Below are 57,671 nucleotides of genomic sequence, written 5' to 3'. Positions count from 1 at the left end.
AGGAAGGAGCTGCCTGGGCGGGTTATGAATTCTTTAGAACTTTCAACGCCTGGGCTTGTTTGTTGGCCATCTTCGGTAACGGATATCGTTACCTTCGTTTCAATAATCGATTTTTATCTTACGCTAATGAGGCGGTTTATCCATTTTATATCCTTCACCAAACGATTACGGTTTCCGCAGGATACTATCTGGCTCCTTTGCCTATGGCCTGGCCTTTGAAATTTCTACTACTGGTCGGAATTACTTTCGGAGGATGCTGGCTATTGTATGAATTAATCATCCGGCGTTTTCAACTGACTCGTTTACTGTTTGGGATGAAAACTCACATTCGGCAGCAAATGGATAAGAAACCAATCATTCAGACATAAAAAAAGAGAAGCTCTATTGAGCTCCTCTTCCGGTTAATCGGGGAAAGGAAATATCTAACTAGCAGATTCTTCCGGCACCAGATTATTATCTTTCTGGAACTGAGCAGTTCGTTGCTCAAATTCCGTATGAATGGCCGTTACTGAGTCCAGGCAGTCTGACAACTTGGTGAACAAATCCGATACACCGTTTTCCAGTTGTTTATCGTTCAACTCAATGTTCTCCACTTCGATCTGACCAATTTTTTTGAGGACAGCAGTTTGGCTATTTTGCAGATCGCCTAATTCACGAACTATTTTTTCCATTAACTCAAACTTTGCTAACTTATCCATAATATCTAGTTCTATTTAGTTATGCTTATAGTAGGTAAAATCAGCGTGCCATTTTATAAGTATATGAATTAAAATATTGATAAACAGTTACTTATATAGAGATGCCGAGATTCTGGCAAGTTGGGAATAATGTAGAGAATTGACCTCTAGTGAGGTAATACTACCTAGATATAGACAAAAGAAAAAGCTGGATTAGTTACCTAGTGACGATCGGAAAGAATTTCACTCACGATTACTCGCATGCAGTCGCTCGGCTCTGCCAAGTGACCACATAACTATAGGTCTATGGCCGTCTTAGGGAGAAGATCACGAAGGAAAGAACGCTTACTCAATTCAATACCTTACATGGAACCGTTGGCCTAGTCATCTATTAAGTTACTTGACAGAGCCGAATGACTATAAAAAGAAAAAGCCGGGTAATTGACCCGGCTTTCGTGGTTATTCATCCGCATTAGTAGTACGGAGACTGTCTTTCGTTCGTTTGGCTTGTTGAGCCTCTACGGAAGAAGTCATCGGTACGCCCGTCTTGTAATTTCGGGGCGATTGGCTGCGATCCGTCGTGGCATATCCGGTAACAGGTGGTGCTGGAGTATTCAGCTTTCCTAACGTTGAATAAGGCCGTTGAGCTTTGTAATTACCAGTAGACTGTAAGCCAAGGGTTTCTCTAACGGAGCCATCTCTTTGCAAAGTGGCAGAAGTCTGTTCCTGTTGGCGAGCTACTGCTGCTTTATTCGCGTGTTTATAGTTACCTGTGGAATATCCGTGATCTAATTTAGGTTTGTCCTGTGCTCCGGCAACTCCAACCAACGCGGCCAGAATCGCGGTAATCATATAGCGTTTCATGACTTTATATATCTAGTAATGTATACTGAACTAAAAAAAGACTATTCCCTGACTGATTGAAAGTCTTTATACAAATATATATAAATAATTTGGAATAATTAGATTAATTCTGATAAAACATTGTATTATATGTAGAACAATAAGGTTTTAAAGTGAAGAAACTTCTATAAAATTTTGTTTTAATGCTATAGTACACGTTTAATTTTGGACCTTTTTTGTCTGAAATGTTATTTTTTTAATAAAAACAAGTTTAAAAATGGTCATTTTTATTTTTTGAAAAATTTTAACCTCGTTTTTAAGTTTCAGGTTTGCAATGTCTTCCACAAGGCTGTTTCTAAATATGCTCAGAGGGAATTTTATGAGCTTACTTTAGGTTAATTTCCAGGAAGCCCGGACTATTTTCAGTCCTGTCGGCTGAAATAATTAACTTCGCATTCTTAACTAACTAAGTATACACGCAATGGTAAAAGCTGAAATGCTAACCGACAAGGGCACAATGGTGATTGAGCTCTTCGAAAAAGAGACGCCTATTACGGTTAAAAACTTTATTGATTTATCAGAAAAGGGATTTTATAATGGAGTGAAGTTCCACCGGGTGATTCCTAATTTCATGATTCAGGGTGGCGATCCAACCGGAACGGGTGCAGGTGGCCCTGGCTACTCAATTCCCTGCGAAACGAAAGCCGAGCGTCAGCGTCACGATCGTGGTGTCCTGTCTATGGCTCACCGCGGACCTAACACGGGTGGTAGCCAGTTCTTTATCTGCCACAACCGTTCGAACACCGCTCACCTGGATGGCGTGCACACGGCATTTGGTCAGGTTATTGAAGGGCTGGATATTGTGGATGATATCCGTCAGGGTGACGTTATCCAGTCAATTAAAATTATTCGCGAAGAAGCATAAGTAACTTGGCGATCTGAAAGAAAAGGCCGAACTGCTACGAGCAATTCGGCCTTTTCTGTTTAGTTATCCGCTGGCATTGCGGGCAGTAATCGTTGGTTGATACCCTTTTCAATCATGGGTAATCCTTCTTCCATCCATTGGGGAGCTGGGGCATCCTTGAGGTAATGGTCAATGTATTGCCACATACGAATCGTCCAGTCCTTTTGGTTTTTACGAACGCGAAGACCGTGTTTCTCCGTATTGTAGTTCACCATCCAAGCGGGTTTGCCTAAACGCTTGAGACCCAGGTATAACTCAATGCCCTGATACCAGGGGACAGCATCATCTTCGTCGTTGTGCATGATCAGAGCGGGCGTTTTCACATTCGGTAAATAGAACAGCGGAGAGTTCTCAATATACTGAATGGGTTTTTCCCAAATAGTAGCTCCAATGCGGCTTTGCGTATGCTCGTACTGAGCCTGACGACTCAGACCTGTGCCCCAGCGAATACCACCGTAAGCACTGGTCATGTTAGCTACGGGAGCACCCGGAACAGCCGTTTTGAAAAGATCCGTCTGCGTAATGAGGTAAGCCGTCTGGTAACCACCCCAACTGTGACCCACAATGCCTAAACGGCTACGATCAATCCAGGTGTTTTCCAGCAATTTCAGCACGCCGGGAATAATACAGCGATAGGCACTCTTCCCGGGATAACCGTCCTGATAGATAATATCTGGAACAAAAACGATATAACCGTTGGATACCGAGTAGGCGTAGTTATTACGGGCACTGGCCGTTGGAGCAGGGGTAACGAAGTTGTGAATGTTATCCGATTCTTTTTCGTAGAAATAGGTAATCATCGGATACTTCTTCGTTGTGTCGAAATCATCAGGTTTGTAAAGCAGACCCTGTAAAGGAACACCATCGCCATTAACCCAGGAAACCATTTCAACCGTTCCCCAGCGGTAAGGCTTCGTTTGTTCACCCAGATTCGAGATTTTGCGAATGGTTTTGAACGTCAGATCCGTCGCCAGTAGATCAGGATAATCCCGGAATGTCATTTTCGTAAACAGAATCTCGTCGGTATTTTTGGCTTTCGTTACCATCGGAGAAGCCGCAAAATCACCTTGATGTAGCACCGTCATCGTGTTGTTACTCCACTGAGCATACCCGCTACCTTTAGTGGTGTGGTTAAACAGATGAACCAGTTGGGGTTTGCTTAAGTCAACAACGCCACGATCTTCACGATCCAAATTAATGAAACGATAGGTTTTCTTTTCTTCACGACCTTTCGTAATGCGAGTCAGGCTGGAAGGATTAGTTGGATTAACCGTCCAGACGTCGTACTTATCGTAGAGGTAGAATACTTCGTCACCCTTCGTCCAGCCCGTTGATCCGTACCCACGAGGAAAATCAGGATGGTCATCGTCTTCGTCGGCAAACTTACGGTCTTTGGTTAACTGAACCGTTTTTGCGTTGGCAAATGAATACGCATACCAGGCGGTATCTGACAGCGAGAACCAGTACGCGTATTTACCTTCGGGTGAGATGCGGATGTTCCCACGAATACCTTCGCCAATCAGTTTTTTAGAACCGTCTTTTAGAGATACAACATAAGCATCGTTCCGGCTGTTCCAGTCCCAGTGTTCATGTGAGAATTTGTTGTCGGAAAGACCAACGGTATAATCTGGGTTACCATCCGCAACGGGCATGATTTGATCCATCTCCAGCGTAGCTAACTGAACTAGTTTTCCGTCAGCAGGCGTGAAAACGGCTGTATACGAACGTCGCTTGTCACGTTCAGCCGTTACTTTTTGCTGCGGCTGAAGGGCAGGATCTTTGGGTCCCCAGACTTCTACGCTTACGACTTCATCGGGTAACAAAGTGGTGTCGGCAATAGCGGGTTTGGGAGCTGTTCCGAAGAATAACTTCGAACCATTTTTAGCGAAAGCCAAAGGAGCATCACCGCTGACCAGCCAGCCCTTTTTACCGGGTTGGTTGCTTTCGTCGGCTACTTTGCGAGCCAGTGATTCGCCGGATTTCCAGTAATAGAGTTTATAGTAATGAACCAGCGATTTGGCATTGGTATCAGGATCAGTCACAAAAGCCAACTGGTCACCCGTTTCGTCAAAGGTTAACTTCTTGGTTTTACCCTTGCCTTCGTATACTTTCTGCGATGAACCATTGGCCAGATCAACGACGTAAACCGCCGGAGTCTTTACCGTGCTGTCGTTACCCGTAGTGATGTACGCAAAACGTTTGCCATTTTTACTGAATTCGTAAGCCGTTACAAAACCATAAGACGTTTGCGAACCCGTTTTCAGGTTTTTCAGAACGACCTGATACCCATTTTCTTCGGATTCCTTTTTCGCTGGCTTACGACCCTTACGAGCGGTGGTATCACGCTTGGCGGCGGGATTTTCGAGTTGATAGGCTAAAAAACCACCCGCTTTTTCGGGTAACTGGAAGGAATTTACCTTCGGAATTTTAGTTACCTGACCCGTGGCAAAGGTGTAAATACCCAGCGAATCCTTGGGCATATCTTCGCGTTTCTTCTTTTTCTTCTTCGCGTCGCGAACGGCAGCCAGTTGAGGTTTGATTTTGAAAACGGCAATGTCCGAATCAAAACCTAACTGAATGTCCGCAGCCCGATGAACGGAATCAATTTTACTCTTTTTGAGACTGTAAAAAACAGCGGCTCCATCGCCTTCCTGCGGGTTAGCGGTATACACGGCCCATTCGCCATTGTTAGTCAGGTTCCGATAGGTAATGGATTTCCAGCCATCATAGACATTATGGGTTAGGGCTTTTTTGGGAGTAGGGGGGGCAGGTATTTTCTTACCTTTCTTTTGACCGTACGCCAGCGTGGTCAAAACCAGCAGTGGCAAGAGTAAAAGATTTCTCATAGTGATGAATGAAGCGATTTCGAAGCATTGAATATAAGTGGAAGCGAAGCAAGTACGCTGAAGTACTCGACTGGCTCCGAAAATGTTACGACCAAAGAGCGGGCTACTTGAATGAATTCAACTTAATCCTTGAAAAAGCAAGGATAATCCGAATTAGATTTGGCTATTAACAAAAAAGCACTCCGGGTTTAATTCCTCGGAGTGCTTTGCTTCTAAAGTATTTGGTATTACCACTTCATCCAACGTGCGGTGTAATTTTCAGATTCTCTGGTAAAGCGGAGCAGATACAGGCCAGACGGAACGGGGAGGGAACCAATGGCCAGTTCGGCCCGGCGGCCCGAAGCCTGACCTTCCCAGAAGATACGGCCGGCGGCGTCGAGTAAGGTGACAACGTAGGTATTGTTCTGTTCGTTGAAAGGTAACTCGACAATCGGATTATTAGAACCTGTGCTTGGATTAGGAAGAATCCGTACACCCGGTCCCTGTCGATAGGTCTGAACAGCTTGAGCGGCTTTCAAGTAGTTAGGAACTCCAAAACCCAGGAAACTATCCGGGTTTTCATTCTGACTGGCTGAACGCTTCAGCATGCTAATCACTTCCATATTAGTCAGGTAAGGATAAGCCTGCCAGAAACTGGTAGCCATACCCGCCAGCAGCGGAGAAGCAAACGAAGTACCACTGCCCGACGCAAGTTGGCCGTTCAGGGCGTTGTTAATCACATTCCCTGCCCCTAAAGCTGATAAATCTGGTTTAATCCGACCATCAGAAGTAGGCCCAACGGAACTGAAACTGGCTCGAGCCATATGAGAATCTACCGCACCTACGGAGATGATGGAGTCAGCATCGGCTGGTACGGTAATGTAACGCCAAGCGTCGTTACCCTCGTTACCCGCAGCCACTACTACCAGAATTCCCCGCTGGGCAGCCCATTTGGCAGCTCGGCTGGAGAGGGCTTTTTTGCCGTTTAAATCTTCATAGGTATAGTTCGTGGCGGCGTTATCGAAGGTGGAGTAACCCAGTGAAGAGTTAATCACATCCACGCCTACGCTGTCGGCGTATTCGGCGGCGGCCAGCCAGAATGCTTCTTCCTGACGTTTTTCGCCGGAGTTATCTTCGGTGTGCAATAATAAATAGGATGCTTTGTAAGCGGTCCCAATCAACTGCCCGGGCAAATAGGCTGCCATTAGCGAAAGCACGTTATTACCATGCGTTCCCTGATCGTAGACATTGGTGTTATTCGCTACGAAATCGTAAGTACCGATGATGCGGTTTTCGTCGAATAAGTGTTTAAAAGCCGCTTGTGTATTCACGCTCAGAAAGCCGTTATCAATGACGGCCACCTGCATACCTTCGCCGTGAAAGCCACGAGCGTGCATGGAGTCTACCCGCATTTGCCCGATCTGGGTTTGCGAATATCCGTAGTTTAGAGGCTCAGCTTTGGGTGATAGGGGAGGAAGATCCAGCGGTTTGATTTCATGAAAGGCTTTACTGCCACTTTTACTCGAAGTTCCGACGGGTACCGCACTCAAAGGAACGTTACCATCATTACCAGTTACAAAAGTCAGCGTTTTAATGTCGTCGAGTTGTTGGGGGGTGCATTCAACCAGCACGCCATTGGCCCAGCGACTTTTATACCAGACTTTAGCCCCTTTTTCACGAACAGCCTGAATGTACGCCGGGTTGGGAGGTAAATCCTGCTGGGAAACAACAATGTTTTGTCTGAAGCGTCGCTCGATGGAACGCTTCGATAAAAACTCCTGCGGACGATTCACGTCATAAGGAGAATTGGTTTTATCCTTGAAAAGAATAAGGTATTTAGCCGTAGTCTGGGCTTCTGCAGAAAGACAGGCACCCGCCAGAAGTACAAAAGCGGTGAGTGAAGCCCGAAACCGACGAAAACTATTCTTTACCATAACTTGAAATTTGCTGAATGTAGCGAGTACCAAATTCTATTTTTTTCTGACCAAAGCAACTGGCACTTTGACAATAATAAAGCTCTGTTCGTTCCCGACGAATGAGGCCAATTCCTTTGGCGTAGGTTTCCTGACGGTTCACCAGATCAATTTCCGTGGATTTCGACTCCTGCAAAACGGTTAGCGTCTCTGGAAAATTGTTCTCTCCAATGCCCATCGATTCGTGGATTCTGCTCACTTTATATTCTTTCTCATCCAGACCGTTGAGCTGATTTCCATTCCAACGCTGATCGAGGTAGGTTGGGAAAGTAAGCTTCACATAAGGAATGTTGTTTTCGGTACGAATGGCTTTATCGATGGTGCGACGGGCCGTCCAGACTGAATCGATACTCCAGGCCTGATCCGAGGTATTCCGACGAAAGCGTTCAATGCGAAACGAAGCCAAGCCATCGAGGGAAGGGAATGAATCGGCTACTACTTCCTTGATTTGATAACGGCTGGTGGTTGAATCCTGAGCAATGGCGTATTGAGTAGCCGTCACGTCATAAACAATGTAATTGCCTTTTTCCAGCGGGAAATATTCATACCCCGCAGACTGCGGATCATTTTTGGAAGGATTGCAGGCCCAGAAACTCAAACCTACGAACAGAAACGCAAGTAATTTTTTCATACCAAAAGAGAGGTACTTCTCAACAGATGATGAGTCTGTTTATAGGGGTTGATGGGTTAGATAAAGCGGTTACTAAGGGATGTAACGCTAAAAAGTTTGAAAGAAGCAGAAACGCTACCTCTTTCAAACTTTTCATGAATAAATATAGGAGAATGATTTCGATAAATAATTACCGTTCAGTAATGAATCGAATTATTCCCACTCAATCGTAGCGGGGGGCTTCGACGAAATATCGTAAACCACGCGGTTTACTCCTTTGACACGGTTAATAATATCGTTGGAAACTTCCGCCAGGAATTCGTAAGGTAAGTGTACCCAGTCAGCCGTCATCCCGTCTACCGACGCTACCGCCCGTAATGCTACCACACGCTCGTAAGTACGTTCATCGCCCATGACGCCAACCGACTGAACGGGAAGGAGAATAGCTCCTGCCTGCCAAACCTGATCGTATAAGCCTTTTTCTCTCAGTTTATTAATGAAAATGGCATCTACTTCCTGAATAATCGATACTTTTTCTTCAGTGATGTCGCCCAGAATCCGAATGGCTAAACCAGGACCGGGGAAGGGGTGACGGCCCAGGATTGATTCCGTAATACCTAACTCGCGGCCCACGCGGCGTACTTCATCTTTAAATAAGGTACGCAGTGGTTCCACGATTTGTAACTTCATAAAGTCCGGCAGACCGCCCACGTTGTGGTGAGACTTGATCGTAGCCGATGGACCTTTCACCGAAACGGATTCAATAACGTCGGGATAAATGGTGCCCTGACCCAGCCAGCTTACGTCCGTCAGTAAATGAGCTTCCTGATCGAATACTTCAATGAACGTCCGACCAATGGCTTTGCGTTTCGCTTCAGGATCGCTTAATCCTTCAAGAGCTTTATAGAACTGATCTTTAGCCTGTACGCCTTTGATGTTCAGTCCCATGTCTTCGTACGAGTGAAGAACCTGTTCAAATTCGTTTTTACGGAGAAGACCGTTATCTACGAAAATACAGTACAGGTTAGGTCCGATGGCCCGGTGCACCAGCATGGCCGCTACCGTAGAGTCCACACCACCTGATAAAGCCATAACTACTTTATCGTTACCTAATTTTTCCTTCAATTGCTCCACTGCTTCTTCCACGAAGTTGGCGGGCGTCCATTCCTGCTTACAGCCGCAAATATCCACGAGGAAGTTTTTCAGAACTTCTTTACCCTCCAGGGAGTGCGTTACTTCGGGGTGGAACTGAATGCCATAGGTTTCTTCGCCATCAATCTGGAACGCAGCTACCCGAACTGATTCGGTAGAGCCAATGATTTTGAAGTTGTCAGGAATGGTAACGATGGTATCGCCGTGGGACATCCAAACCTGCGATTCGGGTGTCAGGTTTTGCAACAGAATCGAACGGTTCTGATCGTCCGAATGCAACATGGCCCGACCGTATTCCCGGATTTTGGAAGGAGCTACCTCACCACCCAAACTCTGAGCTAGTAACTGAGCACCGTAGCAAACGCCTAATAATGGTAACTGTCCACGGAATTGCGTCAGATCGGGTTTGGGAGAATCTTCATCCCGAACCGAGCAGGGGCTACCGGAAAGAATCACACCCTTCACCGTAGAATCCAGCTCAGGAAAATGATTATACGGATGGATCTCGCAATACACGTTAAGTTCGCGAACGCGACGGGCAATGAGCTGCGTATACTGCGAACCAAAATCAAGAATGAGAATTTTTTCAGTCATGTGAGTACCGACAAGGGGTCAGTAAGTAATCTGGATAAAAAAGTTTCAAGTTTGAAAGGTTAGATATGCCTGGAAGTTGAAATGGATCAAACTTATCTAACGTAATCAAACATTTATAAAGGGTAGAGTAAGTACTTCTTCCGCAAAGCTTTGTAATTACGTAAAGCTGGTTCCCAACTTTTTCGGATTTGGGCTTCCGTTTTTCCTTCCTGAATCTGCTTCCGAAGCTGATCCGTTCCCGCTAGCTGATCAAAAGCTTTCGTGCGATTGATAAACTTACTTTTATCAGGAGCCTTCGAATAAAAATCCAGAAGATATTTTAGTGTAAAGCCTTCTTTATAGGCATTTACCTTCCGTAAATCAAGACCGTAACAAACCTTGCCTTCGTTGGGTGGATTCATGGCCCCGGGCTTATCGACGGGCGTAAATTCATACGTTCCGTACGAAGGAGAAGTCCCCCCAATGACCTGAAATTGGGTATCCGTTCCACGACCGACGCTAATTTCTGTACCTTCAAATAAACAAATGGAAGGGTATAAAAGAATGCTTTGCTGATTAGGGAGATTCGGCGACGGTGGAATCGGTAAGGTATAAGGCGTTCGATGCGTATAGTTCAGGCACTGAACGGTTATGAGCGAACACTTAACACCATTTTTCAGCCAGCCTTCTTCGTTAATCATGCGGGCGAGTTCTGCAACGGTGCAGCCATGTACAATGGGAACGGGATTTAAACCCACAAAGGAAGCAAACTTCCGATCCAGTATCGGCCCATCTACGACATGGCCCGTTGGGTTGGGTCGATCCAGAATTAATACCGTTTTTCCTTGCTCAACCGCTGCTTCCATGATGTAATGCATCGTGGAAGTGTAGGTATAAAAACGGGCTCCAACGTCCTGAATATCAAAAAGTAAAATGTCTAAATCCTTAACCTGCTCAGCGGATGGTTTATGATTAGCCCCATAGAGGGAAACCACGGGAATGCCGGTTTTCGCATCTACCGAGCTGGAGACTTTCTCGCCCGCGTCGGCTTTGCCTCTAAAACCATGTTCGGGGCCAAAAATCGTTTTGATCTTGATGCCCAGTGCCAACAAAGAATCCGCTAAATGCGTTTGATTGGGAAACGTGGAGGTGTGATTAACCACAAGTCCAACGTTTTTTCCCTGAAGCAGGGGCAGGTATTCGGCAGTACGCTCAATACCGAGCGTAGGCCTGGAAGAATGTTGTGCGAGAGAAGGCACAACGATGGTAAAGAGCGAAAAAACAGCCAGCAGGCAAGACGTGCGAAGCGAAACCATGTGCAAATTTCGGGTGAAAGAACCGAAAAACCAACGCTAAATTTGTAAAAGCACTGAAACTGCTACTTTTGCGGTTTCAGTATGTACTAAAAAGAGGCTCAGGTAAGCGTTTTCAGGGGACTGTTTCTCGTTTTCTGCTACAGGAAACGAAAACATGACAACGAGCAAACGACTGAAAACAGCAAACTGATCACTGAAAACTAAAAAGTCCCCTTGAATTTTCCTCGTTTTATCGCGGCCCGTTTACGTCGTCGCACGGAGCAACGCCTGTTTTCCTCCACCGTTACCCGCATCGGAGTAGCCAGTATTGCGATTGGCCTGGCGGTTATGATTCTGGCTTTTGCAGTTTTGCTAGGTTTTAAAGGCACCATTCAGGAAAAACTTTTCAGTCTGTCCGCTCACCTGAAAGTAACGCGTTATACCCTCAATCAATCCTACGAAGAAACGGCCCTGCCGAAAAAATCCAAACTAAGCGAAAGTTACCAGACCCTTCCCCTGGTGCGTCATTTACAAATGGTGGCTCATAAGGCGGGTATACTCAAGACCCCCGAAAATTTGCAGGGCGTTGTCTTTAAAGGGGTAGGGAATGATTTTGACTGGAATGTTTTTCGGCAGAACATGGTCGAAGGGAAGTTGCCAGACTTTAAGAGCGATACCACTGATTCTAAGGAAGTGATCATTAGCCGGAATATTGCCAATCAATTACAGCTTAACATCGGCGACGGGGTAGTAATCTATTTCATCCAGAACCCGCCCCGGCCCCGGAAATTGAAAGTAACGGGCATTTACGAAACTGGCCTGGAAGAACTGGACAAGCAATTGATTCTGGGCGATTTAAGACTGGTTCAGAAACTCAACGGCTGGGGGCCAGACACCGTAGGAAGTTATGAGATTTTTGTAAAAGACTTCAATCGAATCAAGGAAGCCGAAGTTCAAATCGTTAAGGTGCTTGAGCCTGAACAGGACTTACGCACGGTCATTGATGAGTATTTACCCTTATTCGACTGGCTGAGCCTGCTTGATCGTAATCTCAGCGTGTTTCTGACGCTCATTCTCTTTGTAGCCAGTTTCAATATGGTTTCCGTACTGCTGGTGCTTATCATGGAGCGTATTCCCATGATTGGTTTACTGAAGGCCCTGGGAAGCTCGAATTGGCAGATTAGAAAGATCTTTCTATGGCAGGGTATTGCTATGATTTTGAAAGGTTTATTAATCGGTAATGTGATTGGAATAGGTCTCTGTTTAATCCAACAAAAATATCGTTTGTTTCCGCTAGATCCCGAAAATTATTACATGAGTTATGTGCCTATTGAGGTTAATTGGGCTATCGTTTTAATACTTAATATGGTTATTCTATTACTAGTAACTTTAGTACTTATCTTACCTACGTTTATTATTGCCCGAATGCGACCAGTTAACGCCATTCGCTTTTCAAAATAGCAATTAGGAATTTTGGTTAAAAATCATAGTAAAAGTTAACGCAAAAATACGATTTTAGTAATCTTGGTATAAATAATGAGATAATTTCGGAGGTCTATATATGAATTTTAGTCATATATGTTATTTTTGAAAAGTGCGTCTAGTTTTTTAATTCATTATCCAGCCCTGATTTATTTAGTCAAGTCTTTGTTAACATAAACTATAAAATCACCTTCCTGATGAATTTCGGTACAGTGGTTTCCGGAACTTACGTATGAGCGTTAAGGCGATATTAAGAACTCGTCAATTTGATAATTCTATCTTTTTAACTCTTTGGTTAACTCTGGCAGCATTCGGTACGTATTTCTGCATGTTTGCTTTTAGAAAACCATTTGCGGCAGCTACTTTTAACGGTCTGCAATTATGGGGTATTGATTATAAAATAGTACTGGTTGTAATGCAGATCTTAGGCTACGCCACTGCAAAAGGAATCGGTATTAAGTTTATATCAGAAGCTCAGCCGAAGGATAGGTCTAAATACATTTTAATCGTAATTGGAATAGCCGAAGTGGCTCTTCTTTTGTTTGGCATTATCCCATATCCTTACAACTGCTTTCTTCTTTTTATAAACGGTCTGGCTCTTGGCCTGGTCTATGGTCTGGTCTTCGGATTTCTGGAAGGTCGTCGGATTACGGATTTACTCGGAGCGGGTATTTGCTTAAGTTTCATTATTGCTTCCGGGGTAGTTAAATCCATTGGTCTCTGGTTCTTAGACTTAGGGATTACCTCCGCCTGGATGCCTGCGGTGGTAGGCTTACTCTTCACTCCTTTGCTAATCCTTTTTGTCTGGATGCTACACGTGTCTCCGCCGCCTACCCAGGAAGACGAACGGGATCGGAAGCCGAGAAGGCCCATGACTGCCCAGGATCGCCGTAATTTTTTTATTTCTCTGGCCCCCGGATTAATCCTGCTCATTCTGATCTACGTACTTATCTCCATGCTGCGGGATATAAGAGACAATTTCGCGGTTGAAATATGGCAGGAATTAGGGGTACTAACCCCCCAAATTCTGGCTACAACCGAAACTTGGATTGGCCTGTTAGTAACGGTTTTAATCGGATCGGTTTTTCTAATTAAGAGTAATAAGGCTGCCTTTGGAATGAATCTTTTCATAATTGCAATAGGTAGTCTCCTGATCCCCATTGCCTCCTGGCTTTTTCAGAGCGGACAGCTTTCTCCTGTCCTCTGGATGTTGCTGATCGGTTTAGGAATATACCTGATTTATGTCCCATTTAATGGAATTTTGTTTGAGCGTTTAATTGCTCTGCGAGAAGAAAAAGCCAACGTTGGATTTCTATTTTATACCGCTGACTTTATTGGCTATATAGGAAGTGTAAGTATTCTTTTATTTAAAAATTTTGGTCATCCTGATTGGTCATGGTTAAAATTTTATGTGGGATTTACTTACTTTATTCCTCTCGTTTGTATGTTTTTGTTAAGCACTTTATCAGTGTATTTTTTTCGTAAAATTCATTAATCCTTTTTCTTTTTCATCCACAATCGCCAATCAATTTATTTTTTTAAATCTATGAATGAAGACGTCTTAATACAGATTAGCAGCCAATTAAAAGATAAAAGAAAAGGTCAGGGAATAACTTTACAGGAATTGGCTAATAGAGCCGAAGTGAGTAAAGCTTTAATTTCCCAGATCGAGAATAATCGTACGATTCCTTCCTTACTCGTATTGATTAATCTGATTCGTTCATTAGGATTAGATCTGAATATTTTTTTTGATGAAATTGCGAAAAATTCAGCTAATGGTAAATTAGTCGTTCGTCGAAAAGAAGAGTATCAATCCTTCTATAAAGAAGATAATAATTCTTTTGTCTATAATAGAATTTTAACAAAAAATATTTCCGGCCTAACGCTCGATTTAGTCCTGTTATATCTATTGCCCAACGCCAAGCGGGAAAACATGACTACAACAGAAGCTTTCGAGTTTAAATACATCATTAAGGGCGAAGTAGAATACATCGTTGGGGAGGAAACCCATCAGCTAAAAGAAGGGGATTCTTTATTCTTTGATGGGCGAGTGCCGCACCGATCCAGAAATATTCGGAACGAAGCAGCACAGGTACTCGTAGTGTATTTCTTCGGAGAAAAAGCATAAGCTGGGAAAGTAAAAATCTCTTGGTATAGGCGTGATTATAATCTGGTTTCTATCAATTTGTTCACAACCGCTTAAAATTGAGGTAATCTATGCCGGTTACTTTTGTTGCTGTGATTAAGCTACATTATCCGACCCGGCTTCTCATTAAATATGGTTAAGTGAATGAAACGATACTAAAAGCGGCAGAACCTTGTCCTGCCGCTTTTTATATATAGTCTGAAGTCGGAAAGTGTTAATTAACAATGGTTTATTAAATTACTTCCACTGATGAAAAATTTTGAAATGCAGGCTACCGTTGATGCCATTCTGGGGTTATACGAATCCTTTGGAGAGAGCACCGGTGAGCCCCACAATATCCTTGAACACTCCATTCAAGTAGCTCAGTTAGCCGAAGAAGAAGGCTATGATGATGAAGTTATACTGGCGGCTTTCTTCCATGACATCGGTTACTTATTACCCAACCATTCTTCCAATTCCAGACGCTCATACGGACAAATCGGCTCGGATTATTTGCGGGCCAATGGTTTTTCCGAGAAAGTAGTTCAGGTAGTGATCATGCAGACTGAAGCTCAGCGATACCTGGCCTGGAAGTTCCCCGAACGAAAGTTTGAATCTCCTTTTAGTTCTCCCACCTACCCTGAGGTAATGTCCGAAAAGGAGGCTAAAGCATATGAGAAAAATCCTTATTTTTTCCTAAGTCTAAAAGTAAACGAATGGGATGTGAGCACCTTGAATACGCAGGCCGTTTGCGTTAACCTGGACCATTATCGCACCATTGCTCTTCGTCATTTGCAGGGTAATTTATCTTAAGTAACAACAGAGCATACGCATCTAGAAATTACGTTACCCTCATAGAAACTATTGAACAGAAACTAAAACACCCTTTACTAACTTTATAGTAACTTATGACTATAATAACAGAATAAAATTTAAAATACATATATAATTTACTATGGGTATAATTCATATAAACTATTCATTTGTTATAGAATTAATTCTAATCAATCATTGATTAAAGAATGCATAAACATTTCTATTTTGATGGAATACTAATGGCTTGATCGCTTCCTGATTCGTAGGTATGTCCTAGTGATGTTCGGAATAAAACTCAATTATTATCCAAAGGAAATTTAAGAAGATGCATTAGTTCTAAAATCTTATCTTTTTAAAAATAAGCTTGTACTTATAGCATCCATCGTTCGCCGAGAGCTTCTTCACTTCGCTTCCACAGCAATTGAGCATTGTAATCATTTACATCCTTATTTAAAATTCGGGCAGGTTTTGACTTGGAGAAATAACCGCCATTATACGATTCGGGCAAGTCTGCTGTGGCGAGGTAAATAGAAGTTTGAGCCCCTTCTTCGGTGGTAATCATGAAAGGACGTAAAAAGCCAAAACCGTACTTCCACCAATCCGTAAAATTTCGACCAAATTGAGTGTTCACTACGCCGGGATGCACCGCGTAGGCCGATACATTTTGTCCCTTTAAGCGATTCGCTAATGCTACGGTAAATAACAGATTAGCCAGTTTTCCGTCACCATAGGCTGACCAGATGTTCATTTTCGAATTATGCTTTAGGAAAAAACGACGGCTTTTTCCCATGGCATGAGCGGCGGAAGACAAGTTAATAATTCGTCCTTTTCCGCTGGCTTTTAGTAAATCAATAAGTTCGAGCGTAAGGAGGAAATGGCCTAGATGATTGGCAACAAAGCTTTTTTCGTAGCCATCGCGGGTGAATTCTAGCTGAGCTGGAGCGTACCCTGCATTATTAATGAGGCAATCCAGCCGGTCGTATTTCTGATGGATTTGCTGGCAAGCCTGCCGGATGGAATCCATGTTGGTTAAATCGGCGAAAAAAAGATCAATGCGGGCCTGAGGCGTTTGTTCCAGAATCTGTTTTCGGGCCTGTTCACCTTTCTCGCGTGAACGCACCAGAAAAATAAGATCAAATCCTTTGTGAGCAAGTGCCTGAGCCGTCGCCAGGCCTAAACCGGAGTTCGCTCCGGTAATAAGAACAATAGTTGACATAACCTCGAAAATGATACGTTAAGGTTAGTAAAAAAAATTAGCCATGGCCCTAAAATAATAAACCCACCGTAGAAGGTGGGTTCGATACCGTGAGTTGGAGTAGTATAATTACAAATGCGGATACTGATGTTTTAATCTTGACAAAACTTATTCACTTTTTGTTTCCATGGCTTTGCTACACAAGCAATTTTTCGGGAAGGATGAAGGTTGATGATACAAAGCTGGGTCGATTTTTCTGAATTTGATTACGTAGAAATACCTGATTTGGCATTTTTTCTTTCTATAAATCACTAAAAGTTAGTAAATGAAAAGGGGAGGTACTATGTATTGCCTAGTTCTATCCATAAAATAGTCCGTTGATCCGTTTGCTTTAACCATCTGCCCCAATTGGCTTCACTGAAAGAGAAATTCTGCTGAATTTTGAATCAACAACAACGAAGCAAAATTGCTTCATCATTCGATAATCACTGTTTAAACCCTATAGCCATGAACCGCTTAGAACGTATTCCCTCGCAAAAAATGATTGGTGGAGTAGCTGCCGGATTGGCTGCTTACCTGAACATTGACGTAGCCCTGGTTCGGGTACTGTTTGTTCTGGGAGCCATCTTTACTCATGCTCCTTTTATCATTGCCTATATCATTCTCTGGATTGCTTTACCCAAACGTCTGGACGGCACCTATGCTACGGAGTATACTACTTCCACACCACCTCAGCGAAGCAATAACAGCCGGGCCTGGGGGATTGTAGCGATCCTATTGGGTAGCATTTTCCTACTTGATGAATTTACCTGGTGGTTTAGCTGGCACAAATTCTGGCCTGTGCTCTTCATCGTAATCGGATTGTGCATCCTTTTCAAGGATCAGATTCGTGAAAAAATAGCGGAGTAAGTCTCATTTTAATCTTTAGAAAACAGGGTAACTTCCTCTCTATTGAAGTGTTACCCTGTTTCCATTGACTCCTCAGCCTATTCATTTTTTATTAACCAAAACTCTACGGATATGAAATCCTCGCGTGTCATTGTAGGTGCCTGCTTTATTGCTTTTGGCCTAATAAAATTGGGCGAAGAATTGGGGTTTTTTGATTTTGACTGGTCTGCCATCTGGCGTTACTGGCCCATTTTGCTGATTAGCTGGGGTGTCTGGATACTGGTTCGGGATAAGACGCAACCGCCCTATGATCCCCCTCTGGATCCGCCTACTTCCTACACGCATTTCCCGGAAGATCCGCAGGCTCCACAGCCCCCGCAGACTCCTGAAACGCCGCAAACACCCCATACTCCTCTCTAAGTCAATCAAACATACCTTAACTGCACGGCTTGTGCTTCTACGATATGAAACCCCAAAGTATAATAATCGGAGCCATCTTTATATTAGTCGGTTTTCTGTTTCTGGGCAGAAACATGGACTGGTTTGATTTTCACTTTAGCGAAATATTTCGTTTCTGGCCCTTACTGTTTGTAGTACTTGGACTGAACATGATCCTGGGAAAATCAAACAGAGCCGTTACGGTCATCGTATTAGTGCTGCTGGGTATTTGTATTCCCATTTTTATTGCGACAAAAGTACGGGATAAGGTAAGAGATGAGGTTACTATTGAAAGCTCCTGGAGCGACGATGACCACGAGGAAGAGGAGGACATTGAAGAATCGGTAGAATCGCACGGAGGGGGTAAACAATACCTGGCGGAACCGATGACGGATAGCATTGAATCGGCGACGTTTAGACTCGAAGGAGGAGCGGCAGAGTTTACAATGGGAACCACCGACAAAGAACTCGTGGAAGCGGACGGTAATCTTGATTTTGGAAATCTTTCGCTGAAGAGCATGAGCGGTAGTGGGTCGAACGAAGTAGTGCTTGCTATGAAAGGGAAAGGTAACTGGAAATTGAAAGAGCACACCCACAACGACGTAGCCATTCGCCTGAATCCTAAACCCGTTTGGGATCTGGATATGCAGGTAGGGGCGGGGAAGGTAGATTTTGACCTGACGCCTTTCAACGTTCAGAAAGTACGACTCAAAACTGGAGCCGCCGAAATGGAACTGAAGCTGGGTGATAAAGCTGACCTGGCCGATGTAGACGTAAACGCGGGCTTAGCAAGTATAAAGATTATGGTTCCCGAAGGTGTGGGGTGCCGCATTACCACAAACGGAGCCTTAACCGATAAAAAATTCAACGGTTTTGTTAGAGATGGAAATGAATACGAAACCTCAAACTATAACTCTGCTGCCAAAAAAATAAACATCAAATTCAACGGCGGAATCGCCGAATGGGAAGTGGAAAGGTATTAGCGTTTTGAGTTTAGTGTTTATAAGTTTTGAGTTTAGGGTATTCCATAAAATAGGCCGTTAGATCATCTAACGGCCTTCTTCTTTTCAAAAATGCTAGGTATTTAACTCAAAACTCCCAACTCAAAACCCTAAACTTATTTGAGGGCTTTCATGATCCAGCCTCCGCCAATAACGTCGTCGCCTTCGTAGAAAACGGCGGCTTGGCCGGGGGCCAGGCCCGTTACGGGTTCGTGGAAGCTTACTTCCATCTGATTTCCCGTTTGGGTAATGATGGCGGGCGTTCCTTCGTGTTTGTAACGGATTTTCGTGATCGTTTCCATCGGTTGGGGAATCTCCGCATACTTTTGAAGATTCAACTGACTTACGATCATTCCTGTACGTTCCAGATCACGATCGCGACCCAGTACTACTTCATTGGTATCCTTTTTGATTTCCGTAACGAAAGCAGGGTAGCCTAAGGCAATGCCCAGTCCTTTTCGCTGTCCAATGGTATAAAAGGGGTAACCTTCGTGCTTACCTAATACTTTTCCCTCCTGATCGACGAAGTTACCACCGGCTACTTCCGCTTCGAGCGTAGGAATGCGGCGTTTGAGGAAACCACGGTAATCATTGTCTGGGACAAAGCAGATTTCGTAACTCTCGGCCTTGGTTGCTAATTCAAAAAAGCCACGTTCTTTTGCCATTTCCCGGATTTCACTCTTGCGGAAATTTCCCAGTGGGAGTTTCGTTCGCGAAAGGCTCTCCTGCGATACACCCCAGAGAACATAACTCTGATCTTTCCAGGTATCTAAACCTTTCGAAACGACGTGACGACCGTGCGACAGACCGCCATTTTCTTGCCGCAGGTTTGCATAATGGCCCGTGGCGATGAATTCGCAATCCAGCTTATCGGCTCGGCGAAGCAGAGCGTCCCATTTAATATGCGTATTGCAGAGCACACAGGGGTTTGGCGTGCGGCCTTCCAGGTATTCTCCCGTAAAGTGATCAATTACGTAATCTCCGAACTCATTGCGGATATCCAGAATATAGTGCGGAAAACCTAGCTGTACGGCCACATTGCGGGCATCATTAATACTATCGAGGCTACAGCAGCCGGTCTCTTTCTTCGTTCCCCCGGAACTGGCATAATCCCAGGTTTTCATCGTCATTCCGATGACTTCGTAGCCTTGTTCATGCAGCAGAACTGCTGCCAGTGAAGAATCAATGCCGCCACTCATGGCGACCAAAATACGTCCGTGTTTGCTCATGCGAATCGGCCAGGGTTCAAAGTCCTGCGATTAGTGGTTTAATATGGTGTGATGTGTAGTGTCATGTCCTGATTTTCAGTAGATTAGCAAAAGCATTACATCACATGAAATCAAGGAAAACCACGATTTGTTGTACCTATGTTGTACCAAATGACGATGTATATCTCAGAGGCACAAACTCAGTAGGTACGGAGTAACCACATTTTATAAAAATTAATTCACCTGCAAAGTTAATATTTTTATGGCCTCCTCACTGAAAGTTGTTTTACGGAAGAAAGCCAATTAGGACAGAACGTTCACTTGGTTCTTCTAATAACAGTAGATCGAAAATCCTTTGGGGAGATAACGCCAACGCATCTGATGAGCATAAAAAGGCCACTCCGGTGGTCTTGACCTATGAGTGCAGTGCCCTTCATCAATTCCAAGCGTATTTGAAATCAACACAACCTCATACGAAGCCTTTCCAAAATCAACCTTTACAATGGTTAGTATTTCCTTGCGGATATGTTCGCAAGAGACATGGTAACACTCCTCATGAAGAGCATCCATAAATCAACAGGATTATAAAAATAGAATTAGAAAGCAATAAACAAGTAGGATATGTTTTATAAGTGCAGTAAAATAGATTCAAAGTTTTACGCTAAAAACGCTTACAGCCTGATAGGAATTATTGTATTTACCTTAAGCTAATACAAAATAGTTTTCAATTGACTTCATTAAAAACTATTCAAACGCTGTAGATTACTTAATAGATCGGATCGCCTTTACTTTAAAAGCATGCCTTATGTAATTAGCGAATATATGCTACGTATATACATGTAACCTATTTATTCCTAAATAGCGAGTTTTCAACCTCATGTTATGAAGATAGTAATATAACTTATTTAATAAATAATGTGACTAGTTTTTGTGAGTTTGCTTTACTTGGGTTGCCATGAGTTTTATACTACTTAATTTAAGCCGTTTACCCTGTTATAATCTAACTTCACATACATTTAACGTAATGTCCTTTATTTTATATAAACCTTTGTAATGTATTTCTGCACGTTGAGAAAATCTATCGTAAGGCCTGTGGCTTACAAATACTTACGTTCTTGACTAATGAAACAAGACCCTATTGCATGGGTAGTTAAGAAAGCAAGAAACGTCTGTAGTGGTTATTCCTTTCTGCTAAGGATAGAGTTTATTGAATGGTTGACTTTTAATGCCCTTAATTAACCCACATCTTTCTTTACCAATTACACGATTCTTCTCTTGATTTAAAAGTAACAATTTTATATTATGGCAACAGCGACTCAAAAGATTGTGGCAAGACGATGCCCTTATTGTCGGTCTACAGATATTGAACGCCATCGTCGTCCAATGCTCATTCGAACGTTACTTTTTTTTCTTCCTATTAAATGGCTTTTCTGTGTAAGATGTCGTAGACATTTTCCGATTTTGTAATACTTAAATCGTGAAATGGTATCATAAAAATATTTATCCTTAATTTTGATAAAATAAACTACTAAAGTCGTCTTTTCTGCCTAATTTTACCGCTCATGTAAGGCTTGGTGATGGCCTGTCTTTTACAGTCATTCTTATTTGAATAAAGAGCAAATCCTTATTATATTTCAATTCACATGAGGTCTGCTTGAAAGGGCGGGGCTTACCCATGGGTACATAGAGTATCTGCCAAAGACTCTAACCTCATGAGTACCGAGAATAAATCTCGAATAATGGGTTATCTTCTTTAGTAAATATTACGGTAAAGGTTAGCCGAATAGCTTTAAGACATTCCTACCTGATATTTTTGCTCGTAGACTTTATCCAAGTAAAAGCTCAACGAGAGTGTGCGTTCGGTATCTGCGTGATTAACATAGCGTTGGAACATTCGCTCCGAACTATGCCCGGTGGCTTCCATTAGTAAAGGCGTGGGGATTTTGCCGTAAAAATTGGAGGCAAAGCTTCGGCGACCAATGTGGCTGGTAATCGCCTTCCATTTCGGTAAGACCTGAGTCATGGACCGAAATCCCTGACGTTTGCGTACGGTCGTTAGCGAATTGATCCCTGCCAACTGAGCCACTGCTTTGATCTGCTGATTATACAATTGGCCGGAAAGCTTTGCGGGAAAAGAACCTCCATTCAGCCGCATGACTTTTAACACGGTTTGATGTAAGGGTAATAGAATTTGTTTCTGAGTCTTCTGCTGTACAAAAGAGACACACATTTTTTCGCCCAGACTACGAAGCATTTGCTGATTAAATTGCATAAAGTCAGAAACACGCTGACCCGTATAACAACTGATAATCAGCCAGTCTTTGGCTGCCTGCAAAGCCGTCGGCACGGAGGTATCGTTAATCTGAATTACTTCATCCTCTGACAGGGTAATGCAGGGTGTCTCTTGTTTTTCTCTGGGTAATTCCAGCTCATAGGCAAACGTGCGAACGCCTCGTTTCTCTAAAAAATTCAGAATGGTCCGGACGAAGTGAATGGTGCGGTGAACGGTGGAGGTGCTGTAGGCTTCGAGGGTTCCGAAAGCTAGAAAATCTCGAACAAAATCTGCATTAACCTGCTCAATGACAAGCGTTTGTCGGCGATGGCCTTCAAAACGTTCGATCAATCGTAGGAAGACTAGATAGCGTTTATAGGTAGACGTGCAAAGCAGATGCGACCGGGAATGAATGTAGTGATTCATGGCGGCAAGCAAACTGCCTTCTCCATAGGTGGGCTCTAGTTGGCAGAGTGTATTGATTTTTCGCTCTAGAGTCTTCAAAGAAAGGGATCTGGTCGTTTTTTTAACCTGAAAAAGCTGGTGGAGAGCAATCTTTAAACGATTGAGCTTCGCATTGATCGTTTTGTACTTTTTGAGATAAATATTCCGAGGGCGTTGCCGCTCAGCATCCCATGCGTCAGCTTCGATTCGCAAGGGTGTTCGGACGAGATACCTTTTACCTGCCAAATCTTCGACTTGAGCAACAATAATCGAGTGAGAATGAAGGGGGTTTAGTAAGAATGAAATTAATTTCATCGGAGGACAAACAGTTTATTTCCAGCGAAATTAGTTATTCTGTTTAGTCCTACACAGACTACTAGTAGCTCGGTAAAGGTATCTAAAATAGGCTATTTATCAAATAAAAGAATCTAAGGAACGCTTCATTATAAGCTCAATAGGGAAATTAGGATATTGGAGTACGACCAGTCATTTTCTTGCTAGTAAAACGGAGCATCTTGGGAGTAATGACCTGATACTCATCAACAAAAAAAGGGAATCTAGTCTGTGTAGGACTACAATAAGCTCTTTTAAGGGAGTAGCTAAAAGAACGCTCTGGGTAAAGAGAAAAATGGAAGGAGGCGTAGTTTAAGAAGCAGGTTTAGTTTAAATAAACAAGTATAATATCCGCCAACACAATGATCACACTTGCTTTCGCAGATGACAGTATTTTTCAGCATGCTTTGCTGAAAATAAAAATAAGAAAAGATCCCCGTTTTCGATTAGACATTTTTGCTTTCGACGGGCTCGAACTGATTGAAAAGCTGGAACAGGCTAATGAAATTCCCGATGTTTGTATTTTGGATCTACAAATGCCTGAATTGAATGGCATTGAAACAGCCCAGCGACTCACGCATCGATTTCCTAAGCTTCTTTTATTTGGCTGGACAACTTGTCACGAGTCCTCTAAAGTCACTCAGATGTTAGCAAGTGGCGTCCTTGAGGTGTTCGCAAAAGAGGATGTGGATTCTATGTTCAGGGCTATCGAGGAAGGCATACTTTCCCAACAAAAAAATCAGATGCGTAAAGAGGCGTAACCCTAGCCTTTAAAGCCCGCTTCTTGAATCACTTAAAAGCAGTATTAGTCCTCTCTCTAAAGAGGACTTTTCCGTATATACGCTGGGTTGCTACGGATCGGTCTGAGGAGTTTTGATTCCGGTGAAAGACTTAAAAGACCGATTGATTTCAAGCGATTAACCTTATTTCAATTCCAATAAGGTACGATTAAGACCCGTGAATTTAGCGAGAAAAAATAGCCCCTTTTAGGTTCTAAGGCCCTTTTTAGTTCTGTATATCCAACTTCATAGTCGTCGACCGCCAATGGTACGAAAAACCCCGTCGATCGACGACTGTTCATAATCAGATGGTTATAGCTATTATGATTCAATTAGTCTGAAAATAACAGTATGCCAAAGAACGATTGTAGGAGGTCGACGATATTGGGCGCGTGGAATTCAGAGATAACCTCTTCTCTTTCTTCGGCACTCTTAGACGAAGAAAGTATCCTGCCATTCAATCTCTCATTTACGAATCTTACTTCATTTACTCGAAGTTTCAACTCACAAAAAATAGCAACGACCTCTCGTAAGGCGTGGCGTACACCGCAAAAACACGTCATGTGGAAAGGTAATCTTTTAATTCTTCCTTTTCAAAATTCAAGGTATCAAGAACCGGGAACTTAGTTCCAATCCCTAGAGAAGCCCTGCCATTAGGGATTGAGTAGGAGAATGCTGGTAATGAGGCTTGCCAGAAAAACTCAACATTTTTCGTAGGTGGGACAGAGTACATCTTCGCCAGAACGGTCAATTGGCAGAATGACCATTATTCTTTACTTTTCTAAAAAAAATATGATTTTCTTTAGAAAAGGATTTGTTTAAACATTTAAACAATCTTACTTTTACGCAAAAAAGTACAGAACTGGGTTTCCATGAAAAAAGTCTTGTTACGCGATGTGGCTGAAAAAGCAGGCGTTTCAATCGCCATGGTTTCCTATGTCCTGAATGGCCAGAAAACGGATCGGATCAATAAAGATACCGCCCAACGGATTCGCAAGGTCGTTGAAGAGCTTAACTATCGCCCCAATTTTCTGGCTCAGAGTTTAAAGCTGAAAAAAACCTTTAGTCTGGGTTTCGTTGCAGCGGATATTGCCAATACCTTTTCTTCCCAACTCGCCCGTATCATTAGTGACGAAGCCGACCAGGCGGGTTATGCCCTCATTATTGGCAGTTCGGATGAGAGTAAGCCCCGGTTCGAACGGTTGATTAATCAGTTACTGAATCGTCAGGTAGATGGCCTGATTCTGGCCGCTCCCGAAGGATCAGATGAGCTGATCAAAGCCTTACAGGATCGAAAAACACCGCTGGTGTTGATTGACCGTTATTTCCCTGATTTGTCGGTAAGTAGTGTTAGCGTTAATAACTATCAGGCTTCGTTCGATGCAATGAGTGAGTTTATTACGCAGGGTCGAAAGAAGATTGGCATTCTGGTATACGATACTACTTTACAACACTTGAAAGAACGGATGCTGGGAGCTCAGGATGGCATTACGCAAAGCCATTCCGCAAGCTACGTCACTCATGTAATTCACGAAAATCACATTGAGCAGGAAGTTTCCGCGGCGATCACTTCCATGTTACAAACGGGCGTTGATGCCATCTATTTTACCAGTAACAAGCTAGGCATTGCCGGTATGCGTTACCTAATGAACCATCAGATTGCGGTGCCAACCCAAGTGTCAACTCTGTTTTTTGATGAAACAGAAGTGTTTGATTTTTATCCCAGCCCTTTGCCCTTTATTCGACAACCCCTGGCCGATATGGGTAAAAAAGCAGTAGAGTTATTATTCCAGCAAATGAACGACTCGGCTCTTCCCCCTGAATCGATTATCCTTGAAACCTCATTCGTGCATTCTCATTCAAGTTTTACTCAATAACCTCCAATTATTTTTTATTAACCTTTTGTTTAAACGTTTAAACATATCAGGCAATGCCAAATAAACCGACCGTTGTGTGCTTTGGAGAAATTCTCTGGGACATCTTTCCTGAAGGACAAAAAGCTGGGGGAGCTCCTTTTAATGTAAGTTACAACCTTCATAAACAGGGAATTACCAGTAGAATGGTAAGCCGGGTAGGAACAGACGCTCTGGGCGATGAGTTACTCGACCTGATTCAAAGCTGGGGTGTTCCAACGGAAGATATTCAGCGGGATGAGATCCATCCTACAGGTACTGTTTTAGCCCGAATTGACGAGGATAACGAAGCTCATTATGATATTATCCAGAACGTAGCCTGGGATCATATTGGTTGTACGCCCGCCAACGAAGAATTGATTCGGAACTCGGCGGCTTTTGTTTATGGCAGTTTGTCTATTCGGGAAGAAGCATCCCGGGAAACCCTGTATCGATTACTGGAAGTGGCTCCTTTCAAAGTGTTCGATATTAACCTGCGGCCTCCCTTTTATACGCCTGAAGTACTGGAATACCTGCTGGGAAAGGCTGACATGGTCAAAACCAATAAAGCCGAATTACGGGCCATTCTGGAAATGTTTGGAGAGGAATACATCACGGAAGAAGGAGCGATTGCATTTCTGGAAAAACGATTCAAAGTCAGTGAAGTGCTGTTAACCAAAGGCAGCCGAGGAGCGGTTTATTACGGTCATCAGAATTATTACTTCTGTCCAGCCGTGCCCGTTACTGTTCAGGATACCGTTGGCAGTGGGGATTCATTTCTGGCGGGTTACCTGGCCGAACGTGTGCGGGGTGGGAAGATGGAAGCCGCTATGGGTAATGCTGCCGCCATGGGAGCTTTTATTACCACTAAAAAAGGAGCCTGCCCAGAATATACCCTGGAGGAGTTTGAAACTTTCAAACAAAAAGCCTTACTGGCTCCTGCAATTTAAGTAATCAGATTATCCGCCTAAATATACCAAAACGCTCATTCATTACTTATAGATTATGGCCACCGGAACCGCCCAGATGCCTACAGGAACAACCCGGATTATACACCCCGGCAATAACCCTAAAGCAAGTTATCTTTTTCCACTTATTCTCATTACCTGCCTTTTCTTTCTCTGGGGCATGGCAAATAACCTGAATGATATTCTCATTCAGCAATTCAAAAAAGCTTTCGAACTGTCTGACTTTCAGTCAGGATTGGTACAATCGGCCTTTTATCTGGGGTATTTTGTGTTGGCTTTACCGGCCTCTCTCATCATGAGAAAGTATAATTACAAAACCGGTATTGTGATTGGATTAGTCCTCTATGCTTTGGGAGCTTTCTTGTTCGTTCCGGCGGCAGATCAAAATTCCTATCAGTTTTTTCTGTTTGCTCTTTTTGTGATCGCGAGTGGACTGGCTTTTCTGGAAACGGCTGCTAATCCTTATGTAGCGGTGTTAGGCACGCCCGAAACGGCCAGTTTTCGTCTGAATCTGGTGCAGGCGTTTAATCCTATTGGTTGTGTAACGGGGATTATCGTAGGGCAGCAGTTTATCTTTTCGGGTGTGGAACACACCGCCGAGACCTTGAGCAAACTAAGTCCTGAGGCATTAAAGGCGTATTATGTCTCGGAATCGGCGGCGGTAAAAATGCCTTACCTGGTGATTGGAATCGTTGTAGCCATTTTTGCGGTTATTTTTCTAATTACCCGTTTCCCAATCGTGAAGGATGAGGAATCCCGCGAAGTAGCTCCGTCCGTATCTGGCAGTATTCTGAAGAAAAAGCACTTTTCGGGAGCCGTGATTGCCCAATTCTTTTACGTAGGTGCTCAGGTCTGCATCTGGAGTTTTCTGATTCGTTACATTCAGTATAACCTGCCCGGAACCCCTGAAAAAACAGCAGCTAACTATCTGATTATCTCACTGGTACTATTCACGGCGGGCCGTTTTCTGGGCACTGCTCTAATGAAAAGAATTTCTGATCACGTATTACTGGTGAGTTATGCGATAGCAACAATTCTGCTGGTTGCGGTGGCGATCCTCTTTCCCGGAACGATGGGCTTATGGGCCCTAGTAATCACCAGCTTCTTCATGTCCATTATGTATCCTACCATTTTCTCATTAGGTATTAGCGGTTTGGGAGAGCGGGCCAAATTGGGTTCTTCCATTCTGGTAATGGCAATTATCGGTGGAGCTATATTGACGGCAGCCATGGGTAAACTTTCCGATGAGGTCGGTATTACCAATGCCTTACTAATTCCGCTGGCGGGCTTTGTGGTAGTGGGCTGGTATGGGTTAAAAGGGTATAAACTCTAACGTTCTATTTATAATTAACTCGCTCATTAACAGGAGATTAATTCGATCCTGTAGCCCTTGCTTTGTCTTTACTTTCCCCCAAAGCTTATTAATCTTATGAAAAAATATGGTTTATGGATCTTCTGCTTTTTAATGGCAGGGTCCATTGCGAAAGCTCAGATCGTTATTACCAACAAAAATTTTTCGATGGGCACTACGGGCCGGATTGGAGCGGGCATTTCGCCTTCTTTACCCGAACACACGGGCCGGCAATTGAATCTGATCGGGCAGGGATCGTTAGGAAGTCGTTTGGAACAGGGCGATTACGTGGATTTTTTACCCGCTTTTCATTTCAAGGCCGTCAATGCCAATAACGATAGTACGCACATTGATTTTCAGGCTCGACTGGCTTTTTATTCGAGTAAAGGGACTTTTCTGGGTAATGTAAATACGGGTTCAATTGGGGGGACGGTGGTGAGCTTACCTGAGGCTTTTGTAGAAGTTCGGAATATTGTAGGCAGCAAATGGAGTGCCTGGGCTGGAGCTCGTTACATGCGTTACGACGACATTCACATTTGCGATTACTTCTATTTTGACGATCATTCGACGCAGGGCTTTGGGATAAAGCATAAAAACACGGCTTTTTCCATGTATTTCCCGGCAGCCATCGACACCTCTTCAACGGGCGTATTACCGTATTCTTACGTAAATATTATTTCGGGAAAAAACGATTTAACCTATCGCCAGCGGGAGATTTTTGTGTTGGATCATACCCTGCGAAGCTGGCCTGGGCATGTGGTTAAGTTACTGGGAGAGTTTCATCACGTAGCGGGTTCTTCCCAGCAGGCGTCCATTCGTTTTCCGAGTGATAATGGTTGGGTTTGGGGCGTGAAATGGTCGGCAGATATTAAGACCAAAGAAAAGGGGTCGTTTAATCAACTGGCGGTACGTTATGGAAACGGCGTTGCCAACGGGGGTGATAACGGGAATACCCAAACCTGGCGAACTTACGGAGCTCCCAACATTGAATCTCAGCGGTATGACGGAGCTTATTCAGCAACGTTGGTGGAGCATTTTCTGCTGAATTTTAAGAAATGTAGCCTGAATGGCTACGGCGTTTATATTCAGAGTCAGGGGGGAGGCAAGGCAAGGGGTTTTGCTCAGGACTATTACAAACGCAGTATTTACAATTCAAAAAAGGATTTAGTAGTGGGAATGCGTGCGATTACGTATGTTACCAATTGGTTTCATCTGATCACGGAGTTACACTACGCCCAACGGCAGGATGGAAATAACCCGTATGCTCGGATGACGAAGTTTATTATTGCCCCGACGTTGGTTCCCACGGCGGAGCGGAGTCCCTGGGCGAGGCCGCACATACGGTTAATTTGTTCTTTTGCTCATTATAATCAGTATGCCTCAGACCATGCCTATTCAGCGTATCTGCAACAGGCCGTTAATCATCGCTGGGGAACGTATTTTGGGGTAAGATCGGAATGGTGGATCTTTTAACGAAGATAGTAGAACCAGATAAATCTACTAACTCGCTGCCTGTCCGTTTGGCGACCTTTAATTGGTTGATGCCAGCGATAAAGCTGGCAGCGGTAGCGTGGCCCGACCACGTTGGTTGGGCCACGCTGGCCGCAATACATAGACGAACAACCATCAACCAATAACGAACAACTAAAAAAATGAAATTCGGAGCTTCCTTACTTACCTGGACCTTACCCGCCTGGACGGCTGAAACGGGTGCCTATGCTATTCAGCAGTCAGCGGTGTATGGTTTTGATGTACTTGAAATATTATTACCTCCTTCGATGGACTTCGATGCACCGACGGTGAAGCGGCAGTTACAGGCGGCAAACCTGGACGTGATTTGTTCGCTGAATTTGCCCGCTTTTGCTCATATTCCTTTTCATCCGAAAGAAGCTCTAAGCTTAATCAAAAAAGCCCTGGATCAAACGGCAGCTTTGGAGGCAACTTTACTGGCCGGCGTATTACATGGCGGCATTGGTGTTTTTTCAGGAAAGCCCCTAACGGCAGCAGAAGAGGATACGCTTTGTGAAGTGTGGGCCGAAGGAACGGACTACGCTCAAAAACTGGGTATTACCGTAGCCATTGAGCCGATTAATCGCTACGAAAGTTACGTCTGCACATCTGCTTCGGATGTCTTGCGAATAATTGATCGGGTAAAATCTCCGAATCTGGGATTACATCTGGATACTTTCCACATGAACATTGAGGAAGCCAATTTTTATGATCCTGTAGTAACGGCGGCTTCTCATCTCAAACACGTCCACATGACGGAAAGCGACCGGGGGATGCTCGGTGAAGGGAATGTACATTGGAATGATCTGTTTCGGGGTTTAGCGGAGGTTAATTATGCGGGAGCATTAGTTCTGGAGAATTTCTCTTCTTCCATTCCGGGCATGGCCGAAGCCGTCTCCCTGTGGCGGCCTTCCAAATACGATGCCGAAACGCTGGCGAAAGGAAGCCTGGCCTTTATGAAGGAAAAAGCGGCTGAATTTGGCTTGATTTAACACCTTTTTAAAGACTTGAAATAGGGAGGAAAATAACCCTTCCATTGTTGGTATATTTTGTGCTGCCAGCTTTTTCGCTGGCAGCACAAAATATATTCACTAAGCCATTACCAGTTACGCTTCGTTAAACATGAACAACGGCGGAAGCACAACCGCCCCGCCTGTCATCTCGGCCAAAGGGAAGAGACCTTGCTGGTGTAGCAGGCCTTTTACTTCAGGCGAGTTAATGGTTTGCCAAATTGAGTTCGCTTACGAAAGCAGATAGTCGACAATGGCCGCAGCGTGTATTTGGGTCGTATCAAAAACTGGGAAAGAAAAGTCTGATTGGCTAATTAGTAATGGAATCTCAGTGCACCCCAGAATCAGGCCTTCGGCTCCCTGAAGAATCAGCTCCTGAGCAATGGCTATAAATTTTTCTTTCGATTCTGGCCGGATATCTCCACGTCCTAATTCTTCCTTCACCACGTGTTGAATGTACGCTCTCGTATCCGCAGAATCAGGTATGAGTACCTGAAGGCCGTACGATTCCAGCTTGTCGCGGTAAAAATCCATTTCCATGGTAAATTTTGTACCGAGCAATCCCACTTTTCTAACCCCTGTAGCGAGGATATCTTGGGCCGTTTCGGTGATGATATTAATAAGCGGAAGCTGGACTTCCTGCTCAAGTAGATCCGCGTACATATGTGCGGTATTAGCCCCCAATACCAAGGCATCAACCTTGGCATTTTTCAGAACCTGACAGGCATTTAAAAGAAGTTCGTATACGCCTTCCCAGGATCTTTGCTGGACTTCTGCAAAGTTGAGTGAGTAAAGCACCAGTTCAGCCGAATTCAGACCGCCAAGTTTCTGATTGACCCCTTCATTGATCAATCGGTAGTAATCCAGGGTGGATGTCCAACTGATTCCTCCAACAATACCTACTTTTTTCATACGGGAATGAAGTGTTTAAAAGACTGTTTGAATAGGGTAAAAGGAATTGACTCCGGTCTTGAAATTTCCAGCTAATCCAGACGTGCACGCAATTACTTACGAATGGACTGAAACCTATTGAAAAGATTTTAAACGACCAACGGTCTCCTTCTGCCATTTAGAGCAAAGAAACTTGTATAGCACTTGCTTCACCAGTAAGGTCTTCCTGCGGTCGAGATGAATAGGTGGGGAGTTACTATCACTAATTGTGTTTCAATTAAAAATTTGTCTAACATTTAGAATCAAATACCTTAACTCAATCCTTTGCTTTGGTAGGAATGACAGGCTTGGGAGAACGGCAGGTGGAACCTGCCTTAGGGTAGGAACGAGAGGGAATATCGTACCCGTGGGTAGCAGGCGGATTTCTTAGGCAGTCGCTCGGCTCTAGCCGAGTGACAAGGTAGCCTGTTAGGCCTCTGGCCGATGTTCGCAAGCCTGTTTTGTTTGGGAAAAGTTGTTTTATGACCCGCTAGGTGTTCGCAGTCTACCGGCCAGAGGCCTAGAGTTAGGTAGTCACTCGGCTAGAGCCGAGCGACTGCGGGGAGTTTTTTGGGATTGGCTCTGAAGTACAGACTGTGTCCCCGGATTTTATCCGGGGCTATTCATATTGAACCCCGCTGGGGTTGTTGTTGAAATTATTACAATAGGTTTACAGCAAATAACCCCGGAGGGGTTAAACACGAATAGCCCCGGATGAAATCCGGGGAAGCTTGAAACAAAAAGAGGTTCGCTAAATCATTAGCGAACCTCTTTCGGTACTAACGAAACCTTACTTTTTCAACCCCAACTCCATTAGACGTTCGTCCAGGAATTCTCCGGCGGTCATATCTGTGTAAAGTTTAGGGTGTTGGGTATCTATGCAGCTTTCGAGCGAGGTCAGGTTCATCTCGGCACGGGGGTGCATGAAGAAGGGAATCGAGAACCGTGATGTGTTCATTTTTTCCCGCGAAGGATTAACCACCCGGTGAATGGTCGATTTGAGTTTGTGGTTCGTTAATCGATCCAGCATATCACCCACGTTCACGATAATCTGATCGGGGAGGGCGGTAATGCCAATCCATTTGCCGTCGCGACGTAATACTTCGAGCCCTTCGGCACTGGCTCCCATTAGCAACGTAATCAGGTTAATATCCCCGTGAGCGGCTGCCCGCACGGCTCCTTCTTCCACCACATTCGGATCAAGCGGGAAGTAATGCAGAGCCCGCAGAATGCTGTTGCCGTGTTTGACTTTATCCTCAAAATAATCCTCTGGTAACTCCAGATACAAGGCAATGGCCCGTAATAAAGTCTTACCTGTTTGTTCAAAAGTCTGATACGTCTGAACTGTATATTTTTCGAAATCAGGTTGTTCCGCAGGGAATACGTTACGCGGGTAATCCGCCCAAACGCTATCGCCGTCATCGGCCGTGGGGTGAGGCTGGCCTACGTGATAAAACTCTTTTAAATCGGCTACCTTAAAGCCTTTCGCCGTTTCTTTACCCTTGCCTACATATCCCCGTTGCCCCGCAATACCGGGAACTTCGTATTTGCGTTTGAAGTCATCGGGGGTGAAGAAAAACGCTTTCACCGAAGCATACAGTTTTTCCTGTAATTCAGGCGTAAGTCCGTGGTTTTTGATGGCCACGAAACCGATATTATTAAACGCTCTTCCCAGATTAGCTACGAATGCAGCTTTACGCTCAGCATCGCCTGAGGTAAAATCAGCCAGATCCAGCGAAGGAATTTCATCCAAAAGGGCGTCGTTCTGAAGACCTTCCATGTTGTGAAGTGTTAAATAGTGTACCGCAAAAATACAATAGTTTAGTATTTAGTGAATACCGTTTTTAGGTTTGTGGGCTAATTAACCAACTAGGTAAAGGAGTTAGGACCAGATTAACGGAAAGTAACTCACAACTCTGAACCTACAAACACCAAACGTAAATGTCCACCGAGTTTCCTACCTATGATATAAAAGCATTCCAGCGGCACGAACCGGATACGCCTTTTTATATGACTCCGCTGGAAAAGCTGGTCAAGGAGTTCAAGGGCATTGATAAGTCCCATTCGCATACCTTTTACCTGCTGATGTGGATTACCCAGGGAAGTGGCAAGCACACCATTGATTTCCGAACGTACGACGTACAGCCCATGCAACTGTATTTCCTGACGCCGGGGCAGGTGCATAGCTGGGAGTTATCGGCAGATATTAAAGGCTATAATCTGTTCTTCGAACCTACGTATTTCCGGGCTCGTTTTTCCAATCGCCTGTATCAATATCCTTTTTTTCACTCGCACCAGCACCGACCCTTGCTGGAGATGAAAGATACTGCTTTTGTGACGTTGTATGACCTGATGTATGCAGAATATACGGCTCAATCGGTGAATCGTTCGGAAGTGTTTTTATCCTATCTGCACATTATTCTGGAAAAAGCGAACCGAACGTATCAGCAGGAATGGCCCGGCGAATCGACGCAGTATTACAACCGGATTCGGCAGTATGAAGAGTTACTGGAAGAGCAATTTCTGGACGTGCGGGAGGTGAAAAACTACGCCGAGCAATTAAACATCAGTCCTAACCACCTCAATAGCATTTGCAAAAGCTTACTCGGAAAAACAGCTAGCCAATTGCTCTATGAACGGATTTGCATTGAAGCTCAGCGGTTACTAACCCATACCGATTTATCGGTTAAGGAGATTGGGTATTTGCTGCACTTTGAAGACCCTTCGTATTTTGTTCGCTTTTTTCGGACGCATACCGGACATACGCCGCTGGAATTCAGGGAATCACAGAATCATTGATTTGTACCATGACCAGCCGTATTTATCCCTTATCTTAACAGTAGACGCTTTCTACCTTTGTATCAGGAATTCAGAAAGTAACATCGTTCTGAAAACCTTAACGATCATGGGACTCGGTTCAAAAGTATATAGCATTGCCTTCAACAAATGCCCTAAATGCCATCAGGGCGATTTCTTTATTACTAAAACGGCGTTTCAACCTAAGTTTGATCAGATTCACCAACGTTGTGACCATTGTAACGAAACGCTTATGCCCGAAACTGGTTTTTACTGGGGAGCACTATACGTAAGTTACGCCTTATACGTGATCTGGTGCTTGTTAGCATTCGTTGTTTACAATTACGTTCTGAAACTGGATCTGGATTATTTCCTGCCCTTTCTTATTCCAACGCTGGTTTTATTAATGCCCTGGTTTTTCCGTCTGGCTCGCCGTACCTGGCTGAATCTTTTCGTTAACTACGATCCGGCCAAAGCCAAAAACAAAGCGGTAATCCTGTCTACGAACCACTCATAAAGAAATGAGTAATTCTGACACCAATACTGAAGCAAAAGCCGTTAACTAGGTAACAGTGCCTAATTATCAATAACGGAAGAATATAATAAGCCATGAAAACGGAAGGCCTCCCCAATCAGGGAGGCCTTTTTGATGCGTTGCTATATTTAAACTAATAACTTATGGATCGACTAAAATTTATAATCGTTGGCCCAAACTATAAATCAATGACAGGCTCGGGGTATCATGGCAGGAAGGAATCTGCCACTATGGTAGAGAGAAGATGGAATCTCGCACTAAAGGCAAACAAAGTTGCTGAGCAAGCTTAAGGTGTTTCAGATTCATTTACGTGTACAAGTTAAGTTCAAAAAACTAGGTATAGGCTACGTTTCTAAATCATCGCGACTCGAGAGCAGAACTATCTATGCCTCTGACTACCAACGTAAAAAAGATGCCTGACCGTTCTCTAGCAGGCGATACTTTTTATTGCCAGGTTATTTCAGGCATTCAACAAACGCAAAACAAAGGTTAACTCTTCCAATGCTTCGTCGACGTGCGATTCGCTCGTCCGGAAGTTGACGAAAGCCGCCCGCAGGCAAAACGTATCTCCTAGTAATGTCGGTGTCATGAACACCTTTCCCCGCTGATTGAGTAAGTCCAGGAATTCGGCGGCTCGCTCGGGCATTTGGCGAAGTGTAAAGCAAACGACGTTGAGCCGTACCGGAGCCACCAGCCGGAAATCCGTACTGGCTTCAAGAGCCTCACCCAACCGTCGGGCACAGGTTACACTTTGCTCAACCATCGCCGCAAAACCCGCTTTTCCGTAAGCCATGAGGCTAAACCAGGCGGGTAAAGCCCGCAGTCGCCGTGAATTATCAGGCAGAAAGTTTAGGTATGAAAAATTGTCATCCGGGTCCCCCAGATAAGGAGCATTGGAATTCTGGAAGGTTTGTACCTGCAGGTGCTGGTGTTTTCGCTGCGTAAAAATGACGGCACTGTCGTAAGGGACATTCATCCACTTATGGCAATCGACGGTAATACTGTCGGCCTCTTCCCAGCCCTGCAATCGGTCGGCGTAGTGGGGCGAGCAGGCCGCAAAACCACCAAAAGCCGCGTCTACATGCCACCAGAACGTATACTGCTGCCGGAGTCGCTGTATGCCGCGGAAATCATCAAAATCGACGGTGTTTACGGTTCCACCACTTGTACTTATGATGATGGGTTGCCCCTGATATTCGTGGAGTTTTTCTTCCAGATCCTCCAAATCAACCGCTTCGCGATCCGGCAGGGTCCGCAGTTTAACCAGACGATTACTGCCTATGCCCAACATCGCCATCGCTTTGCGTACAGCCGAATGCGGGGTAGCTGCCAGAACGATGGGTTGCGTAGACAAGCCTTCCCTCGCAATGTCCTGACCCATTTGCCCGCCCGCCCACTGCCGAGCCACGGCCAGACCAGTGAAAATCGACATCGTAGCTCCTGCTACAAAACCACCCGTGAAGGTATCCGGTAAGCCCAGCAACTGCCGCATGCCTCGAATCGTTTCGACTTCCAGATGGGCCGAGCGATCACCCATGCCCTGGAGATTCTGTGGATTTGCATCAAATACAGACGTGAGCCAGTCGCCCGCCATAGCCGCTGGCGTGGTACCTCCCACGACAAAACCCCAGTAGCGGGGTCCGGCACTGGCCACCATCCAGGGCTGGTAATGTTGGCGGAAAAAGGCCAGTGTTTGCAAGGTTCCCCAACCTGCTTCGGGCAATGCTGCTGAAACGAAATCTTGTACCTGCGGACTAGTTGGTACGGATTCGATGTTTTGAAGATAGGCAGTGGCCTGCTGCTGGATTTCCCTGAGCAGGTCATCCCACTGCTCTACGTCCGTTTGTAAGGATGGATTCATGGCTTTTACTAAACGAAGGATTGAAGGCTAAAGCGGCGATGGTAATTCATTTGTCCAGTATGATAGGCCAAATGCATCAGCAGATGCGTCAGCACCACGGCAATGCTTTGCTCGGGAAAAATCTCCAGGATTTCCGTTGGATACGGGGCTTCGAGGTCTTCCACCTGCTCGATGGATTGCCGGATAAGAGCGGGTAAGGCCTCTATTTCTGTCAATAAGGCTTGATGCGAAAACACTTGCTGCGTAAACTCGGCTTCGCGGTTGCGTTGGTATGGCACTTTACCCAGCGTCAGTCCAATGTAGGTTTTCAGATTACCGATCAGGTGTTGCCCCAGATGTCCGGCAGAATTGATGGTTCCGGGTACTACCGCCCAAAGCGTTTCTTCATTCGGATAGGCCTGAAGTTCGCTGGCAAGTTTGGCGAGTTCGCGATCATAAAATCGGATATAGTCAGCTTTAGTCATGGATAAAAAAATAACAGTAGGTGTGAAAACCTGTTTTTTTGCCCTTGTCAAATCGTATGGTTTTTCGTACCAAGGTTTAGAGTACCGCTTTTCTGGGAAGCCTATTTTATTGAATACTATTCGGATGATATTAGGCCTCTGCTGCTTTTGTTACCAAAGCTCTCTTTTTCGTTTGCTGTAGCCGATAACCCTGATTCACCAGGTACACGCCCAGCATGGTAATCGTAAAAGCCAGTCCCGTAATCCAGGTGACGTGTTCGTGCAGAATCAAATACCCTAAAATAATAGCTACCAGAGGATTAATATAGGCATACACCGAAACCAAGCCAGCGGGTAACTGGGACATTGCATACAGGTACGACACAAACGCAACAATCGATCCAAAGACAATTAGGTATAATAGAGCCAGACCCGAAGTTAGACTCAGTGACGGCAAGTGTTGCCAGTCTTCCGCCAGGGCACTAAGTATCAAAAGGCCCGTCCCGCCAACCAACATCTGAATAGCCGCGTTGAAAAAGGCATGAGATTGAGCCCGATGGGTTTGGGTATACAAGCCTCCACTCGCGAAAGACAGGCACGAGAAAAGCGTTACGCCAATGCCCATCAGCGAGTTGCGATTGGCCATGAAGTTCATATGATCGCGGAAGACCAGGAGTACACCCAGAAAACCCATCAGCATTCCCAAAACAATTCGGCCATTGAGCTTATCCTGAGGTCGGATGACGAGTTGAATAACGATTGTAAACAAAGGAATCAGCGAGCAAATGAGAGCGGCCAGTCCACTCGGAATAAAGCGTACGGCCCAGCCTACAATACCAGTTCCGAACGTAATCATGCACAAGCCGGGAATGATTTGCAGTTTGATAGCGGGCCAGCCGGGTACGGCCCGGTGTCGAATCACGGCAAAGGTGAGTAACAACAGCCCGGCTGTCGTATTTCGAAGGGCCATGAACAGTAGAGCTGGAAACCCTGCCACCCCTATACGAGCAGCCAGATAGGTAGTGCCCCAGAGGAAACAGACGGTAGCCAGAGCTACATACGCTTTTTGAGTGTTTCGCATCGTCGTAGTCAGGAAAGTACGCCGCAAAACTCGGTTTTATTCGCTAGCAAAAACAGATGCAGATTTTTAAATTACAAGCATAACAGATTTAATAATTTTCTTCGAAAGTCTGTTGTATTATTCTCAGTATGAAGCGTATACTTTTATTGGCTAGCTTTTACCTTTGCCCTCCTAACCGATTACCATCGCTGTCATTCATTTTCATGGCGAACACATCACTGACCGAAGAATTTCTATATGTTCAGGTAGCTGAGCGACTGGAAAAGCAAATGGAAAGCCAGATACTCAAGACTGGCGATAAACTTTTATCCCTGCGAGCCCTGAGTCTGGAACAGGGCATCAGTTTGAGTACCGCTTATAAAGCGTACGTCGAACTGGAAAACAAAGGCCTGATCGAAGCCCGACCCAAATCCGGGTATTTCGTCCGTTATACATCCACGCGGGTACCGCAGCTCTTGCCTTCGCCGCCTATTGATCGTTCCCTGGAAAAGGTCAGCGTTGACGCCATGATTCGCCGGGTGTACGAAAATCTTTCGCAGACGGACGTAGTCAAATTATCCGTAGCCACCCCGGCTCTGGAACTCTTACCGGAAGCCAAACTCAACAAGGCCATGCTGGAAGCCCTCCGGCAAAACCCCAGCAGCTGTACCGCCTACGAAGAACTGCGAGGCAACCTAACCTTACGCAAGCAGATTGCCAAACATGCCTTTAACTGGAATGGTAACCTTACCGAACACGAGGTTGTCACTACGCAGGGTTGTATGGAGGCTCTGGTCTTTTGCCTGAAGGCCGTTACCAAACCCGGCGATACGGTAGCCATCGAAAGCCCGACGTACTTTGGCATTTTCAACGTCATGAAGAGTCTGGGACTACGGGTACTCGAAATTCCTACGGATCCTACCGAGGGTATTCGAATCGATTTACTGGAACAGGCTCTGGAAAAAACGCCCATTGCTGCCTGCCTGTTCGTTCCTAATTTCTGTAATCCCCTGGGAGCTTTGATGCCCGATCACCGCAAGAAACAACTGGTTAAACTGCTGGCTTCCCGGGAAATTCCGTTGATTGAAGACGACATTTACGGGGAAATGTACTTCGGTAAAACCCGGCCTCGTACCTGCAAGAGTTTCGATACGCAGGGGCTGGTCATGCTCTGCTCGTCGGTTTCTAAAACGCTGGCTCCGGGGTATCGGGTGGGCTGGTGCATTCCGGGCCGTTTTCTGGAACAGGTGCTGAATGTCAAACTCATGCATACCGTTTCATCCGCTACGCCCACGCAGGCGGCCATTGCTATCTTTTTCGAAACGGGCCGGTACGATTTACATATGCGAAACCTGCGAAAAGCCCTGCACACGCAATGTCTGCGGTACTTGCAGGCTATCGCCGACTATTTTCCAAGAAGCACAAAAGTCAGCCGTCCGCAGGGTGGGTACGTTTTATGGATTGAACTGGAAGCAGGAATCGATGCTTTCGAGGTATACGAAAAAGCCTGGCTCGAAAAGATCAGCATTGCTCCGGGTCATATCTTCAGTACGGATGCCCGCTTTACGAATTACCTGCGAATTACGTTCGGGGCTCCGTATACACCAGAAATTGATAAAAGTCTGAAAAAACTGGGACGCCTGATTGATTCCTTTCGAAGGTAATGGTCGCTTTGTTATACGCCTTTTACCTTCTCTATTCCGTTCTGAGCTTAACCACTGGCAATAACTACTCAGGCGACTGGATTGCCCACGAATCGGAAAGCGGTGCCGACAAGCCTCAGCACCGCTTTATTGCATCCGAATTGCTATGGACTCAAATTTCGGGATGACTCATGTTTCCTATTTTGCTACTAACGAAGATCCATTAACTAACCACTACTACAAAATTCCTCCGCCCAGCATCAGTCGCACGAAGGCTACGATCAACACCAGAATGTTCAGATTTCGGCCCGTCTTATTTTCCGAAAGAAGGCCGATCCCCATACCGATGAAAGCAATGGGAAGAGCAACCCAGTTGACGATTCCAACGAAGGGAATCAAACCGGCCAGAGCAATGACGAACGCTACAATGCCAATGAAGATGGAGAGGAGATTAAGCATAGTTTTAAGGGCTTTTACGAGAATGACTTACCCAAAGAGAAAGCATTTTGAGTAATACTGAAAGCCACAATCCACCATCGGATTCAGGGTCTGAAGGACGCATGAAAAACCGGATGATAAAAGAAAAGGATGACTTCGCCTGAACGAAATCATCCTTTTAAAGCAGGGTATCGTATTGGATTACTTAAGAGCTTCGGCGTAGTTTTTCGCAGCGGCCTCCCAGTTTACCACGTCCCAATAAGCTTTGATGTAATCAGGACGTTTGTTTTGATACTTCAGGTAATAAGCGTGTTCCCATACGTCCAGACCAATCACGGGCGTACCGGGCGTTTCAGCCAGTGCCATTAAGGGGTTATCCTGGTTAGGCGTAGATACAACCGCCAGTTTTTTATCAGGGGTAACAATCAGCCAGGCCCAGCCTGAACCAAAGCGGGTCGAAGCGGCTTTGTTGAATTCTTCCACGAATTTATCGTAGCTACCGAATGATTTGTTAATTGCTTCGGCTAAAGCTCCTGAGGGCTTACCGCCACGCTTAGGACCAATAGTATTCCAGAAAAACGTGTGGTTCCAGTGTCCTCCACCATTGTTACGAATAGCAGGAGCTGTGTTTTTATCAATTTTCTTTACCACCTGAAAAATCGTCATCGAAGCTTCAGGCTTGCCTTCAACGGCTTTATTCAGGTTATCTACATAAGCCTTATGGTGCTTGCCGTAGTGAATTTCCATCGTTTGCTTATCAATACTCGGTTCCAGAGCATCCGTAGCGTAAGGTAGGGGAGCCTGAGTAAACTGGGCTGAAACCTGAAAGGCTGAGGCCATTAGTCCGGCAACAAGGAGAGTTTTGAAGTTCATGGTTGATAAATGGTTTCTAAGGTAAAGATGCTGCGAAGCATGCAGTTGAGGGGGCAAAAATATCCCCGCTGTGCAAGGTCGCAAGGATTTCTTAAATAAAGATTACTTTTTAAATAGAATAATTCTACGAACCAGGGTTAGGCCCATTCAATCGAGCGAAAGCCCTAAAGTACCTTATGTCTTTAAAAATTCATGCCTAGTCGATTACTCAGACTATTTTACATAATCGGGTCTAGATTCAGTGCTTTAATTTAAACCCAATCCGTTTGGGGGTGTCAGATTCTAATAGTACTTCAAAAAGGTTTTTCTCCATTTTCTTCTTAACACATCGCGTTATGACTTGCCTCTATTATGTATGTTACTCGCCGAATGATCGATTACAAGCCAAAAGCTCCAACAGGAGTGATTAGTTTTTAAACGGCTGGGATTTCCGTTTTTGAGATAAATTGGGTTTTAATTTAAATTTTTCCCGAAAACCACTGGAAATGAGAAAGTCACTGAACTTTTACGCCGATCTTTTCTCTTGTTTTCTTATTCCAGGCCACATTCCCTTGTTTCGCAGGTATTTATTGATTCCGTGTTAGACACTACTTTCTCTTGTTATGTGGATTGTCCGATTAGCCTTACAGCGGAAATACACCATTGCGGTGCTAGCTCTGCTGATTCTGATTTTAGGGGTGGTGTCGATTCGCCAGATGCCCACCGACATTTTCCCCCGTATTAATATTCCCGTTATTTCTGTGATCTGGACCTATCGCGGCCTTTCGACCGACGAGATGGAAAAGATGATTACCAACTTCTCTGAAACGTCAGTTATTAACAACGCTTCGGATATTCAGCGGGTAGAATCACAGACCTATAACGGCGTAGCGGTGCTGAAAATTTTTTTCCAGCCGACCGTAAAAATTGAAGAAGCCCTGGCGGCTATTACCGGGATTTCGCAGACCATCCGGGTGCGGATGCCACCCGGAACCCAGCCGCCGATTATCGTTCGGTATAATGCTACCGACGTTCCCATTATTCAGTTAAGTATCTCTTCGGATAGTTTAACGGAATCACAGATTACCGACTACATTACCACCCGGATTCGTCCGATGATTTCGACCGTGCCGGGTAGTCGCCTTTCGCAACCCTTCGGGGGAAAGGCCCGTCAGGTAATGGTAGATCTTGATCCTGAGCTATTAACCGCTCGCGGCGTGTCTCCCGAAGATGTGGTAAATGCCGTTTCTGGCCAAAACCTTACCTTGCCTTCTGGACAATTACGTCTGGAAGATCGGGAGTATAACGTTCGTCTGAATACCAAACCCGATGCCATTATTGCCCTGAATGATATTCCCGTAAAGACGCTGCCCGGTGGCGTAGTGATTCACCTGCGGGATGTGGCGAATGTGCATGATGGTTCGATTGTGCAGACGAACATTGTCAAGCAGGATGGTCTTCGGGGGGTATTATTAAATATCGTGAAAACGGGTAATGCCTCGACCACGGAAGTAGTCGATAAAATCAGAAATGAAGTATTACCCGCCGTTCGTGGAGCGGCTCCGGCTTCTTTACGCATTACGGAGCTTTTCGATCAATCGGTATTCGTACGGGCCTCAATTCATGGGGTAGTGGTGGAAGGTCTGATTGCGGCTTTATTAACGGCGGCGATGATTCTGCTCTTCCTCGGAAGCTGGCGGAGTACGCTGATTGTAGCCATTTCAATTCCGCTTTCCATTCTCTGCTCGCTCTCGGTGTTATACCTGATGGGAGAGACGCTTAACATTAATACCCTTGGCGGATTAGCTCTGGCAATTGGGATTCTGGTGGATGATGCAACCGTAACCATCGAGAATATTCACCGAAATGAAGAACTGGGCTTGCCGTTGCGAAAGGCAATTATGGTCGGAGCCCAGCAAATTGCTACGCCCACGCTGGTTGCTACGCTGACGATTTGTATCGTATTCGTTTCCGTGTTATTCCTCGAAGGCCCGGCTCGATTCCTGTTTGGTCCGCTGGCGTTGTCGGTCGTATTTGCCATGATTGCCTCGTACATTCTTTCCCGTACGCTGGTGCCCACCCTGGCTGATTTATTACTCAAACACGAACCCCATCACGCTGCCGATTATCAGCAGAACGGACAGGCTCGCCGTCCGAATCTTTTTGCCCGGATGTATCAGAGCTTCAATCGGGGATTTGATCGTTTCCAAGGCCGTTACCTCAACGTCCTGCAATGGAATCTGAAACACCGGAAGTCCGTGCTGGTGGTATTTTTATTGGTGGTCGGAGTTACCGCTGCGATGATTCCATTCGTGGGTCGTGACTTCTTCCCGTCGGTAGATGCCGGACAATTTAAGTTACACATGCGAGCTCCGGCGGGGTCGCGTCTGGAGGCTACCGAACGTACGGCATCCGAAGTGGAGAAAGTCATTCGCAGTATTATTCCCAAGGAAGAAATCGAAACCGTCATTAGTAACATCGGTCTGACGAGCGAGAGTTATAACATGGTTTTTCAGGATAACTCGTCCTTAGGCTCGGCGGATAGTGAAATTCTGGTGGCTTTGAAAAAAGAAAAGTCACATCCAACGGATTATTACACCCGGGCCATTCGGGCTAAATTGGCGGAGGCCATGCCGGAAGTTACCTTCTTCTTTCAGCCCGCTGATATCGTTACCCAGATTCTGAACTTCGGGCTGACATCGCCCATCGATATTCAGGTGATGGGTTTTGACCGCAAGAATAACCTTCGTATTGCCAAAGAAATTCAGGCGAAAGTAGCCGAGATTCCGGGAACGGTTGATGTGCATTTGCATCAGGTCATGAACTCTCCTGAATTATACGTGAATATCGACCGCGAGCGGGCTAATCAGTTGGGCTTGAACGAAAGTAAAGTGGCCAGCAACATGATGATTTCGATGAGTGGAACGACGCAGGTAAATCCGAACTTCTGGCCTGATCCGGTTACGGGTTTCCCCTACCTGATTGCCGTTCAGACGCCTCCGTATAAACTCAATTCGATTGATAAACTCATGCAGACGCCGCTGGTAACTCAAACGGGCGAGTTAACTCCGCAGTCGCTGGCAAACGTGGCTAAAATTGAACGTCGGGTTACGCCTATGGTCGTGAACCGTCTCAATACGCAGCCGATGTACGACGTCTATGCCTCCGTGGAACGGACTGATCTGGGAAGCGTGTCGAGTAAGCTGGAATCGATTGTAAAAGAATACCAGAGCCAGTTGAAGCCGGGTAATAAAATTGAAGTTCGCGGTCAGGTAGAAAGTATGAATTCGGCCTTCGTGCGTTTGGGCATTGGTCTGATTTTCGCGGCGGTACTGGTGTATATGCTGATGGTCGTGAACTTCCAGTCTTTCCTCTATCCCTTCATTATCATTACTGCCTTACCCGGAGCGATGTGCGGGGTGGTCTGGCTATTATTCCTGACGCAAACCACGTTCAGTATTCCTTCGCTGATGGGAGCGATTATGAGCGTTGGGGTAGCTACGGCCAACTCCATTCTGCTGGTAAGTTTTGCTCAGGAACAGGTATTCGATCTACACTTTACGCCTTACGAAGCGGCGGTAGAAGCGGGAAGAACCCGTCTTCGTCCGATCCTGATGACGGCCTTGGCGATGATTATCGGTATGTTACCCATGTCTTTAGGTTTGGGTGAAGGAGGCGAGCAAAATGCTCCGCTGGGCCGGGCCGTGATTGGCGGTTTATTACTGGCGACGTTTACGACCTTATTATTCGTCCCCGTCGTATTCAGTTACCTAGCCAAAAACCGAACCGAAGCAGAATTAGCCGAAGAAAAAGAACTAGCTGAAATGGAAGTATAATTGAGTTGTTAGTTTTCGGTTTACCGTTTTCAGTTTTTGTAAAAGAACATTCATTGAAAACAGTAAATCGAAAACTGAAAACCAAAAAAGACTGAAAACGGCAAACTGATAACTGTAAACTAGTAAGAACATGAAAAGACTTTGGATATGGCTGATTCCGGTGGGATTGTTGGCTTTATTCTTCTTCGTGGGCATATTACCCCGAATTAAAAATCAGCAGGAGTTACACGCGGAAAGTGATTCCCAAAAAAACCGCACGACCTTGGTAAATACCGTAGTAGTGAAACGAGCGGCTGACACGACGGGCCTTACCCTTCCTGGGCAGATTACGCCGTATCGCGAAACGCAGGTATACGCTCGGACCCAGGGTTTTCTGCGTCAACGCTTTGTAGATATTGGCAGTAAAGTTCGTCGCGGAAGCCTATTAGCCACGATTGATGCTCCCGAATTGGATCAGGATATACTGAAAGCTCAGGCCGACCTGAAACTGGCTCAGTCTAATCTGGATCGCGTGAAAAGTGCGGGTATTCCCGGAGCTGTTTCACAACAGGATATTGATAACCGTCAGGCGGGTTTCGAAGTAGGTCGGGCTACGCTTCAGCGTTTACAGGCGTTGAAAGGCTTACAACAGGTTCGGGCACCGTTCAATGGCATCGTAACGGCTCGTAACGCCGATGTAGGAGCCCTGATTAATACCGGTAATATCTCTCTGTTTACCGTTTCGCAACTCGACACGCTTCGGGTGTATATCGACGTGCCACAGACGTATTACCGCATGGTTGCCATTGGTTTACCCGCAACGGTAAAGATTCCAGAGTTAGGTAAAACCTTCACAGGAAAAGTCGTTCGTACCTCGGGAACGCTGCGTTCCTCTTCGCGGACGTTATTAACCGAAGTAGCCATCCCCAATCATTCGGGTGAATTGGTAGCAGGTCTATACGGCCAGGTAACGCTGGACGTTCGAGCCGAAAATCCTCCCGTTCGTATTCCGGCCAACACGTTATTAGTTACGCCGGAAGGGCCAAGGGTTATCGTGGTTTCGGCTAACCATCAGGTAAAATACCAGCCTATTACCATCGGTCGCGATTTTGGTACTAGTCTGGAAATTCTGGAAGGCTTACAGGGCGACGAACGTCTGGTAACTAACCCCTCCGACGGCCTAAAAGACGGCCAGATAGTGCGAGTGAAGTAAGTGAGTTTAGAGTTTAGTGTTTTGAGTTGACAGAAAAAGAACTCTAAACTCAGAACCCCAAACTCCCAACGCTAACGCATGTTTTACCGAACGTTATGAATTGTATTGTTAAAATCAGTGGATTGGTGTTGCTGGCGGTTAGTACGTTGCGGGCACAGACACCAGCGAGCCGACCTTTCGTTGATCCAGAATTAGATAAATTAATAGAGGCAGGACTGAGCTTCAATCCCGATGTAAAAAATGCCCTGAGCCGGGTAGAAGAAGCTCGCATCCGAATTCGGGTGGCCGAATCGTATCTGCATCCTACCGTTCGGGGTAATCCCGGTATTCAGACGCAAAGTCTTTCGCCCAATCGCCCGGTGCAGTTCGTAAACGTGCGGGCCCAGCGGGTGCAACTGACCACGTTTCAGATTCCGGTTGATGCCAGTTTTGAGCTGGATTTATTCCGCCGACTCAAGCAGGGCGTACGGTTAAGCGAAATACAAACGCAAATTACCGAAGCCGATGTGCAAATTACTCGGCTGGCCGTGGCTTCTGAAATTGCACGGCTGTATGCCCTGGTGCGTGCGAATGATGCCGAACAAATAGTTTTTGATCGAACCCTGACCGCCCGTGATTCGGTACTGGCCGTCGTCCGCGAACGCTTTCGGATTGGATTAACCAGCGAAATTGACGTACGCCGGGCAGAAACGGAGATTGGTAATCTCAAAACCCAGCAGTCGGCCCTGCAACGCAGTCGCCACGAGCTAGAAAATGGTCTGGCGATTTTAACCGGGCAAAGTCCGGAAAGCTTTACGCTGGCTAGATCTGTTTTACCGATGTATCCAACGCCTGTTTACGCTACAATTACGCCCGAGCTTTTGAAAAATCGTCCTGATATTCAACAGACGGATTTACAGATTTCTGCCGCGGATGTGAACGCAGATATTGCTAGCAAGGCATTGAAACCCCGGGTTATTGCTGCGGGCTCCGGTGGATTAATCAGCGGTCGGGTAGGAGATGTGTTTTTACCTTCAAGTTATACCTATACGGTAGGAGCAACGGCCAGCTTCCCGATTTATGAGGGTCGCCGAAACCGCGAGAATATTAACCTCGCCCGTCAACAGGTGCAAACGGCCCGAACGGTGATAGATCAGCGATTGGTAAATGCCCAGCGGGAAGCGGAAGTAGCTCTGGACAACATTCGCGATCTGGAAACGCAGATTGCCAATCAGCAAAATGTGATAGAAACGGCGGGTAAAACCGAGTTACTGGTAAGAGACGTTTATAAAAAAGGGTTAACTACGTATCTGGATGTGCTGGATGCTCAGCGAACTTCGCTCGAAGCAGAACGACAGCTAGCCCAATTACAAGGTCAACGCCTGATTTACGCCGTAGCTCTCTGGAAAGCGTTAGGTGGTCAGTAAAAGATTAAAAGGCAAAAGAAGACACGTGAAAACGTGTCTTCTTTTGCTAAGCCGTGGTTAGTGTCTCACCAACCACGGCGGGTAGTTTCGAATACTTCCGATTTATAACCCTAAAGAACAGGCAATCATACACGTAGAGACGCGACTTTATCGCGTCTGTGGTAAAGGCGTTTCTACTATTGGTTCTCATTCCCAGCCAGATGCGATAAAGTCGCGTCTCTACAGGAAGATTATCCCTAATAGTTCGTAAGGGGGTATTCATCGCCGTTTGGAATGATAAATCCGAAGGGGCGATTTAAAGCCATTTCAGATAACTTTCACCCCTTTTGGGCATATAAAAGAAAACGGAGACAATCGAAGTTCATCACTTTACGTTGGTTGACTCGGGAATAGTAAATACTTTTGCAGCCCAGAAACACAATGACGTCCGGCAAAGGAACCATTGGTAATGTTCTAACGAAGCAAACTTCCCATCTCTGAAAAAATTATCTTCAACCCCTTGATAGGTTAACTAGTGCAATGCCAATTCTTACCGTCTTTTACATTAAAGTAATCCTGAGTATTTTCCTGACCTTAGGTGTGATTTTGACCATCTGGAAACCGACTGTAATCGCCGGGTGGCAACAGAAAAATGATACGTTGGCCTTTAGTCTGGGTTTCCTGTTGCTGCGTCTGATTCCTTGGATTGTCATTTTCATCCTCTTCAATCATGACCCTCGGGGAGACGTTCCCTTTTTCTATTATAAAGCTCAGGCCGCAAAAGCGGGCGGTTTCGTATACCGCGACTTCTGGTCCTATCACGCTCCCTTATTCGCTTATATCATTAGTTTACCGCTATGGATCTGGCATAATTCCCGTTCCATTGTGCTGTTCATGGTATTGATGGAGACGCTGATTCTCTGGCTAACGTATCGAACCTATAAAAAGGAAAAATCCAACGCTCTTCAGGCAACGTTCATTTACTGGCTAATACCAGCTTCGTTCATGTACATTCTGATTGATGGTCAGGAAGAAGTCTGGTTCTGGGGACTGGCTTTATTAATGTGGCGGCACGTAAAGAAAAATCCCGTTGATTATGAAGTAGGTCTGGGCGTAATCTTTGCTATTGCCTTATTAACCACGAAAGCTACCTTCGTTTTCTTTCTGCCACCGCTCCTGGTAAGCGTTCGCAAACCCATAAAAATGCTGCTGGTTATGGCCGCTATTGGCCTGCCTGCTCTGGCCTTTTTGTACTGGCAAATTGGTGACAGGTTCCTGATGCCCATTCAGCATACCGAGCAGTTAATGACGCCGAACCTGTTCTCCATTACCCGACCATTTATAGAATTATTCGTACACATCGATCAAAAGAATTCTACTGCCGTAAACTGGATTGGGTTAATCATTACGATGCTGCTGGTATCGTATCTGGCGTATCGTGGGCGAGTGAACCCGCTGAGTCACACCTTACCTTCCCTTTTTATCGCCACGTTTGCCTGTATGATGATTTTTCAGGCGAGTGCACCCGGAGCGTACCTGATTGCGTATGTACTGGCAGTAGTTTTTGAAATCGTTGACCTGAGAAATAACAAACATCTGTTAATCTTGTTAGTACTAAGTTGGTTGACCGTCGTGCAGCCTTTTGTCAATGTATGGATTAAACAGCCCGATTACATTAGCTTCTCAATGTTAGCAAATCCTGCGTATTTGGGTGAGTTAGCGTTACAAGTGATGAACGTGGCCTGTTTCTTTTGGATTGTTACGAAAGCCGCCATTAAGATTGTGACTCCTAATTATTTAAGATCGGCATGAGTGTTGTTCTAGCCAAGTTGATCATTAGTCTGCTTTGCATTTTGCTGGTAAGCGTTGTGCTCTATTTCAGACCCCAGATCACCCTTGGATTAAAAAATAAAAGCGTCGTTGGCGTCTTAGGCACCAGCTGGGTATTGCTCCGCGTGTTGCCTTTTCTCTTGATTTATCTGTGGGCTGACTATCAGCCTACTTCCGATGTAAACGGCTTCTGGGACGAGGGTAGCAAGGCCTCGCAGGGCATGCTGGTATACAAGGATTTCTGGTCCCCGTATTCGCCTTTATATGCCTATTACTTAGGCCTTTGGCTGAAAATCTGGTATAGCCCGAAAATGATTATCCTCACCATGGCCGCTATGGATGGCCTGGCTCTGGCATTAACCTATCAGCTTTTTCGCTACAAGACCACAAAAGAGGATCTGCTCTTTAAATCTTTAGTGTACCTTTTGTTACCAGGATCGCTAGTGCTTTGCATTGTGGGTGCTCAGGAAGATATCTGGATGTGGCTTTTTGTCGTAGGGGCTTACTTAACCCGCAAACGCTATGGCGTAGTTGGTTTTAGCCTGGTCATGGCTCTGGGAGTGTTGATGACAAAGGCCATTTTCGGTCTGGCTCTGTTTCCTTTGTTTCTGATTGAAAAAGAAAAAATTCGTTTCCTGATTCCTATTTCTATCGTTGGGGCCATTTCGGTTGTGGTTCTGTACCTGACGGTTGGGATGGAGTTCATGCAGCCTCTCGATGAAGCTAACGTATTGCGAGCACCCAACATTCTGTCGGTTATTAACCCCTGGGCTTTCAATTTGGTAGGATTGGGTGCCAAAGCCTGGAACTGGATCGGGCTGGTCATTACTATTAGTGCGGGCTGTCTGACAGCCTGGCGATTACGCAAGCATGAATACCCCGTTATGCTGGCTCATGTATGGGTAACCATGTACGGACTAATGATGATTGCCCAGCAAAGTGCCTACAGTAATTATCTGTTTCTATTCCTATTACCCATGGTTTTCGAAATCATCGACTGGAACAATCGAAAACAAATCTTCTTGCTTTTTGTATTTAATGTGCTGGCCGTTATTCACCCTTCAATGTGGTGGCGGCAGGGTATGCCGATTTACCTGAGTCCAACCGATATTTTTGCCATTCCTGATCGTACGATAGATTATTTCATTCAGTTAGGAATCGTTTGTGTGACACTTTATTTTGTTTGGGGATCGTTTCCCCGAAAAAAAAAAGTAGCTCAGAACGAACCGGAATTAGTAGTGGCCTAAGTTATATTTATACATCCCGAAACTAGAAAAAACAGTAGTTGGAATCTACCGCAAACAAATGGCCTGCGGAGGAGCAGTCCTCTGCGAGAAAAGCAATTCAGAAACGGAATTTCCCTAACCTGAATGGAGTACGCTGCATCGCAGCTATGTCGGTATTGATTCACCATCTGGAGCAGGCTAAACATACGTATGGAGTAGTTAACATCTACGAAATAACGGTAGTGAAGCACGCCGGTCGTCTGGGGGTTGGTTTGTTTTTTGTGTTAAGCGGATTTCTGATTACGTATCTACTATTGCAGGAAAAAGGCAATTTCGGGGACATTTCCGCTCCAAAATTTTACCTGCGAAGAGTCTTCCGAATCTGGCCTATTTATTACGTCATGGTCTTGCTGGCGATCTTCGTATTTCCTAACTTCTCAATCTTCTATTATCCGGGTGTAACCGAGTTATTACAACGTAATTTCACGGAACGGCTTTCGCTGTTGATGCTGGTCTTACCTAATTATGCCTTTGTACTTTACGGGATTCCATACTGGGCTGCTCAGGCCTGGTCTATCGGTGTCGAAGAACAGTTTTATTACTTATGGCCCTGGATTATCAAATACCCTAAAAAAACGATAGGTATCGTTGCCATTTTTCTAGCTGCTACCGTTGGATTATTAGCGTTGGGCATTTATTTTCTGGATGCCCCTGAAGTTAGAAAGATAGATGGGGTTCTGACCTTCATTGGGCAATTTCGCCTGTTAATCATGGCTTTAGGGGGAGCAGGGGCGTATGCAGTTTATAAAAATAATACCAGAATACTCAATGTATTGTATCGAAAAGATTTACAGATTGGCGTCTACATACTCTTCCTGATTTGTTTCTTTTCCGGCATTCACATTCCGGCTTTTATGGAAGTGTATTCGCTGTTTTTCTGCTTCTTTATCTTAAATGTAGCCACCAATCCCAACAGTATTATTTCTCTGGAAAACCCCATTGTTAGTTACCTGGGCAAGATTTCTTACGGCTTATACCTTTATCACGTCGTGGTTTCCATCGTATTCATTAATCTGTTACGAATGTATGCTCCCGAATTATCCACGACGGTTTATAACCTGATTTTATATCCCTGCGTCATTGGATTTTCGGTACTGGTCTCGGGCCTGTCTTACGAGTATTTTGAGAAGCCCTTACTCCGTTTTAAAGATGAACGGTACGGACGTTAATCTTTCACGTTAGGTAAGTCAGACATACGGTAAAATTTCAGGTTTAATTCCTGGGCCGTCGCCAGAATTTTCTCCATAAAACTAATATCAAATCCGTATTGTGTCGCCGTTGGGGGTGCTGATAAGGGCTCATGCCCGAACAATAGAACGGCTTTCCCTTTCTCCTTTGCCTTAACTAAAGCATCTTTCATTTCTTCCTGAGAAAGATTCGCACTGTAATCAATCAGCAGAGCATCCACTACGCGTTCTTGATCGAAGTCATAGTAAATCTGAGGTAAGTATCGGGGCGGAATATGGTAGAGTTTAAAGCCTTTGTAATGACGTTCCGCCAGGGCTACATCACGTAAAATCTGAAAACCTGAAGTGAGTAAGACGGAATCGACGCGGGTGTTATGATTGCCGCCGGGGTGAGCATAAGAGGTGGGGTAAAAACCGGCTTTATTCAGGTAAGAAAGTCCGGGACGGATTTCAGTATTAAGATAACCTTCTACGCCTAAATCCTGAATCATTTGCGTAGAAACGCCGTGAATAGTACCGTGGTAACCAATTTCATGCCCTTCGTTCTGAAGTTGCCTTAGTAAAGAGATGTCTTCCGCAGAAAGCGAATCCGGGCAGTTAATGAAGAAAGTAACCTGGGCATTGTACTTCCTGAAAAGCGGTATTAACGCGGCCCATTCCTTCAGAAAATGATCGTCGAAAGATAAGGCAACGCCGGCCCGTTCAGGATGTTTCGGTGGCGTATCACATCCGAACAAACTTATAAGCAGCAGGAAGAATACTAGTAATTTATGAAAAGACATACGGTGAATTTAATCAGGAAACGGCCTGAAAGATAACAATTATAAAAAGTAAACAGGTGATTGATAAGGTCTGATATTGTCTGGATACCTGAGAGGTTGAATTCGTACATCATGCAGAGATACGAGTTCATCCCAAAGCGATCCTTTACGGATTGTTACCGCCTTTTAACGGTAACATAACATTCTCTTAAAGCCCTTCTTTCCCCGATAATCTACTTTTGTGGCCTGAAAACTCTGAAAATAATTCATTGATTTTCAGAGTTTTATTTTTTACAGAAAAATCATTTTCTTCCCAAAGTTTAGTCTATGAAAAACTTGAACTGTTTTTCAGGTCAGGTAAAGTATGTCCTTGCGGGGCTATTTCTACTGAATCAACTTCCACAACGGGTGGTGGCATCACCCCACCTGCATAGTGTTTCCCCGAAGGAACTAACCATTACCGGCCAGGTAACGGATGCTCAAACCCGTGAAGTATTAACGGGTTGTACGGTCATGGTAAAAGGTACCTCGGTTGGTACGACTACGGGAGCCGATGGAAAGTATAGCATCAAAGTTCCCAATACTGAAGCCATACTGGTCTTTCAATTTGTGGGCTATGAGCCCATGGAAATGCCTGTCGGTCGTCAGACTACTATTAACGTTGAGCTGAAAAACGACGCAGCAGATCTGTCTCAGGTAGTTGTGATTGGTTACGGTAGTACAGTGAAAAAGGACATGACCGGAGCCATTACTTCGCTGAAAAGCTCAGAGTTTAACAAAGGGATCATCAACTCGCCCGAGCAGTTATTACAGGGCAAGGTTTCTGGGGTAAATGTTACTTCAGCTACTGGTGAACCCGGAGGGACTCAGAATATCACCGTTCGCGGTCCCGGAGGAATTCGTACAGGAAGTACGCCGCTGTTCGTAGTGGATGGTCTGGCTCTGGATAACAGTAGTACGGGTGGAGCAACGAACCCGCTGGTATTCCTCAACCCACAGGATATTGAGTCCATTGATGTATTGAAAGATGCTTCAGCTACGGCCATTTACGGTTCTCGTGGTGCCAATGGCGTAGTTTTGATTACTACTAAGAAAGGCAAAGCCGGTCGCTCGACGTTGACTTACAACGGAAATATCGGGGTCTCAACGCTGGCAAATCCTTTGAATGTATTATCTGCTGATGAATTTCGTACGGAAGTTCCCAAGCTGGGGAACAGTTTGGTGGACAAGGGTGGTAATACCAATTGGCAGAAAGAAATTTCCCGCCGGGCCATTACTCAAAACCACAATGTGGCTCTGAGTGGTGGTTCAGAAAAACTGACGTATTATGCCTCATTCGGGTTACAGGATCAGCAGGGAATCCTGAAAAATAGCAATCTAAAGCGTTATACGGGCCGAATTAATGCGACGCAGAAATTACTTGAAGATCGCGTAAGTGTTGATATTAATCTGAATGTGACGAATACGGTTAACCAGCGGCCCCCCATTCAAAGTCTCATTGGAGGAGCACTAGCGGCTAACCCTACCTATCCGGCCTATGATGCGGATGGCAAGCCTTTTCAGTATGTAGATGGTACCAACCCTCTGATTCCACTTTCCCTGGAAAAGGACCTTACCAAAACGAACCGGGTGATTGCCAGTATCTCACCTTCAGTAACCCTTATCAAAGGACTGGTCTACAAACTCAATTTTGCCGTTGATCAGTCGAGTGCTGCTCAGGACCTTCAGTCCTTGCCAAATGAAGTGCCCTTCCAGGAAGGTCGTCTTGAAACCACCAATACGTACAATACTAACCGATTGATTGAAAATTACTTAACGTATTCATTCAGCCGCAATGAGCACAATTTCTCTGCTCTGGCGGGGCATTCGTATCAGCGGATTTTTCTACAGGGTCGTACGAATAGTATCAATAAATTTCCTATTTCGGACATTGAGCCCATCTACAATCCAGGGTTAGGGCAAGACCTGACGCTGACGAACAACCGTCCGACGGGTTACGCGACGATCAATGAACTACAGTCATTTTTCTCGCGGGTCAATTACCAGTGGAAAGACAAGTATCTGGCGACCCTGACGGTTCGGGCGGATGGTTCGTCGAAGTTTGGAGCTAACAATAAATACGGTATTTTCCCGTCAGCCTCGTTGGGCTGGCGTTTATCGGAAGAACCTTTCCTGAAACGCATCCCTGCCATTACAGAGCTGAAAATCAGGGCTGGTTGGGGACAAACGGGTAATCAGGAAATTCCCTCTAAAATTACTCAGGCCCGGTTTTCTACCAGCGTAACCGGAACTACCACTTACCCTCTGAATGGCTCCAATACCTATCCTTCTGGAGCTACGTACAATCGCCTGGCCAACCCGGATATTCAGTGGGAAGTTTCTACGCAAAGTAACTTTGGACTTGATTTTGCCTTCTTCGACGGATCATTCAGTGGTTCATTGGATCTATTCCGTAAAGTATCCAACAATATTCTGCTCGAAGTAATACCTGCCGATCCCGTGCAGCCTGTCCGCACTTTATGGACGAACGTGCATGACATGAAGATTACGAATCAGGGCTTGGAAATTGATCTGAATTACCGCAAGAGCTTTGCTAATGGGCTACGTTACTCCATTGGTGGTAATGTTACGTTCATCGGTAATAACGTAACGAACTCACCTTATTCCGTGCTTACTTCAGGAACAGCTTCGGGTTCGGGGTTATCCTCCGCAACGATAAACGGCTACGTGAATGGTCAGCCCATCGGTACGTTTTACCTGAAAAATTTCATCGGCTTTGATGACAAAGGAATTAATAAGTTTCAGGATGTCGACGGCGATGGCATTATTACGGATAACGATCGGGTAGCGGCTGGTTCGGCTTTACCGAAAAAGATGTTCAACATTAATGGTAGCATTGCTTACAAAGGCTTTGATCTGACGGCTAACCTGAATGGCGTTTCGGGTAACAAAGTCTATGATAACACAGCCAATGCGATGTTTTATAAGTTACGGTTGTCGAAAGGGCTCAACGTAACCCCCGAGGCCCTTCAATACGCTAATGAATCGGTTAATAACTCGGCTCCGGTATCTACACGCTTCCTGAAAAATGGTCAATTCTTACGTCTGAATAACCTGAGTTTGGGCTATAACGTCAATACGGTAGGTCTGGGAATGGACAAATGGGTGTCCAACATTCGCTTGTCAGTAACGGGTCAGAATCTCTTCGTGATTACCCCTTACAATGGCTACGATCCTGAGGTAAACAATGACCGCTCGGTGAATGGAGTTTCATCGTACGGGATTGATTATCTGAGTTATCCTAAAGCTCGTTCCGTGATTTTTGGATTAACCATTAGCTTATAATTCAACGACAATGAAACATAAATTTTCTGTTCTACTAGTTCTGTCCAGCCTACTGCTGGTGAGCAATGCCTGTACTGATTTAAATGAAAACGTGTTGGACGAAAGCTTCAACCCGACTCTGACACCGCAAGAAACGGCAGATGGACTCATTGCTCCGGTATACGCTCTGTTACCCGAAATTTATAAGCATACCAACTATTTTGCTTTACAGGAAATTTCTACGGACGAAGCTATTTTACCCTATCGGGGCGGTACCGATTGGGGAGACAATGGAATTTATCTCAACCTGCACGCTCATACAACCACGAGCACGGACCCCAACGTACGCACTACCTGGGATAACCTGGCAACGTCTATATCCCGGAGTATTGTAGCTATTAATTCCCTGGCTACGCTGAACAGTGCCAATGCCAATATGTATAAGGCAGAAGCTCGGGGGATGCGGGCTTTTTATAACCTGCTGATGCTGGATTTATTCGGTATTGCTTTCGTAAAAGACGACCCGAGGGAATATTCCAAAATCATTCGTGGGGACGAAGCCGTAAAGTACATTGAGAGTGAGTTTTTGGCGGTAGAAAATGCATTACCCGCGAAGGCAAACGTAGCCGCTGGGCGACTAACGCAGGGAGCTGTTTGGGGATTATTAGCAAAATTGTACCTTAACGCGGCGGTTTATCGGAATCGTTACGCGGATCAGTTCACCTTCACGGCGGAGGATATGGACAAGGTGATTTCGTATACTGACAAGGTCATTGCCTCGGGGCAGTATCAGTTGTCGAATGATTACTTCGGAATTTTCGGCAATAACAACCATAATAACCCCGAGTTAATCTTTGCCGTAGATCAGCGTCCTGAATTAAACGGACATAACCGTTTGGCGTATTTCTCGCTGTCGGGTGATCAGTTCCCGCTCGCAGCCTATCCCAGTGCAAACGGTACGGATGGCCCCGCTATAACGCCTGATTTTTACCGTATCTGGACTCAGGCCTACGGGAACGAAGATCCTAAACGCGATCCTCGTTTTTATCAGGAAAACATGAAAATTTATTCGAACGCAGCGGATACCTGCGTTTCGGCGGCGGATTATAAGATCAACCGCGGGATTCTTCGGGGGCAGCAATATGGTCTACTTCGTGTAAACGGCGTTTTCTTGAAATGTGCCAACGGACAGTTTAAGGTTGGAAAACTCTATAATTCCAGCCGCAACCGTTCGGATTTACCCGTAAACTTCACGGAGCAGATCGATTTTACAACTGCCGGAAGTAATTACAGCACAGGGTATCGCGTGGAAAAATACGAATTCAGCTCGTCGTCCAATACGGGTCGTAACCGTGGAGAAGCTGATATTTCTATCATTCGTCTGGCGGATATTTACTTGATGCGGGCGGAAGCGAAGCTTCGCAAAAGCAATGACGCGGCGGCAGCTTTGGCCGATGTAAACACGGTTCGGGCGGCTCGTAGTCTGACGCAGGCCCCGCCAGCTTTGACGGCCATGAATCTGGATTTACTTTTCCGCGAGCGAGGTTTTGAATTTTACTGGGAAATGCTTCGCCGTACGGATATGATTCGTTTCAATAAGTACGAAGGTACCTGGACTGAGAAGACCAACACGGATAAGCGTAAACGGATTTTCCCTATTCCGCAAACTGCCATTGATGGTGCCTCAAA

Annotated in this window: 45 protein-coding genes (2 of these 45 running past the window's edge); 27 read left to right on the top strand and 18 right to left on the bottom strand. The window is 45.2% G+C overall.

Features of this window, described 5'->3' with window-relative positions; genetic code table 11:
- Positions 1–368, top strand: partial view of an acyltransferase family protein gene (locus tag QE357_RS17250; RefSeq protein WP_309710070.1) — the 3' portion only. The gene continues 796 nt to the left of window position 1, outside the view; 368 of the gene's 1,164 nt are visible here — the last part of the coding sequence; the start codon falls outside the window, past its left edge; the stop codon is at positions 366–368.
- Positions 369–422: 54 nt separating this feature from the next.
- Here QE357_RS17250 and QE357_RS17245 read toward each other — a convergent pair whose 3' ends face one another.
- Together QE357_RS17245 and QE357_RS17240 are read right to left on the bottom strand one after the other, a co-directional pair.
- A complete protein-coding gene (locus QE357_RS17245) occupies positions 423–698 on the bottom strand; it encodes a hypothetical protein (protein ID WP_106635376.1) in 276 nt (91 codons plus the stop codon).
- Positions 699–1,136: 438 nt separating this feature from the next.
- Entirely contained in the window at positions 1,137–1,541 is a 405-nt protein-coding gene (locus QE357_RS17240; RefSeq protein WP_309710068.1) for a hypothetical protein, read from the bottom strand.
- 460 nt (positions 1,542–2,001) lie between these two features.
- Between QE357_RS17240 and QE357_RS17235 the strand changes: the two genes are divergently transcribed.
- A complete protein-coding gene (locus QE357_RS17235; protein ID WP_106635378.1) occupies positions 2,002–2,445 on the top strand; it encodes a peptidylprolyl isomerase in 444 nt (147 codons plus the stop codon).
- Between the two features lie 59 nt (positions 2,446–2,504).
- Here QE357_RS17235 and QE357_RS17230 read toward each other — a convergent pair whose 3' ends face one another.
- The 5 genes from QE357_RS17230 to QE357_RS17210 all read right to left on the bottom strand — a co-directional run bounded on the left by QE357_RS17230 (position 2,505) and on the right by QE357_RS17210 (position 10,933).
- Positions 2,505–5,330, bottom strand: coding sequence for a prolyl oligopeptidase family serine peptidase (locus tag QE357_RS17230; RefSeq protein WP_309710064.1), 2,826 nt, complete (start codon positions 5,328–5,330; stop codon positions 2,505–2,507).
- A gap of 227 nt (positions 5,331–5,557) precedes the next feature.
- Positions 5,558–7,243 (bottom strand): S8 family serine peptidase, encoded by a 1,686-nt coding sequence (locus QE357_RS17225; protein ID WP_309710061.1) that lies wholly within the window; start codon positions 7,241–7,243, stop codon positions 5,558–5,560.
- Positions 7,230–7,913, bottom strand: coding sequence for a hypothetical protein (locus tag QE357_RS17220; RefSeq protein ID WP_307141129.1), 684 nt, complete (start codon positions 7,911–7,913; stop codon positions 7,230–7,232). The genes QE357_RS17225 and QE357_RS17220 overlap by 14 nt, the downstream gene beginning before the upstream one ends.
- A gap of 192 nt (positions 7,914–8,105) precedes the next feature.
- On the bottom strand, positions 8,106–9,638 hold the full coding sequence (guaA, locus tag QE357_RS17215; protein ID WP_309710057.1) for a glutamine-hydrolyzing GMP synthase: 1,533 nt from the start codon (positions 9,636–9,638) through the stop codon (positions 8,106–8,108).
- Between the two features lie 113 nt (positions 9,639–9,751).
- Positions 9,752–10,933: a DUF1343 domain-containing protein gene (locus QE357_RS17210; RefSeq protein ID WP_309710055.1), complete on the bottom strand. Its 1,182-nt coding sequence runs from the start codon at positions 10,931–10,933 to the stop codon at positions 9,752–9,754.
- A 213-nt stretch (positions 10,934–11,146) separates the two neighbouring features.
- Here QE357_RS17210 and QE357_RS17205 point away from each other — a divergent pair, with 213 nt between their 5' ends.
- From QE357_RS17205 to QE357_RS17190, 4 genes are all read left to right on the top strand, one after another.
- Positions 11,147–12,373: an FtsX-like permease family protein gene (locus QE357_RS17205; protein WP_106635383.1), complete on the top strand. Its 1,227-nt coding sequence runs from the start codon at positions 11,147–11,149 to the stop codon at positions 12,371–12,373.
- A gap of 349 nt (positions 12,374–12,722) precedes the next feature.
- Positions 12,723–13,889 (top strand): DUF5690 family protein, encoded by a 1,167-nt coding sequence (locus QE357_RS17200; RefSeq protein ID WP_309710049.1) that lies wholly within the window; start codon positions 12,723–12,725, stop codon positions 13,887–13,889.
- 51 nt (positions 13,890–13,940) lie between these two features.
- Complete coding sequence (locus QE357_RS17195) at positions 13,941–14,522, top strand: XRE family transcriptional regulator (protein ID WP_309710046.1); 582 nt, start codon at positions 13,941–13,943, stop codon at positions 14,520–14,522.
- Between the two features lie 267 nt (positions 14,523–14,789).
- On the top strand, positions 14,790–15,332 hold the full coding sequence (locus QE357_RS17190) for an HD domain-containing protein (RefSeq protein ID WP_309710043.1): 543 nt from the start codon (positions 14,790–14,792) through the stop codon (positions 15,330–15,332).
- A 373-nt stretch (positions 15,333–15,705) separates the two neighbouring features.
- Here the strand turns inward: QE357_RS17190 and QE357_RS17185 are convergent, their stop codons facing one another.
- Positions 15,706–16,551: an SDR family NAD(P)-dependent oxidoreductase gene (locus tag QE357_RS17185; RefSeq protein WP_309710040.1), complete on the bottom strand. Its 846-nt coding sequence runs from the start codon at positions 16,549–16,551 to the stop codon at positions 15,706–15,708.
- A 486-nt stretch (positions 16,552–17,037) separates the two neighbouring features.
- On the opposite strand from QE357_RS17185, the gene QE357_RS17180 reads away from it, so the two are divergent.
- From QE357_RS17180 to QE357_RS17170, 3 genes are all read left to right on the top strand, one after another.
- Positions 17,038–17,439 (top strand): PspC domain-containing protein, encoded by a 402-nt coding sequence (locus QE357_RS17180; protein ID WP_307141122.1) that lies wholly within the window; start codon positions 17,038–17,040, stop codon positions 17,437–17,439.
- Between the two features lie 111 nt (positions 17,440–17,550).
- The gene (locus QE357_RS17175; protein WP_106635389.1) at positions 17,551–17,838 is read left to right on the top strand and encodes a LiaF transmembrane domain-containing protein; all 288 of its coding nucleotides are present in this window, start codon (positions 17,551–17,553) and stop codon (positions 17,836–17,838) included.
- A 44-nt stretch (positions 17,839–17,882) separates the two neighbouring features.
- Positions 17,883–18,839 (top strand): LiaI-LiaF-like domain-containing protein, encoded by a 957-nt coding sequence (locus QE357_RS17170; protein WP_309710036.1) that lies wholly within the window; start codon positions 17,883–17,885, stop codon positions 18,837–18,839.
- Positions 18,840–18,973: 134 nt separating this feature from the next.
- On the opposite strand, the gene mnmA is transcribed toward QE357_RS17170, so the two are convergent.
- Together mnmA and QE357_RS17160 are read right to left on the bottom strand one after the other, a co-directional pair.
- Positions 18,974–20,086, bottom strand: coding sequence for a tRNA 2-thiouridine(34) synthase MnmA (gene mnmA / locus QE357_RS17165; RefSeq protein WP_309710032.1), 1,113 nt, complete (start codon positions 20,084–20,086; stop codon positions 18,974–18,976).
- 1,768 nt (positions 20,087–21,854) lie between these two features.
- Complete coding sequence (locus QE357_RS17160; protein ID WP_309710028.1) at positions 21,855–23,096, bottom strand: tyrosine-type recombinase/integrase; 1,242 nt, start codon at positions 23,094–23,096, stop codon at positions 21,855–21,857.
- Between the two features lie 380 nt (positions 23,097–23,476).
- Here QE357_RS17160 and QE357_RS17155 point away from each other — a divergent pair, with 380 nt between their 5' ends.
- The 6 genes from QE357_RS17155 (at position 23,477) to QE357_RS17130 (ending at position 30,605) form a co-directional block, all read left to right on the top strand.
- Positions 23,477–23,875 carry a response regulator gene (locus tag QE357_RS17155; protein WP_106635393.1) on the top strand — a complete coding sequence of 133 codons (399 nt, stop codon included), beginning with the start codon at positions 23,477–23,479 and terminating at the stop codon, positions 23,873–23,875.
- Positions 23,876–24,765: 890 nt separating this feature from the next.
- A complete protein-coding gene (locus QE357_RS17150; protein WP_307141079.1) occupies positions 24,766–25,770 on the top strand; it encodes a LacI family DNA-binding transcriptional regulator in 1,005 nt (334 codons plus the stop codon).
- Positions 25,771–25,823: 53 nt separating this feature from the next.
- A complete protein-coding gene (locus tag QE357_RS17145) occupies positions 25,824–26,735 on the top strand; it encodes a carbohydrate kinase (RefSeq protein ID WP_106635396.1) in 912 nt (303 codons plus the stop codon).
- 55 nt (positions 26,736–26,790) lie between these two features.
- Positions 26,791–28,086: an L-fucose:H+ symporter permease gene (fucP, locus tag QE357_RS17140; RefSeq protein ID WP_309710022.1), complete on the top strand. Its 1,296-nt coding sequence runs from the start codon at positions 26,791–26,793 to the stop codon at positions 28,084–28,086.
- Between the two features lie 96 nt (positions 28,087–28,182).
- Positions 28,183–29,577 (top strand): carbohydrate porin, encoded by a 1,395-nt coding sequence (locus QE357_RS17135; protein ID WP_309710019.1) that lies wholly within the window; start codon positions 28,183–28,185, stop codon positions 29,575–29,577.
- Positions 29,578–29,756: 179 nt separating this feature from the next.
- Positions 29,757–30,605, top strand: coding sequence for a sugar phosphate isomerase/epimerase family protein (locus QE357_RS17130; protein ID WP_309710016.1), 849 nt, complete (start codon positions 29,757–29,759; stop codon positions 30,603–30,605).
- Between the two features lie 249 nt (positions 30,606–30,854).
- Here the strand turns inward: QE357_RS17130 and QE357_RS17125 are convergent, their stop codons facing one another.
- Positions 30,855–31,535 (bottom strand): aspartate/glutamate racemase family protein, encoded by a 681-nt coding sequence (locus QE357_RS17125; protein ID WP_106635398.1) that lies wholly within the window; start codon positions 31,533–31,535, stop codon positions 30,855–30,857.
- Positions 31,536–32,343: 808 nt separating this feature from the next.
- Complete coding sequence (locus tag QE357_RS17120) at positions 32,344–33,333, bottom strand: 2-oxoglutarate and iron-dependent oxygenase domain-containing protein (RefSeq protein WP_309710012.1); 990 nt, start codon at positions 33,331–33,333, stop codon at positions 32,344–32,346.
- A gap of 161 nt (positions 33,334–33,494) precedes the next feature.
- Here QE357_RS17120 and QE357_RS17115 point away from each other — a divergent pair, with 161 nt between their 5' ends.
- A complete protein-coding gene (locus tag QE357_RS17115; RefSeq protein WP_106635400.1) occupies positions 33,495–34,352 on the top strand; it encodes a helix-turn-helix domain-containing protein in 858 nt (285 codons plus the stop codon).
- Between the two features lie 106 nt (positions 34,353–34,458).
- Positions 34,459–34,866: a DUF983 domain-containing protein gene (locus QE357_RS17110; RefSeq protein ID WP_309710006.1), complete on the top strand. Its 408-nt coding sequence runs from the start codon at positions 34,459–34,461 to the stop codon at positions 34,864–34,866.
- Positions 34,867–35,344: 478 nt separating this feature from the next.
- Here the strand turns inward: QE357_RS17110 and QE357_RS17105 are convergent, their stop codons facing one another.
- From QE357_RS17105 to QE357_RS17095, 3 genes are all read right to left on the bottom strand, one after another.
- A complete protein-coding gene (locus QE357_RS17105; RefSeq protein WP_309710004.1) occupies positions 35,345–36,745 on the bottom strand; it encodes a pyridoxal-dependent decarboxylase in 1,401 nt (466 codons plus the stop codon).
- A gap of 8 nt (positions 36,746–36,753) precedes the next feature.
- Positions 36,754–37,209 (bottom strand): DUF1572 family protein, encoded by a 456-nt coding sequence (locus tag QE357_RS17100; protein ID WP_309710001.1) that lies wholly within the window; start codon positions 37,207–37,209, stop codon positions 36,754–36,756.
- A gap of 130 nt (positions 37,210–37,339) precedes the next feature.
- Positions 37,340–38,269, bottom strand: a complete 930-nt coding sequence (locus QE357_RS17095) for an EamA family transporter (protein ID WP_309709997.1) — start codon at positions 38,267–38,269, stop codon at positions 37,340–37,342.
- Between the two features lie 203 nt (positions 38,270–38,472).
- Between QE357_RS17095 and QE357_RS17090 the strand changes: the two genes are divergently transcribed.
- Both QE357_RS17090 and QE357_RS17085 read left to right on the top strand, forming a co-directional pair.
- Entirely contained in the window at positions 38,473–39,912 is a 1,440-nt protein-coding gene (locus QE357_RS17090; protein WP_106637886.1) for a PLP-dependent aminotransferase family protein, read from the top strand.
- The gene (locus QE357_RS17085; protein ID WP_309709990.1) at positions 39,912–40,079 is read left to right on the top strand and encodes a hypothetical protein; all 168 of its coding nucleotides are present in this window, start codon (positions 39,912–39,914) and stop codon (positions 40,077–40,079) included. Before QE357_RS17090 ends, QE357_RS17085 begins: the two co-directional genes overlap by 1 nt.
- A 49-nt stretch (positions 40,080–40,128) precedes the next feature.
- On the opposite strand, the gene QE357_RS17080 is transcribed toward QE357_RS17085, so the two are convergent.
- Together QE357_RS17080 and QE357_RS17075 are read right to left on the bottom strand one after the other, a co-directional pair.
- Positions 40,129–40,350, bottom strand: coding sequence for a hypothetical protein (locus QE357_RS17080; RefSeq protein WP_106637887.1), 222 nt, complete (start codon positions 40,348–40,350; stop codon positions 40,129–40,131).
- Between the two features lie 180 nt (positions 40,351–40,530).
- Positions 40,531–41,202 (bottom strand): superoxide dismutase, encoded by a 672-nt coding sequence (locus tag QE357_RS17075; protein ID WP_106637888.1) that lies wholly within the window; start codon positions 41,200–41,202, stop codon positions 40,531–40,533.
- 602 nt (positions 41,203–41,804) lie between these two features.
- Between QE357_RS17075 and QE357_RS17070 the strand changes: the two genes are divergently transcribed.
- From QE357_RS17070 to QE357_RS17045, 6 genes are all read left to right on the top strand, one after another.
- Complete coding sequence (locus tag QE357_RS17070) at positions 41,805–45,017, top strand: efflux RND transporter permease subunit (protein WP_106637889.1); 3,213 nt, start codon at positions 41,805–41,807, stop codon at positions 45,015–45,017.
- Positions 45,018–45,147: 130 nt separating this feature from the next.
- Positions 45,148–46,209 (top strand): efflux RND transporter periplasmic adaptor subunit, encoded by a 1,062-nt coding sequence (locus tag QE357_RS17065; protein WP_309709985.1) that lies wholly within the window; start codon positions 45,148–45,150, stop codon positions 46,207–46,209.
- Between the two features lie 95 nt (positions 46,210–46,304).
- Complete coding sequence (locus QE357_RS17060; protein WP_309709982.1) at positions 46,305–47,615, top strand: TolC family protein; 1,311 nt, start codon at positions 46,305–46,307, stop codon at positions 47,613–47,615.
- 519 nt (positions 47,616–48,134) lie between these two features.
- Positions 48,135–49,406, top strand: a complete 1,272-nt coding sequence (locus QE357_RS17055) for a hypothetical protein (RefSeq protein ID WP_309709977.1) — start codon at positions 48,135–48,137, stop codon at positions 49,404–49,406.
- Positions 49,403–50,671: a hypothetical protein gene (locus QE357_RS17050; RefSeq protein ID WP_309709974.1), complete on the top strand. Its 1,269-nt coding sequence runs from the start codon at positions 49,403–49,405 to the stop codon at positions 50,669–50,671. The genes QE357_RS17055 and QE357_RS17050 overlap by 4 nt, the downstream gene beginning before the upstream one ends.
- A gap of 38 nt (positions 50,672–50,709) precedes the next feature.
- A complete protein-coding gene (locus tag QE357_RS17045) occupies positions 50,710–51,879 on the top strand; it encodes an acyltransferase (RefSeq protein ID WP_309709972.1) in 1,170 nt (389 codons plus the stop codon).
- Here QE357_RS17045 and QE357_RS17040 read toward each other — a convergent pair.
- The gene (locus tag QE357_RS17040; protein WP_309709969.1) at positions 51,876–52,679 is read right to left on the bottom strand and encodes a polysaccharide deacetylase family protein; all 804 of its coding nucleotides are present in this window, start codon (positions 52,677–52,679) and stop codon (positions 51,876–51,878) included. The genes QE357_RS17045 and QE357_RS17040 overlap by 4 nt on opposite strands.
- A gap of 306 nt (positions 52,680–52,985) precedes the next feature.
- Between QE357_RS17040 and QE357_RS17035 the strand changes: the two genes are divergently transcribed.
- Positions 52,986–56,003: a TonB-dependent receptor gene (locus tag QE357_RS17035; RefSeq protein ID WP_309709966.1), complete on the top strand. Its 3,018-nt coding sequence runs from the start codon at positions 52,986–52,988 to the stop codon at positions 56,001–56,003.
- A 10-nt stretch (positions 56,004–56,013) separates the two neighbouring features.
- On the top strand, positions 56,014–57,671 hold the 5' portion of the coding sequence (locus QE357_RS17030) for a RagB/SusD family nutrient uptake outer membrane protein (protein ID WP_309709963.1). The gene runs 37 nt beyond the window's last position; only the first 1,658 of its 1,695 coding nucleotides appear in the window; the start codon lies at positions 56,014–56,016; the stop codon falls past the right edge of the window.

The sequence above is a fragment of the Siphonobacter sp. SORGH_AS_0500 genome, assembly GCF_031453245.1.
Taxonomy (GTDB): Bacteria; Bacteroidota; Bacteroidia; order Cytophagales; family Spirosomataceae; genus Siphonobacter.
This window is presented reverse-complemented; position numbering and strand designations above follow the sequence as displayed.

Excerpts from the sequence above, each read along its gene's own strand:
- QE357_RS17070 (WP_106637889.1), top strand. The coding sequence starts at position 41,805 with ATGTGGATTGTCCGATTAGCCTTACAGCGGAAATACACCATTGCGGTG.
- QE357_RS17065 (WP_309709985.1), top strand. The coding sequence starts at position 45,148 with ATGAAAAGACTTTGGATATGGCTGATTCCGGTGGGATTGTTGGCTTTA.
- QE357_RS17090 (WP_106637886.1), top strand. The coding sequence starts at position 38,473 with ATGGCGAACACATCACTGACCGAAGAATTTCTATATGTTCAGGTAGCT.
- QE357_RS17060 (WP_309709982.1), top strand. The coding sequence starts at position 46,305 with ATGAATTGTATTGTTAAAATCAGTGGATTGGTGTTGCTGGCGGTTAGT.
- QE357_RS17245 (WP_106635376.1), bottom strand. The coding sequence starts at position 698 with ATGGATAAGTTAGCAAAGTTTGAGTTAATGGAAAAAATAGTTCGTGAA.
- QE357_RS17200 (WP_309710049.1), top strand. The coding sequence starts at position 12,723 with ATGTTTGCTTTTAGAAAACCATTTGCGGCAGCTACTTTTAACGGTCTG.
- QE357_RS17035 (WP_309709966.1), top strand. The coding sequence starts at position 52,986 with ATGAAAAACTTGAACTGTTTTTCAGGTCAGGTAAAGTATGTCCTTGCG.
- mnmA (WP_309710032.1), bottom strand. The coding sequence starts at position 20,086 with ATGAGCAAACACGGACGTATTTTGGTCGCCATGAGTGGCGGCATTGAT.
- QE357_RS17155 (WP_106635393.1), top strand. The coding sequence starts at position 23,477 with ATGATCACACTTGCTTTCGCAGATGACAGTATTTTTCAGCATGCTTTG.
- guaA (WP_309710057.1), bottom strand. The coding sequence starts at position 9,638 with ATGACTGAAAAAATTCTCATTCTTGATTTTGGTTCGCAGTATACGCAG.
- QE357_RS17230 (WP_309710064.1), bottom strand. The coding sequence starts at position 5,330 with ATGAGAAATCTTTTACTCTTGCCACTGCTGGTTTTGACCACGCTGGCG.
- QE357_RS17095 (WP_309709997.1), bottom strand. The coding sequence starts at position 38,269 with ATGCGAAACACTCAAAAAGCGTATGTAGCTCTGGCTACCGTCTGTTTC.
- QE357_RS17150 (WP_307141079.1), top strand. The coding sequence starts at position 24,766 with ATGAAAAAAGTCTTGTTACGCGATGTGGCTGAAAAAGCAGGCGTTTCA.
- QE357_RS17105 (WP_309710004.1), bottom strand. The coding sequence starts at position 36,745 with ATGAATCCATCCTTACAAACGGACGTAGAGCAGTGGGATGACCTGCTC.
- QE357_RS17080 (WP_106637887.1), bottom strand. The coding sequence starts at position 40,350 with ATGCTTAATCTCCTCTCCATCTTCATTGGCATTGTAGCGTTCGTCATT.
- QE357_RS17130 (WP_309710016.1), top strand. The coding sequence starts at position 29,757 with ATGAAATTCGGAGCTTCCTTACTTACCTGGACCTTACCCGCCTGGACG.
- QE357_RS17235 (WP_106635378.1), top strand. The coding sequence starts at position 2,002 with ATGGTAAAAGCTGAAATGCTAACCGACAAGGGCACAATGGTGATTGAG.
- QE357_RS17170 (WP_309710036.1), top strand. The coding sequence starts at position 17,883 with ATGAAACCCCAAAGTATAATAATCGGAGCCATCTTTATATTAGTCGGT.
- QE357_RS17120 (WP_309710012.1), bottom strand. The coding sequence starts at position 33,333 with ATGGAAGGTCTTCAGAACGACGCCCTTTTGGATGAAATTCCTTCGCTG.
- QE357_RS17050 (WP_309709974.1), top strand. The coding sequence starts at position 49,403 with ATGAGTGTTGTTCTAGCCAAGTTGATCATTAGTCTGCTTTGCATTTTG.
- QE357_RS17175 (WP_106635389.1), top strand. The coding sequence starts at position 17,551 with ATGAAATCCTCGCGTGTCATTGTAGGTGCCTGCTTTATTGCTTTTGGC.
- QE357_RS17110 (WP_309710006.1), top strand. The coding sequence starts at position 34,459 with ATGGGACTCGGTTCAAAAGTATATAGCATTGCCTTCAACAAATGCCCT.
- QE357_RS17180 (WP_307141122.1), top strand. The coding sequence starts at position 17,038 with ATGAACCGCTTAGAACGTATTCCCTCGCAAAAAATGATTGGTGGAGTA.
- QE357_RS17145 (WP_106635396.1), top strand. The coding sequence starts at position 25,824 with ATGCCAAATAAACCGACCGTTGTGTGCTTTGGAGAAATTCTCTGGGAC.
- QE357_RS17220 (WP_307141129.1), bottom strand. The coding sequence starts at position 7,913 with ATGAAAAAATTACTTGCGTTTCTGTTCGTAGGTTTGAGTTTCTGGGCC.
- QE357_RS17055 (WP_309709977.1), top strand. The coding sequence starts at position 48,135 with ATGCCAATTCTTACCGTCTTTTACATTAAAGTAATCCTGAGTATTTTC.
- QE357_RS17225 (WP_309710061.1), bottom strand. The coding sequence starts at position 7,243 with ATGGTAAAGAATAGTTTTCGTCGGTTTCGGGCTTCACTCACCGCTTTT.
- QE357_RS17195 (WP_309710046.1), top strand. The coding sequence starts at position 13,941 with ATGAATGAAGACGTCTTAATACAGATTAGCAGCCAATTAAAAGATAAA.
- QE357_RS17210 (WP_309710055.1), bottom strand. The coding sequence starts at position 10,933 with ATGGTTTCGCTTCGCACGTCTTGCCTGCTGGCTGTTTTTTCGCTCTTT.
- QE357_RS17160 (WP_309710028.1), bottom strand. The coding sequence starts at position 23,096 with ATGAAATTAATTTCATTCTTACTAAACCCCCTTCATTCTCACTCGATT.
- QE357_RS17040 (WP_309709969.1), bottom strand. The coding sequence starts at position 52,679 with ATGTCTTTTCATAAATTACTAGTATTCTTCCTGCTGCTTATAAGTTTG.
- QE357_RS17115 (WP_106635400.1), top strand. The coding sequence starts at position 33,495 with ATGTCCACCGAGTTTCCTACCTATGATATAAAAGCATTCCAGCGGCAC.
- QE357_RS17240 (WP_309710068.1), bottom strand. The coding sequence starts at position 1,541 with ATGAAACGCTATATGATTACCGCGATTCTGGCCGCGTTGGTTGGAGTT.
- QE357_RS17135 (WP_309710019.1), top strand. The coding sequence starts at position 28,183 with ATGAAAAAATATGGTTTATGGATCTTCTGCTTTTTAATGGCAGGGTCC.
- QE357_RS17085 (WP_309709990.1), top strand. The coding sequence starts at position 39,912 with ATGGTCGCTTTGTTATACGCCTTTTACCTTCTCTATTCCGTTCTGAGC.
- QE357_RS17075 (WP_106637888.1), bottom strand. The coding sequence starts at position 41,202 with ATGAACTTCAAAACTCTCCTTGTTGCCGGACTAATGGCCTCAGCCTTT.
- QE357_RS17185 (WP_309710040.1), bottom strand. The coding sequence starts at position 16,551 with ATGTCAACTATTGTTCTTATTACCGGAGCGAACTCCGGTTTAGGCCTG.
- QE357_RS17190 (WP_309710043.1), top strand. The coding sequence starts at position 14,790 with ATGAAAAATTTTGAAATGCAGGCTACCGTTGATGCCATTCTGGGGTTA.
- QE357_RS17100 (WP_309710001.1), bottom strand. The coding sequence starts at position 37,209 with ATGACTAAAGCTGACTATATCCGATTTTATGATCGCGAACTCGCCAAA.
- QE357_RS17125 (WP_106635398.1), bottom strand. The coding sequence starts at position 31,535 with ATGAAAAAAGTAGGTATTGTTGGAGGAATCAGTTGGACATCCACCCTG.
- fucP (WP_309710022.1), top strand. The coding sequence starts at position 26,791 with ATGGCCACCGGAACCGCCCAGATGCCTACAGGAACAACCCGGATTATA.